53 protein-coding genes are annotated in these 56061 nt (G+C 71.5%); 21 read left to right on the plus strand and 32 right to left on the minus strand.

Annotation, left to right across the window (positions count from 1 at the left end):
• Window positions 1-335 precede the first annotated feature (335 nt).
• Window positions 336-1370 carry a tryptophan--tRNA ligase gene (trpS, locus tag ACFY3C_RS39910; RefSeq protein ID WP_390774335.1) on the plus strand — a complete coding sequence of 345 codons (1035 nt, stop codon included), beginning with the start codon at window positions 336-338 and terminating at the stop codon, window positions 1368-1370.
• 61 nt (window positions 1371-1431) lie between these two features.
• Here the strand turns inward: trpS and proC are convergent, their stop codons facing one another.
• From proC to ACFY3C_RS39940, 6 genes are all read right to left on the minus strand, one after another.
• Window positions 1432-2244, minus strand: a complete 813-nt coding sequence (gene proC, locus ACFY3C_RS39915; RefSeq protein WP_386579612.1) for a pyrroline-5-carboxylate reductase — start codon at window positions 2242-2244, stop codon at window positions 1432-1434.
• Window positions 2245-2325: 81 nt separating this feature from the next.
• A complete protein-coding gene (locus ACFY3C_RS39920; RefSeq protein WP_386579611.1) occupies window positions 2326-3126 on the minus strand; it encodes an ABC transporter permease in 801 nt (266 codons plus the stop codon).
• Complete coding sequence (locus ACFY3C_RS39925) at window positions 3123-3959, minus strand: ABC transporter ATP-binding protein (RefSeq protein ID WP_390774336.1); 837 nt, start codon at window positions 3957-3959, stop codon at window positions 3123-3125. The genes ACFY3C_RS39920 and ACFY3C_RS39925 overlap by 4 nt, the downstream gene beginning before the upstream one ends.
• A gap of 127 nt (window positions 3960-4086) precedes the next feature.
• Complete coding sequence (locus ACFY3C_RS39930; RefSeq protein WP_390774337.1) at window positions 4087-4887, minus strand: class I SAM-dependent methyltransferase; 801 nt, start codon at window positions 4885-4887, stop codon at window positions 4087-4089.
• Window positions 4888-5046: 159 nt separating this feature from the next.
• On the minus strand, window positions 5047-5568 hold the full coding sequence (locus ACFY3C_RS39935; protein WP_390774338.1) for an EamA/RhaT family transporter: 522 nt from the start codon (window positions 5566-5568) through the stop codon (window positions 5047-5049).
• A gap of 42 nt (window positions 5569-5610) precedes the next feature.
• Entirely contained in the window at window positions 5611-5925 is a 315-nt protein-coding gene (locus tag ACFY3C_RS39940; protein WP_390774339.1) for an SH3 domain-containing protein, read from the minus strand.
• A 181-nt stretch (window positions 5926-6106) separates the two neighbouring features.
• Between ACFY3C_RS39940 and ACFY3C_RS39945 the strand changes: the two genes are divergently transcribed.
• On the plus strand, window positions 6107-8248 hold the full coding sequence (locus ACFY3C_RS39945; protein ID WP_390774340.1) for a serine/threonine-protein kinase: 2142 nt from the start codon (window positions 6107-6109) through the stop codon (window positions 8246-8248).
• A gap of 52 nt (window positions 8249-8300) precedes the next feature.
• Here the strand turns inward: ACFY3C_RS39945 and ilvD are convergent, their stop codons facing one another.
• The 4 genes from ilvD to ACFY3C_RS39965 all read right to left on the minus strand — a co-directional run bounded on the left by ilvD (window position 8301) and on the right by ACFY3C_RS39965 (window position 12812).
• Window positions 8301-10154, minus strand: a complete 1854-nt coding sequence (gene ilvD, locus ACFY3C_RS39950) for a dihydroxy-acid dehydratase (RefSeq protein WP_390774341.1) — start codon at window positions 10152-10154, stop codon at window positions 8301-8303.
• Window positions 10155-10313: 159 nt separating this feature from the next.
• Window positions 10314-10919, minus strand: coding sequence for a TetR family transcriptional regulator (locus tag ACFY3C_RS39955; protein WP_386579601.1), 606 nt, complete (start codon window positions 10917-10919; stop codon window positions 10314-10316).
• Window positions 10916-11728 carry a sugar phosphate isomerase/epimerase family protein gene (locus ACFY3C_RS39960; protein WP_386579599.1) on the minus strand — a complete coding sequence of 271 codons (813 nt, stop codon included), beginning with the start codon at window positions 11726-11728 and terminating at the stop codon, window positions 10916-10918. The genes ACFY3C_RS39955 and ACFY3C_RS39960 overlap by 4 nt, the downstream gene beginning before the upstream one ends.
• Window positions 11729-11879: 151 nt before the next feature.
• Window positions 11880-12812 carry a Ppx/GppA family phosphatase gene (locus ACFY3C_RS39965; RefSeq protein WP_390774342.1) on the minus strand — a complete coding sequence of 311 codons (933 nt, stop codon included), beginning with the start codon at window positions 12810-12812 and terminating at the stop codon, window positions 11880-11882.
• A 179-nt stretch (window positions 12813-12991) separates the two neighbouring features.
• Between ACFY3C_RS39965 and ACFY3C_RS39970 the strand changes: the two genes are divergently transcribed.
• On the plus strand, window positions 12992-13774 hold the full coding sequence (locus ACFY3C_RS39970) for a hypothetical protein (protein ID WP_390774430.1): 783 nt from the start codon (window positions 12992-12994) through the stop codon (window positions 13772-13774).
• 211 nt (window positions 13775-13985) lie between these two features.
• On the opposite strand, the gene ACFY3C_RS39975 is transcribed toward ACFY3C_RS39970, so the two are convergent.
• The gene (locus ACFY3C_RS39975; RefSeq protein WP_390774343.1) at window positions 13986-15662 is read right to left on the minus strand and encodes a hypothetical protein; all 1677 of its coding nucleotides are present in this window, start codon (window positions 15660-15662) and stop codon (window positions 13986-13988) included.
• A 197-nt stretch (window positions 15663-15859) separates the two neighbouring features.
• On the opposite strand from ACFY3C_RS39975, the gene radA reads away from it, so the two are divergent.
• Window positions 15860-17269, plus strand: coding sequence for a DNA repair protein RadA (radA, locus tag ACFY3C_RS39980; protein WP_390774344.1), 1410 nt, complete (start codon window positions 15860-15862; stop codon window positions 17267-17269).
• A gap of 81 nt (window positions 17270-17350) precedes the next feature.
• Window positions 17351-18475, plus strand: coding sequence for a DNA integrity scanning diadenylate cyclase DisA (gene disA, locus ACFY3C_RS39985; RefSeq protein ID WP_386579590.1), 1125 nt, complete (start codon window positions 17351-17353; stop codon window positions 18473-18475).
• Window positions 18476-18696: 221 nt separating this feature from the next.
• Here the strand turns inward: disA and ACFY3C_RS39990 are convergent, their stop codons facing one another.
• The gene (locus tag ACFY3C_RS39990) at window positions 18697-19503 is read right to left on the minus strand and encodes a hypothetical protein (protein ID WP_386579588.1); all 807 of its coding nucleotides are present in this window, start codon (window positions 19501-19503) and stop codon (window positions 18697-18699) included.
• A 191-nt stretch (window positions 19504-19694) separates the two neighbouring features.
• Between ACFY3C_RS39990 and ACFY3C_RS39995 the strand changes: the two genes are divergently transcribed.
• From ACFY3C_RS39995 to cseC, 5 genes are all read left to right on the plus strand, one after another.
• Window positions 19695-20570 (plus strand): A/G-specific adenine glycosylase, encoded by an 876-nt coding sequence (locus ACFY3C_RS39995; RefSeq protein WP_390774345.1) that lies wholly within the window; start codon window positions 19695-19697, stop codon window positions 20568-20570.
• A gap of 270 nt (window positions 20571-20840) precedes the next feature.
• Window positions 20841-21380, plus strand: a complete 540-nt coding sequence (locus tag ACFY3C_RS40000; RefSeq protein ID WP_067006350.1) for a SigE family RNA polymerase sigma factor — start codon at window positions 20841-20843, stop codon at window positions 21378-21380.
• On the plus strand, window positions 21368-22021 hold the full coding sequence (locus ACFY3C_RS40005) for a hypothetical protein (RefSeq protein WP_390774346.1): 654 nt from the start codon (window positions 21368-21370) through the stop codon (window positions 22019-22021). Before ACFY3C_RS40000 ends, ACFY3C_RS40005 begins: the two co-directional genes overlap by 13 nt.
• 41 nt (window positions 22022-22062) lie before the next feature.
• On the plus strand, window positions 22063-22764 hold the full coding sequence (gene cseB, locus ACFY3C_RS40010) for a two-component system response regulator CseB (protein WP_390774347.1): 702 nt from the start codon (window positions 22063-22065) through the stop codon (window positions 22762-22764).
• Between the two features lie 11 nt (window positions 22765-22775).
• Entirely contained in the window at window positions 22776-24137 is a 1362-nt protein-coding gene (gene cseC / locus ACFY3C_RS40015) for a two-component system sensor histidine kinase CseC (protein WP_386579580.1), read from the plus strand.
• 31 nt (window positions 24138-24168) lie between these two features.
• Here the strand turns inward: cseC and ACFY3C_RS40020 are convergent, their stop codons facing one another.
• Window positions 24169-24366 carry a hypothetical protein gene (locus tag ACFY3C_RS40020; RefSeq protein ID WP_390774348.1) on the minus strand — a complete coding sequence of 66 codons (198 nt, stop codon included), beginning with the start codon at window positions 24364-24366 and terminating at the stop codon, window positions 24169-24171.
• Between the two features lie 354 nt (window positions 24367-24720).
• Window positions 24721-26319 (minus strand): MDR family MFS transporter, encoded by a 1599-nt coding sequence (locus ACFY3C_RS40025; protein WP_390774349.1) that lies wholly within the window; start codon window positions 26317-26319, stop codon window positions 24721-24723.
• Window positions 26320-26441: 122 nt separating this feature from the next.
• Here ACFY3C_RS40025 and ACFY3C_RS40030 point away from each other — a divergent pair, with 122 nt between their 5' ends.
• Entirely contained in the window at window positions 26442-27041 is a 600-nt protein-coding gene (locus tag ACFY3C_RS40030) for a TetR/AcrR family transcriptional regulator (protein WP_386579576.1), read from the plus strand.
• Between the two features lie 22 nt (window positions 27042-27063).
• Here the strand turns inward: ACFY3C_RS40030 and ACFY3C_RS40035 are convergent, their stop codons facing one another.
• Window positions 27064-27615 carry a M23 family metallopeptidase gene (locus tag ACFY3C_RS40035; RefSeq protein ID WP_386579574.1) on the minus strand — a complete coding sequence of 184 codons (552 nt, stop codon included), beginning with the start codon at window positions 27613-27615 and terminating at the stop codon, window positions 27064-27066.
• Between the two features lie 455 nt (window positions 27616-28070).
• On the opposite strand from ACFY3C_RS40035, the gene ACFY3C_RS40040 reads away from it, so the two are divergent.
• On the plus strand, window positions 28071-28691 hold the full coding sequence (locus ACFY3C_RS40040) for an HAD family acid phosphatase (protein ID WP_386579572.1): 621 nt from the start codon (window positions 28071-28073) through the stop codon (window positions 28689-28691).
• Between the two features lie 124 nt (window positions 28692-28815).
• On the opposite strand, the gene ACFY3C_RS40045 is transcribed toward ACFY3C_RS40040, so the two are convergent.
• Window positions 28816-31341, minus strand: coding sequence for an ATP-dependent Clp protease ATP-binding subunit (locus tag ACFY3C_RS40045; RefSeq protein WP_386579570.1), 2526 nt, complete (start codon window positions 31339-31341; stop codon window positions 28816-28818).
• A 448-nt stretch (window positions 31342-31789) separates the two neighbouring features.
• On the opposite strand from ACFY3C_RS40045, the gene ACFY3C_RS40050 reads away from it, so the two are divergent.
• Window positions 31790-32440, plus strand: a complete 651-nt coding sequence (locus tag ACFY3C_RS40050) for an SCO3374 family protein (RefSeq protein WP_390774350.1) — start codon at window positions 31790-31792, stop codon at window positions 32438-32440.
• Here the strand turns inward: ACFY3C_RS40050 and ACFY3C_RS40055 are convergent.
• The 10 genes from ACFY3C_RS40055 to ACFY3C_RS40100 form a co-directional block, all read right to left on the minus strand.
• Complete coding sequence (locus ACFY3C_RS40055) at window positions 32419-32754, minus strand: Lsr2 family protein (protein WP_386579568.1); 336 nt, start codon at window positions 32752-32754, stop codon at window positions 32419-32421. The genes ACFY3C_RS40050 and ACFY3C_RS40055 overlap by 22 nt on opposite strands.
• A gap of 203 nt (window positions 32755-32957) precedes the next feature.
• Window positions 32958-33491: an amino-acid N-acetyltransferase gene (locus ACFY3C_RS40060; protein WP_386579566.1), complete on the minus strand. Its 534-nt coding sequence runs from the start codon at window positions 33489-33491 to the stop codon at window positions 32958-32960.
• Between the two features lie 9 nt (window positions 33492-33500).
• Window positions 33501-33896, minus strand: a complete 396-nt coding sequence (locus ACFY3C_RS40065) for a BlaI/MecI/CopY family transcriptional regulator (protein ID WP_386579565.1) — start codon at window positions 33894-33896, stop codon at window positions 33501-33503.
• A 169-nt stretch (window positions 33897-34065) separates the two neighbouring features.
• Window positions 34066-34245 carry a hypothetical protein gene (locus ACFY3C_RS40070; protein ID WP_351216009.1) on the minus strand — a complete coding sequence of 60 codons (180 nt, stop codon included), beginning with the start codon at window positions 34243-34245 and terminating at the stop codon, window positions 34066-34068.
• A 57-nt stretch (window positions 34246-34302) separates the two neighbouring features.
• Window positions 34303-34974 carry a hypothetical protein gene (locus ACFY3C_RS40075; RefSeq protein WP_390774431.1) on the minus strand — a complete coding sequence of 224 codons (672 nt, stop codon included), beginning with the start codon at window positions 34972-34974 and terminating at the stop codon, window positions 34303-34305.
• Window positions 34975-35168: 194 nt separating this feature from the next.
• Window positions 35169-35966 (minus strand): type III pantothenate kinase, encoded by a 798-nt coding sequence (locus ACFY3C_RS40080; protein ID WP_145885761.1) that lies wholly within the window; start codon window positions 35964-35966, stop codon window positions 35169-35171.
• A gap of 5 nt (window positions 35967-35971) precedes the next feature.
• A complete protein-coding gene (nadC, locus tag ACFY3C_RS40085; RefSeq protein ID WP_386579562.1) occupies window positions 35972-36949 on the minus strand; it encodes a carboxylating nicotinate-nucleotide diphosphorylase in 978 nt (325 codons plus the stop codon).
• A complete protein-coding gene (locus ACFY3C_RS40090; RefSeq protein ID WP_390774351.1) occupies window positions 36946-38673 on the minus strand; it encodes an L-aspartate oxidase in 1728 nt (575 codons plus the stop codon). Before ACFY3C_RS40090 ends, nadC begins: the two co-directional genes overlap by 4 nt.
• Complete coding sequence (gene panC, locus ACFY3C_RS40095; protein ID WP_389188547.1) at window positions 38670-39671, minus strand: pantoate--beta-alanine ligase; 1002 nt, start codon at window positions 39669-39671, stop codon at window positions 38670-38672. The genes ACFY3C_RS40090 and panC overlap by 4 nt, the downstream gene beginning before the upstream one ends.
• On the minus strand, window positions 39671-40615 hold the full coding sequence (locus ACFY3C_RS40100; RefSeq protein ID WP_390774352.1) for a Rossmann-like and DUF2520 domain-containing protein: 945 nt from the start codon (window positions 40613-40615) through the stop codon (window positions 39671-39673). Before ACFY3C_RS40100 ends, panC begins: the two co-directional genes overlap by 1 nt.
• Window positions 40616-40787: 172 nt before the next feature.
• On the opposite strand from ACFY3C_RS40100, the gene ACFY3C_RS40105 reads away from it, so the two are divergent.
• On the plus strand, window positions 40788-41960 hold the full coding sequence (locus tag ACFY3C_RS40105) for a threonine aldolase family protein (RefSeq protein WP_390774353.1): 1173 nt from the start codon (window positions 40788-40790) through the stop codon (window positions 41958-41960).
• A gap of 27 nt (window positions 41961-41987) precedes the next feature.
• On the opposite strand, the gene ACFY3C_RS40110 is transcribed toward ACFY3C_RS40105, so the two are convergent.
• Complete coding sequence (locus ACFY3C_RS40110; protein ID WP_386579554.1) at window positions 41988-42194, minus strand: hypothetical protein; 207 nt, start codon at window positions 42192-42194, stop codon at window positions 41988-41990.
• Between the two features lie 160 nt (window positions 42195-42354).
• Here ACFY3C_RS40110 and ACFY3C_RS40115 point away from each other — a divergent pair, with 160 nt between their 5' ends.
• Window positions 42355-43458: a DUF5937 family protein gene (locus ACFY3C_RS40115; protein ID WP_390774354.1), complete on the plus strand. Its 1104-nt coding sequence runs from the start codon at window positions 42355-42357 to the stop codon at window positions 43456-43458.
• A gap of 73 nt (window positions 43459-43531) precedes the next feature.
• Here ACFY3C_RS40115 and ACFY3C_RS40120 read toward each other — a convergent pair whose 3' ends face one another.
• Window positions 43532-44203, minus strand: coding sequence for a response regulator transcription factor (locus tag ACFY3C_RS40120; RefSeq protein ID WP_097253150.1), 672 nt, complete (start codon window positions 44201-44203; stop codon window positions 43532-43534).
• 74 nt (window positions 44204-44277) lie between these two features.
• The gene (locus ACFY3C_RS40125; protein ID WP_386579550.1) at window positions 44278-45483 is read right to left on the minus strand and encodes a sensor histidine kinase; all 1206 of its coding nucleotides are present in this window, start codon (window positions 45481-45483) and stop codon (window positions 44278-44280) included.
• Window positions 45484-45601: 118 nt separating this feature from the next.
• Here ACFY3C_RS40125 and ACFY3C_RS40130 point away from each other — a divergent pair, with 118 nt between their 5' ends.
• Window positions 45602-46678, plus strand: coding sequence for an SAM-dependent methyltransferase (locus tag ACFY3C_RS40130; protein ID WP_390774355.1), 1077 nt, complete (start codon window positions 45602-45604; stop codon window positions 46676-46678).
• Between the two features lie 10 nt (window positions 46679-46688).
• Here the strand turns inward: ACFY3C_RS40130 and ACFY3C_RS40135 are convergent, their stop codons facing one another.
• A complete protein-coding gene (locus ACFY3C_RS40135; protein ID WP_386579546.1) occupies window positions 46689-47837 on the minus strand; it encodes an NADH-quinone oxidoreductase subunit D in 1149 nt (382 codons plus the stop codon).
• A 31-nt stretch (window positions 47838-47868) separates the two neighbouring features.
• Between ACFY3C_RS40135 and ACFY3C_RS40140 the strand changes: the two genes are divergently transcribed.
• Both ACFY3C_RS40140 and ACFY3C_RS40145 read left to right on the plus strand, forming a co-directional pair.
• Complete coding sequence (locus ACFY3C_RS40140; RefSeq protein WP_390774356.1) at window positions 47869-48372, plus strand: PH domain-containing protein; 504 nt, start codon at window positions 47869-47871, stop codon at window positions 48370-48372.
• Window positions 48369-49694: a PH domain-containing protein gene (locus tag ACFY3C_RS40145; RefSeq protein ID WP_390774357.1), complete on the plus strand. Its 1326-nt coding sequence runs from the start codon at window positions 48369-48371 to the stop codon at window positions 49692-49694. The genes ACFY3C_RS40140 and ACFY3C_RS40145 overlap by 4 nt, the downstream gene beginning before the upstream one ends.
• A gap of 60 nt (window positions 49695-49754) precedes the next feature.
• Here the strand turns inward: ACFY3C_RS40145 and ACFY3C_RS40150 are convergent, their stop codons facing one another.
• Window positions 49755-51125, minus strand: a complete 1371-nt coding sequence (locus tag ACFY3C_RS40150; RefSeq protein ID WP_390774358.1) for a hypothetical protein — start codon at window positions 51123-51125, stop codon at window positions 49755-49757.
• A 97-nt stretch (window positions 51126-51222) separates the two neighbouring features.
• Window positions 51223-52350, minus strand: coding sequence for an alpha/beta hydrolase (locus tag ACFY3C_RS40155; protein WP_386579540.1), 1128 nt, complete (start codon window positions 52348-52350; stop codon window positions 51223-51225).
• A gap of 226 nt (window positions 52351-52576) precedes the next feature.
• Between ACFY3C_RS40155 and ACFY3C_RS40160 the strand changes: the two genes are divergently transcribed.
• From ACFY3C_RS40160 to ACFY3C_RS40170, 3 genes are all read left to right on the plus strand, one after another.
• Window positions 52577-54391 carry a phosphatidylglycerol lysyltransferase domain-containing protein gene (locus tag ACFY3C_RS40160; RefSeq protein WP_390774359.1) on the plus strand — a complete coding sequence of 605 codons (1815 nt, stop codon included), beginning with the start codon at window positions 52577-52579 and terminating at the stop codon, window positions 54389-54391.
• Between the two features lie 133 nt (window positions 54392-54524).
• The gene (gene folP / locus ACFY3C_RS40165) at window positions 54525-55385 is read left to right on the plus strand and encodes a dihydropteroate synthase (RefSeq protein WP_390774360.1); all 861 of its coding nucleotides are present in this window, start codon (window positions 54525-54527) and stop codon (window positions 55383-55385) included.
• Window positions 55382-55921 carry a nuclear transport factor 2 family protein gene (locus tag ACFY3C_RS40170; RefSeq protein ID WP_390774361.1) on the plus strand — a complete coding sequence of 180 codons (540 nt, stop codon included), beginning with the start codon at window positions 55382-55384 and terminating at the stop codon, window positions 55919-55921. Before folP ends, ACFY3C_RS40170 begins: the two co-directional genes overlap by 4 nt.
• Window positions 55922-56061: the final 140 nt, after the last annotated feature.

Genomic DNA, 56061 nt, shown 5'->3' on the forward strand with positions numbered 1-56061 from the left:
GAAGCACACGACGACGGGTCGCCGATTGCTGGCTGATACTTGCGGAATGGCTGTCCGGGGACCGACCGGAGTCGGCGCTCACGTCGGACAACCCGAAGAACATTACGTAGCGGGCCGGGGTGTGTCAACTCGCTGCGGGCGGGGCCCCTGCGGGCGTACGCTGGCCGACGTGATGACGCGTACGTGTACCCAGCTCTGGTGGGCCGCCTGACCGGCGGCCGTACTCACGTATGCACTCAACGGCCGCCGCCTCGGCGGCCGTTCTCGTATCTCCCTCCAGGACTCCGGGGGCCGGCCGACCGGGACGGCGGTTTCGACCTGGAGGTGGAGTAGAGATGACGCGGGTCTTCAGCGGGGTCAAGCCGACCGGACATCTGACGTTGGGGAACTACCTGGGTGCCATGCGGCAGTGGGCCGCGGTGGACCAGCACCGGGCGGACTCCCTGTTCTGCATCGTCGATCTGCACGCGCTGACCGTGGACCACGATCCGGCGCGGGTGCGCAGGCTCAGTCGTCAGGCGACGACGTTGTTGCTGGCGTCGGGGCTCGACCCCGAGCTGTGCACGGTGTTCCTGCAGAGCCATGTCGACGAGCACACCCGGCTGTCGTACGTGCTGGAGTGCGTGGCGACGGACGGCGAGATGCGGCGGATGATCCAGTACAAGGAGAAGTCCGCGCGCGAGCGTGAGCGCGGCGGGAGTGTGCGGCTGTCGCTGCTGACGTATCCGGTGCTGATGGCGGCGGACATCCTGGCCTACGGGGCGGACGAGGTGCCGGTCGGGGACGACCAGACGCAGCACGTCGAGCTGACGCGGGATCTGGCGGTGCGGTTCAACCAGCGGTACGGCCACACGTTCGTGGTGCCGAAGGCCACCCCGCCGAAGGTGGCCGCGCGGGTGATGAACCTGCAGGACCCGACATCGAAGATGGGGAAGTCGGACGACTCGGGTCCGGGGATCGTCTATCTGCTGGACGAGCCGGACGTGGTGCGCAAGAAGGTCATGCGGGCCGTGACCGACAGCGGGCGGGACGTGGAGTACGACCGGGAGGCCCGGCCGGGGGTCTCGAATCTGCTGGAGATTCTCGCAGCGTGCACGGGCGGGAACCCTGAGTCACTGGCGGCCGTTTACGACTCGTACGGCGCTTTGAAGAAGGACACCGCTGAGGCCGTGGTGGAGGTTCTCAGGCCCGTGCAGGCCAGGCACAGGGAGCTGTGCGCGGATCCTGTCTATCTGGAGGGGGTGCTGCGAGATGGTGCGGAGAAGGCTCGGGCGATGGCCCGGCCGATCGTCGATACCGCCTATCGGGCCATCGGGTTGCTGCCGCCCGTGGCGGAGCCTTCGCTGAACTCGCTGAGCGCCGCTCGCTAGCCGTGGGGCGGCGGGGTGGCCCGCCGCCTTCGCGGTGTCGTGGGTGAGTCCTTCTTGGGTGTCAGTCCTTCTTGCCGGAGGCGAGTTCGCGGCTGCGGTCGCGGGCGGCCTCGAGTGCGGCGATGAGCGCGGCGCGGACTCCGTGGTTCTCCAGTTCGCGGATGGCGCTGATCGTCGTACCGGCCGGGGAGGTGACGTTCTCGCGGAGCTTGACGGGGTGTTCGCCGCTGTCGCGGAGCATCACGGCGGCGCCGATCGCGGACTGGACGATCAGGTCGTGGGCCTTGTCGCGGGGCAGGCCGAGCAGGATGCCGGCGTCGGTCATGGCTTCGACCAGGTAGAAGAAGTACGCCGGGCCGGAGCCGGACAGGGCGGTGCAGGCGTCCTGCTGGGACTCGGGGACTCGGAGGGTCTTGCCGACGGCGCCGAAGATCTCCTCGGCGTGGGCGACGTGTTCGGGGGTGGCGTGGCTGCCGGCGGAGATGACGGACATGGCCTCGTCGACGAGGGCCGGGGTGTTCGTCATGACGCGGACGACCGGGGTGCCCGCGGCGAGGCGCTCCTCGAAGAAGGAGGTGGGGATGCCGGCGGCTCCGCTGATGACCAGGCGGTCGGCGGGGATGTGCGGGGCCAGTTCGTCCAGGAGGGCGCCCATGTCCTGCGGTTTGACCGTGAGGATCAGGGTGTCGGCGGTCTTGGCGGCCTCGGGGTTGGTGACCGCGGCGACTCCGTAACGGGCGCGGAGTTCTTCGGCACGTTCGGGGCGGCGGGCCGTGACCAGGAGGTCGGCGGGGGCCCAGCCGGCCCGGATCATTCCGCTGAGCAGGGCTTCGCCGATCTTGCCGGTGCCGAGGACTGCGACTTTCTGGCTCATGCGGTTCAGTCTGGCACCGGGGTCGGGTGTGCGGGTCGGTTGTCCGGCAGGCGGAATGTCGGTCGGCGGGTGGGCCCGCGGCTATGCCGTGCGTCGTCGCAGCGTCGCTGCCCCGAGTGCCAGGACCAGCACCGCGCAGCCCGCCACGATCGAGACGTCCCGTACGAATGTCGCCGTCATGTCCGTGTGGTGGAGGACCTCGTTCATGCCGTCGACGGCGTAGGACATCGGGAGGACGTCGGAGATGGCCTCCAGCACGGGGTGCATGTTGGGGCGTGGAGTGAAGAGGCCGCAGAGGAGGAGCTGGGGGAAGATCACCGCGGGCATGAACTGGACCGCCTGGAATTCCGAGGCCGCGAAGGCCGAGACGAAGAGACCGAGGGCCGTGCCGAGCAGGGCGTCGAGCAGGGCGACCAGCAGGAGCAGCCAGGCTGAGCCGGTGACGTCCAGGCCGAGGAGCCAGACGGCGAGTCCGGTGGCGAGGGCCGACTGGACGATGGCGAGGCCGCCGAAGGCGAGGGCGTAGCCGGCGATGAGGTCGGCCTTGCCGAGGGGCATGGCGAGGAGACGTTCGAGGGTGCCCGAGGTGCGTTCGCGCAGGGTGGCGATGGAGGTGACCAGGAACATCGTGATCAGCGGGAAGATGCCGAGCAGAGAGGCGCCGATGTTGTCGAAGGTGCGCGGGCTGGCGTCGAAGACGTAGCGCAGCAGGATCAGCATCAGGCAGGGGACGAGGATCAGCAGCGCGATGGTCCGCGGGTCGTGGCGGAGCTGGCGCAGGACGCGGGCCGCGGTGGCCGTGGTGCGGGCGGCGTTCAGGGCGCTGGTGGGCGCGGCGGGGGCGGCAGGAGTGGCGGGCGCTGCCGGTGTGGTCGTGCTCATCGGGTCGTCTCCTTGGTGCGGTCCGCGGCGTCGGCGGCGTCGGCGGCGTCCGCGTCGGCGTCGTCTGCTCGGTCTGCTTCGTCGACGAGGCGGAGGAAGGCGGCCTCGACGGTGTCGGTGCCGGTACGGGTGCGCAGGGCGTCCGGGGTGTCGTCGGCGAGGATCCGGCCCTCGCGCATGAGGAGGAGGCGGTGGCAGCGCTCGGCCTCGTCCATGACGTGGGAGGAGACGAGGAGGGTGGCGCCTCGGGCGGCGAGGTCGTGGAAGAGGTTCCACAGGTCTCGGCGCAGGACGGGGTCGAGGCCGACCGTCGGTTCGTCGAGGACGAGGAGTTCGGGCGTGCCGAGGAGGGCGACGGCGAGGGAGACACGGCTGCGCTGGCCGCCGGAGAGGTTGCCGGCGAGGGCGTCGGCGTGGCTGGTGAGGTCGACGTCGGTGAGGACGCGTGCGACGTCCTGGCGGCGTTCGGCGGGGCTGCGGCCGGGGTCGAGGATCGCGGCGAAGTAGTCGAGGTTCTGGCGGATGGTCAGGTCGTCGTAGACGGAGGGGGCCTGGGTGACGTAGCCGATGCGGCTGCGCAGGGTGGGGTGGCCGGCGGGGTGGCCGAGGACGTCGAGGGTGCCGGTGACCTTGGCCTGGGTGCCGACGATGGAGCGCATCAGGGTGGACTTGCCGCATCCGGAGGGGCCGAGCAGGCCGGTGATCTGGCCGCGCGGGACGGTGAAGCGGAGGTGGTGGAGGACGGTGCGGGGGCCGCGTACGACGGTGAGGTCTTCGGCGTGGACGGCGTCCGGTGCGGTGGGGTGGGGTGGATCGGGCGCATAATTCATCATGCGATGAATAATCTTCCCGGCGGCCGGTGCCGTCAAGGGGAGGAAGTAGGTGTGCCGCACACGAAAGCGGCGGCCCGGGAAGGAACCGAGCCGCCGCTGCCGCCGGGGAGGTTGACGAGGTGTCGGATCAGGGCTTGGTCGCGACGAGCAGGAGCACGTCGTACGTCTCCTCGACGATGCCGTCCGGGAAGACCGTCAGCACATGGCCGCGCTCTTCCTCCAGGAACGCGTTCCGGCGCTCCTCGGGAGTGACGAGGAAGGCCGAGTGGCTGCCGATGTTGGCGATGTGGGTGTCGATCGGGACCCGGCGGCTCCAGCGGACCTCGCGGCGGGTGAAGCGGAGGCGGCCGCTGGGGTCGGCGTGCTCGGTGCGGTCTCCGGTCTGGCGCTTCTCGGCGGCGATGTCCACGTCGAAGAACCGACCGAAGCGGTCGGCGGCCTCGGCGATCCACTCGACGTCGAGGGCGGAGGTGTTCCACCACAGGGCCAGCGCACCGCCCGGCCGCAGCACGCGCAGCGCCTCCGGCACCGAGTGCGCGGTGTCGGTCCAGTGCCAGGCCTGGGCGTAGGTGAGGAAGTCGGCGCGGGCGTCGGCGACGGGGAGGGCGTTGCCGTTGCCCCGCACGATCGGGATGTGCGGCAGGGCACGGCGGAACTCGGCGGCCATGCCCGCACCGGGTTCCACCGCGAGGACGTCGGCACCGCGGGCGTCCAGCAGGGCGGTCGCGATCCCGGTCCCGGCACCGACGTCCACGACCCGGGCACCGGACAGCGGCCGGCCGGCCAGCTCCTCGACGGTGTCGAAGAGGGCGGGCGGGTAGGAGGGGCGGTTCGCGGCGTACTGGGCCGCGGCGGCGTTGAAGGAGTGGGCGCGCAGGGCGGGGGACGGGGCGGCGGCCGGTTCCGGGGTGGCTGGACTCGTGGTCATGCCGCCATCGTGCGCGAGGTGAGGTGGGAGGGGACAGCGGGTTTGTGGGCGAGAGCAGCGCGTTCCGGCCAGGCACACCGCTCTGTGCGGACCTACCGCTTTCCGGCTCACGGGCTGCACCGCTTACCGGCTTTACCGCTCACCTGCGCCCGTCGCGGCTTACCGGCGCCGCTTCTTCTTCGACGGGTTGCCCGTGCGCCGGGAGGACCGGCGCTCGTACTCCTCGCGGGCCTTCTCGTACTCCTCGCGGTGCAGCTTCTCGCCCGGGGCCTCGGTGAGGGAGCGGAAGAAGTAGGCGAGCAGGGAGCCGACGAAGCCGATGGCGAGCAGGCCGCGCAGCTGGGCCTGGCGCTGGGGATCGTGGCGCCGGCCGAAGCCCTCCCAGGTGTTGCGGAAGGCGAGCGCGCTGCAGATCGCGAACATGGCGACGACCAGCACGGTCACGAAGGCGCCGGTGTCGGCGATCTGGATGCCCTCGTAGGCGAAGTTCAGGACCAGGCAGGAGGCGGCGGCCGCGGCGAGGGAGCCGACGGCCACGCCGGCTCGGCGGGCCGCGTACCCGTTGTCGTGGTTCACCCAGGAGGTGCCGAAGAAGCGGAGGGGCTCGGGGCGGGGGCCGCCCTGGGCCGCGCCGCCCGTAGAGCCCGCCGGGGTGTCCGGGGTGCCGGTCTCGTCGCTCACGGGACGATTATGGCTCCGGGCGGGGGCGGGCTCTTCGCGGGGTCAGCCGCAGCGAGGGGCGACGTAGCCGTCGCTGCCGGTCTGGACGAAGGCGTCCGAGACGTACTCACCGTTGCCGATGTTGTCCCAGATGTTCGAGGTGCCGTACGGACCGGAGATGGTGGTGCCCGGCGACTGGCAGTAGATGTGGACCTTGGCGCCCTCGGGCAGGACGCGGACGAGGTTGTAGCTCGTGCCGGGTCCACTGCGGACGTTCAGGCGTACGCCCGGCGCGACCGAGTAATAGCGCAGGGACTCCGTCGCGACCGCGGCCGCGGCGCTGCTGTTGTCGTCTTCTTCGACGCGCTCGACAGACATCGAGTGCCTCCCCCCATTGTCCCCATGACTGTCATGGGGTCACGTTGATTCCCCTGAAGCGAATTGCGAAACACCGGTGCGCAACTCGCATGCAGACGCTAGCAAGCCGCCTCTGTCTCGTACGAGTCATCGACTAGGCTCCGTGCGTCGCGCGCGCGGACGAACAGCACGGGGGTGGTCCATGACGCCACAGCGCAACACCGGAGCGGGCGCGGAAGCGGAACTTCCCGAGTACGCCGGTCAGTATCACCTGGAGTCGTGTCTGGGCTCCGGTGGCATGGGTGTGGTGCATCTGGCCCGGAGCACCTCGGGACTGAGGCTCGCGGTGAAGGTCGTACACGCCGAGTTCGCCCGGGATCGCGAGTTCAGGGGGCGTTTCCGGCAGGAGGTGGCCGCCGCCCGGAGGGTGAGCGGTGCCTTCACGGCGCCTGTCGTGGACGCCGACCCGGAGGCCGAACGGCCCTGGATGGCCACGCTGTTCATTCCCGGTCCGACCCTCTCCGAGCACGTGAAGCGGAGCGGTCCGATGCCGGCGGCGCAGCTGCGTCGGCTCATGGCCGGGCTCGCCGAGGCGTTGCGCGACATCCATCGGGTGGGGGTCGTGCACCGGGATCTGAAGCCGAGCAACGTGTTGCTCGCCGAGGACGGTCCGAAGGTCATCGACTTCGGCATCTCCCGGCCCAAGGACAGCGAACTGCGCACCGAGACCGGCAAGTTGATCGGTACACCGCCGTTCATGGCTCCCGAGCAGTTCCGGCGGCCGCGGGAAGTGGGACCGGCGGCGGACATATTCGCCCTCGGGTCGGTGCTGGTGCACGCGGCGACCGGGAGGGGACCGTTCGACTCCGACAGTCCGTATGTGGTCGCCTACCAGGTGGTGCACGACGAGCCCGACCTGACCGGGGTGCCGGAGGGTCTGGCGCCGCTGATCCTTCGCTGCCTCGCCAAGGAACCCGAGGACCGGCCGACTCCCGACGAGCTGATGCGGGAGCTGCGGTCGGTGGCCGCCTCGTACGACACGCAGGCGTTCATACCGGCGCAGCGGACGAGTGAGGACGACCGGGAGCCGAAGGCCGGCGACGAGCAGGCCGCGGAACAGCTCGCGGAGCAGTCCGCGGGACAGTCCGTGGAGCGGTCCGCGAGACGCCGTCGCCCGGGCAGGCGAGTGGCGGTCCTGGGCGCCGCGGCGCTCGGCCTGGCCCTGCTCGGCTCCCTGGTCTCGGTACGGCTGTTCGAGAGCAGCCGTCACACGTCGCAGCACGGGAGCCCGCGGACGGTGTCGACGGCCTCCGCCGGCTGGACGGCCGAACCGGTCGGGGCGGACAAGGGCATGCCGCAATGCTCCTACGGATCCGGGAAGTTGCTCTGTGCCCAGCCCGGTGCGGTGTTCGCCGTGTCCCCCGCCGACGGCACCCTGTTGTGGCGGCACTCCGTCGCCACCCGGACCACGAGCGAACCGCCCGTGGTCTCCGCCGGTCTCGTGCAGCCCTATACGAACGGCGGGGCACGTCTGGCGGCTCTCGCCCCCGCCTCGGGCAAACAGGTCTGGGAACGGAGCCTTCCCCCGGACACGACGATCCGTTACGCGGGCGGCATGGCCCTGCTCACGCGTGCCGACGGGACGGTCACCGGGGTGGACGCGGCGACCGGTGAGGCGAAGTGGCAGCGCGGCTTCCCCGGCCAGGGCGCACCGGCCTTTCTCTCGTTCCCGGGGGACTCCTCGGCCTACGCGACCCGCACGTCCGGTGACGGGTCGAGCACGCAGGTGACCGCGGTGGATCCGCGCACGGGGCACGTGCGGTGGGACGTCCGGCTCGCCGGAGCTCTGCGGCCGTTCGGTGCCCGGGGCGGCTCGGTGTTCTTCCTGTCCGTCGACAGCGTCTACGGGCAGACCAAGGAGGTCGTCCGCTACTCGGCCGCCTCCGGGCAGACGAGCCGGGTGAGGTTGCCCGTCGCGCTGGACGACGCCCAGGCGACCGTGCGGGGGTCCCTCGTCCACCTCCTGGGCACCGGTGGTTCCCTGGTCGCCGTCGACCTGGACGCGCACAAGCAGCTGTGGCGGCTGGAGACCTCCGTGACCCGGGGTTCGGCACCGGTCACCGACGGCGCGAGGGTGTACTTCAGCGCGGGTGACGGGCGGCTCCTCGCCGTCGACGCGGCCAAGGGGAAGCTCGTCGGGCAGACCGAAGCCCGCCTCGGCAGCCACTCGGCCCGGGTTGCGGGGGCGCCGCCCGCACCGGTCGTCGTCGGCCATCGCGTGTGCGCCACCGCCCCGGACGGCACCGTCTTCGCCCTCGACGCACGCGATCCCTCGGCCTGGTGACATGCGAAAGGGGCCGCCCCCGTCCGGGGGGCGGCCCCTTTGCGTGGACCGGTCAGCCCAGCTTGTTCACGTCGCGCACCGCGCCCTTGTCCGCGCTGGTGGCCATCGCGGCGTAGGCGCGCAGCGCGGCGGAGACCTTGCGCTCGCGGTTCTTGGGGGCGTACACGCCGCCGAGGGCCTGCTCGCGTCGCGTCAGCTCCGCCTCGTCGACCAGCAGCTCGATCGTGCGGTTCGGGATGTCGATGCGGATGCGGTCGCCGTCCTGGACCAGGGCGATCGTGCCGCCGGAGGCCGCCTCGGGGGACGCGTGGCCGATGGAGAGGCCGGACGTGCCGCCGGAGAAGCGGCCGTCGGTGATCAGGGCGCAGCTCTTGCCCAGGCCGCGGCCCTTCAGGTACGAGGTCGGGTAGAGCATTTCCTGCATGCCGGGGCCGCCCTTGGGGCCCTCGTAGCGGATGACGACGACGTCGCCCTCCTTGACCTCCTGGGTGAGGATGCGCTGGACGGCCTCCTCCTGGGACTCGCAGACCACGGCCGGGCCCTCGAAGGTCCAGATGGACTCGTCCACGCCGGCGGTCTTCACGACGCAGCCGTCGACCGCCAGGTTGCCCTTGAGGACCGCCAGGCCGCCGTCCTTGGAGTACGCGTGCTCGGCGGAGCGGATGCAGCCGTTCTCGGCGTCGTCGTCCAGGGAATCCCAGCGCTCGGACTGTGAGAAGGCCTCGGCGGAGCGGACGCAGCCGGGGGCCGCGTGCCACAGGTCCACGGCCTCCGGGGACGGGGAGCCGCCGCGGACGTCCCAGGTCTTCAGCCAGTCGGCCAGGGAGGGGCTGTGGACCGCGTGGACGTCCTCGTTCAGCAGGCCCGCGCGGTGCAGTTCGCCGAGGAGGGCGGGGATGCCGCCGGCGCGGTGCACGTCCTCCATGTAGTACGTGCGGTTCTTCGCGACGTTGGGCGCGACCTTGGCCAGGCAGGGGACGCGGCGGGAGACGGCGTCGATCTGCTCCAGGCCGAACGGGACGTCCGCCTCCTGGGCGGCTGCCAGCAGGTGCAGGATCGTGTTGGTGGAGCCGCCCATCGCGATGTCCAGGGCCATGGCGTTCTCGAAGGCCGCGAAGGTGGCGATGTTGAGCGGGAGGACCGACTCGTCGTCCTGCTCGTAGTAGCGGCGGGTGAGGTCCATGACCGTGCGGGCCGCGTCCTCGTAGAGCCGGCGGCGGGCCGTGTGGGTGGCCAGGACCGAGCCGTTGCCGGGGAGGGAGAGGCCGATGGCCTCGGTCAGGCAGTTCATCGAGTTGGCGGTGAACATGCCGGAACAGCTGCCGCAGGTCGGGCAGGCGTTCTCCTCGATCCGGAGGATGTCCTCGTCGGAGATCTTGTCGTTGACGGCGTCGGAGATCGCGTCGACCAGGTCGAGGGTGCGGACCGTGCCGTCGACCAGGGTGGCGCGGCCGGACTCCATCGGGCCGCCGGAGACGAAGACCGTCGGGATGTTCAGGCGCAGGGCCGCCATCAGCATGCCCGGGGTGATCTTGTCGCAGTTGGAGATGCAGACCAGGGCGTCGGCGCAGTGGGCCTCGACCATGTACTCCACCGAGTCGGCGATCAGGTCGCGGGAGGGCAGGGAGTACAGCATGCCGCCGTGGCCCATGGCGATGCCGTCGTCGACCGCGATCGTGTTGAACTCGCGCGGGATGCCGCCTGCCTCCTTGATCGCCTCGCTGACGATCCGGCCGACCGGCTGCAGGTGGGTGTGGCCCGGGACGAACTCGGTGAAGGAGTTGGCGACGGCGATGATGGGCTTCCGGCCGATGTCCGCACCGGGTACACCGGAGGCGCGCATAAGGGCGCGGGCGCCCGCCATGTTGCGGCCGTGGGTGACTGTGCGGGACCTCAGCTCGGGCATCGTCGCTCGCTCCTTCAGAGACTGCGATCAGAGAGACTTCTGACTTCCTACGAGCGTACGCCGCCCCTCCAAGGGCTGGACAAGGTTGTCCGGAATGCGGGACGCGTGTTCCACGGAACGCCGACGTCAGAGCTGCGTCACTTCAGGACCGTGTCACCCTCAGGGCTGAGTCAGATGTCCCTGCACCACCGGTGCCACCCGCGCGATGATCTGCTCCAGGTCCGCCGAGGCCAGCGGCTCCAGCTTGATCACGTAGCGCATCATCGCCGTGCCCACCAGCTGCGCGGCCGCCAGCTCGGCCCGCAGCTCCGCGTCCGGCAGGTCCACCTGGGCGGCGATGCGGCGCAGCAGCTGGGCGGCGACGAGGCGGCGGAAGACGGCGGCCGCGGTCTCGTTGTTCACGGCGGACCGGAGGATCGCGAGGAGGGGCGTACGGGTCGTGGGGTTCTCCCAGACGCCGAAGACGAAGCGGGTCAGCCGCTCCCCCACCCCCTCCAGCGGGCCGTCGGCCACCGCGTTCGGCGCATTGAGCGCGGGGGCGAAGGCGACCTCGATGGCAGCCTCGAAGACCTGTTCCTTGGTGCCGAAGTAGTGGTGGACCAGCGCGGAGTCGACCCCGGCGGCCTTGGCGATACCGCGTACGGACGTCTTCTCGTAGCCGCGTTCGGAGAACTCCTCGCGGGCCGCGGCGAGGATCCGGTCGCGGGTGTCGGCGGACTCGGCGCGCGGCGGCCGTCCCCTGCGGCGTGCGGTCGCCCCGGTCATCGCCGGGGCACCTGCAGGGCCGCGGCCAGGTGCTTACGGGTGAAGGCCAGGGCCTCGGCGAGGTCGGCCTCGCGCTCGGCGCTGGACATCGCCCGGCGGGTGTTGACCTCGATGACGACATGGCCGTCGTAGCCGGTGCGCGCGAGGCGCTCCAGCAGCTCGGCGCAGGGCTGGGTGCCGCGGCCGGGGACCAGGTGCTCGTCCTTGGCCGAGCCCCGGCCGTCGGCGAGGTGGACGTGGCCGAGGCGGTCGCCCATGCGGTCGAGCATGCCCAGCGCGTCCGTGCGGGCCGTCGCCGCGTGACTGAGGTCGATCGTGAAGTGCCGGTAGTCGTCCTTGGTGACGTCCCACTCGGGCGCATAGGCCAGCATCTCGCGGTCGCGGTAGCGCCACGGGTACATGTTCTCGACGGCGAACCGTACGTCCGTCTCGTGCGCCATCCGCCAGACCCCGGAGACGAAGTCGCGGGCGTACTGCCGCTGCCAGCGGAAGGGCGGGTGTACGACGACGGTGGAGGCACCCAGCTTCTCCGCGGCAGCCCTCGCCCGCTGGAGCTTGACCCAGGGGTCTGTGGACCAGACCCGCTGGGTGATCAGCAGGCAGGGGGCGTGCACGGCCAGGATCGGAATGCCGTGGTAGTCGGACAGGCGGCGCAGGGCCTCGATGTCCTGGCTGACCGGGTCGGTCCAGACCATGACCTCGACGCCGTCGTACCCGAGGCGCGCGGCGATCTCGAAGGCCGTCGCCGTCGACTCCGGGTAAACGGAGGCTGTCGACAGCGCGACGGACACGTCCCTTGGTTCAGCCACGTCCGTCACCTTACGGGGTCGAGTGGTGAGGGGGTGGGGTGCCTATTCGCCGTTGTGACGTTCGCCATTCGGGTGGGTGCGGGTGTGCCGCGGTTGCCTGCGCCCACGCGGCGGAGCCGCCCACCGACACGGCCCGCGCCCCTTCACGCAGTCAAGCCGTACCCATGTGATCGAGGCGCCGCAGGATCACGCCCTCGCGCAGGGCCCACGGGCAGACCTCCAGGCTCTCCACCCCGAAGAGATCCATCGCGCCCTCGGCCACCAGTGCCCCCGCCAGCAGCTGGCCGGCTCGGCCCTCGGAGACTCCGGGGAGTTCGGCGCGCTGTTGCGTGGACATGCCGGCCAGGCGGGGGACCCAGGCCTCCAGGGACTCCCGCTTGAGGTCGCGCTGGATGTAGAGGCCCTCGGCGCTGCGGGCGGCGCCGGCGATGCGGGCCAGCTGCTTGAAGGTCTTGGAGGTGGCGACCACGTGGTCGGGGGTGCCGAAGCGGTGGAACTCGCCGACGGTCCGGGCGATCTGCGCGCGAACGTGGCGGCGCAGGGAGCGGACGTCGTCGGGGACGGGCGGGTCGCCGGGCAGCCAGCCGGCGGTGAGGCGGCCGGCGCCGAGCGGGAGGGAGACGGCGGCGTCCGGCTCCTCGTCGATACCGAAGGCGATCTCCAGGGACCCGCCGCCGATGTCCAGGACCAGCAGCTTTCCGGCGGACCAGCCGAACCAGCGGCGGACGGCGAGGAAGGTGAGCCGAGCCTCCTCCGCACCGGTGAGGACCTGGAGTCTTACGCCGGTCTCGTCCTCCACGCGCGCGAGGACCTCGTCGGCGTTGGTGGCCTCCCGCACCGCGGAGGTCGCGAACGGCAGCAGGTCCTCCACGCCCTTGTCCTCGGCGGCCTGGAGCGCGTCCTGTACGACCGCGATCAGCTTCTCGACACCGTCATCACCTATGGCACCGCTGTCGTCGAGCAGCTGGGCGAGCCGAAGTTCGGCCTTGTGCGAATGCGCGGGCAACGGGCGCGCGCCGGGGTGAGCGTCCACCACCAGCAGATGCACCGTGTTCGAACCCACGTCCAGGACACCGAGTCTCATGTACGGAACGCTACTGCCAGAACCGCCGTCCTCGGTCCCCGAAGCGGCCTCGGGCCACTTACCCTGGACGGGTGCCAAAGACGAAAAAGGCTAACTCCGACAAGAGCACCAAGACCACCAAGGGTGCCAAGTCGGGCAAGGCGCCCAAATCCTCCAAGGGGTCGAAGGACCCTTCGCAGGTGAAGGCGTCGACGTCCGGGAAAGGCCCGAAGGTGAGCGACGAGAAGGGTCTCGACTTCGCGCGAGCCTGGGTGGAGTTCCCGGATCCGGCGGACGACGAGCAGATCTTCCGGTGCGATCTGACCTGGCTGACCTCGCGCTGGAACTGCATCTTCGGCAGCGGCTGCCAGGGCATCCAGGCGGGCCGCGCGGACGACGGGTGCTGCTCGCTGGGGGCCCACTTCTCCGACGAGGACGACGAGAAGCGGGTCGCCGAGCATGTGGCGAGGCTCACCCCGGAGATCTGGCAGCACCACGAGGAGGGCACGCGGGGCGGCTGGACCTCCGAGGACGAGGACGGATCCCGCCAGACCCGGCCCTTCCAGGGCTCGTGCATCTTCCAGAACCGTCCCGGGTTCGCCGGCGGCGCGGGCTGCTCGCTGCACATCCTGGCCCTGAAGGAGGGCCGGGAGCCGCTGGAGACCAAGCCGGACGTGTGCTGGCAGCTGCCGATCCGGCGCACCTACGACTGGATCGACCGCCCCGACGACACCCGCGTCCTGCAGGTCTCCATCGGTGAGTACGACCGCCGGGGCTGGGGTCCGGGCGGCCATGACCTGCACTGGTGGTGCACGTCGGCGACCTCGGCACACGGAGCGGGCGAGCCGGTGTACGTCTCCTACCGCGCCGAACTGACCGAACTGATGGGCAAGGCCGGCTACGACCGCCTGGTCGAGCTGTGCGAACAGCGACTGGCCTCGCAGCTGCCCCTGGTGGCACCGCATCCGGCGGATCCGGCGTAGGGGTGCCGGGGGCGCCTTCCGGGGCGGCGCGCTGCCTGCGGGGGCACGAGTGCCCCGACAGGCAACGTTCGCCCCGTCGCGACGCCCGGCACGCACTCTCGCCGCACCGGCCGAAAGCCCAAGTACATCCAGTACGAGGACTTCCGGCCGGCACGCCGAGAGCACGCACCGGACGCCGCTCCTTGACGGGCGAACGTTGCCTGCCGGGGCACTAGCTGTCCGACGGGCTCGGAGTTCCGTCGTCGCTCGGGGACGGTGACGGGCTCGGGGGGTCGGACGGGGTGGGGGCCGTGGGACTGGGGCTCGGGTCGGCCGGTGTCGGGGACTGGCTGGACGGCGGGTTCGTCGGGGGTGAGGACGACGGGCTCGGGTCGGGGGTGCCGGGGGCCGGGGGCGGGGTCGTCGGGCGGGTCGGGGCGGTGCCGTAGCCGTCGATGGTGACCACGGCGCCCGCCGGTGAGATGGCCACCTGTGCGTGCCAGTGGCCGGAGGGCTCGCGGAGAGGGTCGACGTACACCTTGATCGTCAACGTCTCGCCCGGGGCCAGGGTTCCCGTGGACTGGCTGAGGTAGAGCCAGGCCGCGGAGGTGGCGGCGGACCAGCGGACGGGGCCGGAACCTGAGGCCGTGAGGGTGATCAGGGTGGTGTCGCCGTCGTTGGCGGCGCTGACCGCGAGCTGTCCCGCGCCCTTCTTGTCTCCTCCGGAGACGCTGATGACCTCCACGGAGACGTCCGACTTGCCGCCCTTGCCGGGGCCGCCGGGCTTGACGCTGGCGTTTCCGGCGTTCTCGTAGCCGCCTGCGGTGTCGCTGCCGAGCGCGTCGGGCCCCTGCGCCTCGCTCGCGGTGGCCGAGCGTCCGCCGTCGGCGTCCGGGGTGCCCCGGTAGGCGGCCCACAGGGCGAGCACGGGGGCCGCGACGACGGTGGCGACGACGGTCGTGGTGACGGCACGCGCGCGCAGGCGGTCACGACGGGCCGCGCGGTCCTTGGGGTCCATCGGGAAACCGCGCCGGTCGAAACGGGGCATGGCCGCGCCCCGCGCGCGCGGCTGGTGCGTGAGGGTGACGTGCAGGGCCGCGCGGGGTGCCTCCAGGACGGGCAGCTCGGCCGGGGTGACCGTGGCGCCGGGCCAGTGGCCGGGCACCGCGCGCTCGGCGGTACGGCGGCAGCGCGGGCAGTCGTCGACGTGCCGGACCAGCTCCCGGCGTAGGGCCGTGCTGAGGACCAACTGGCTGTCTCCGGTCAGATGAGCCACGCTCGGGCACCCGCCGGTCTCGACCACGGCGAGCGCGGCGCGGGTGCGCTCGACCTCGCAGGCGGCGGAGGCGAGCAGCTCGCGCGCGGCAGCGGGCTCCATGCCGAGGACGGCGGCGACCTCGGGGGCGGCGAGGTGGTGGCGGACGGCGAGTTCCAGGGCCTCGCGCTGCTCGGGGGTGGTACCTGCCGCCTCCGGCCACGCGAGCAGGGCCAGTTCGCGGCGCCGCTGCTCCTGGATCTCCGGGGCGACGGGCGGATCGGGTGCCTGTCTCGTGGCCGCGGCCCGGCCCGCCGCGTGGGTGGCCTGACGTTTCTGCTTGGCCTCGGCGAGCCCTCGCAGGCACGCCCAGCGGGCCAGCGCGTACAGCCAGGCCCTGCGGTCGGCGGGGGCCTCCGGGACACGCTGCCCACGCCGCTCGGCCAGCACCAGGACGTCCCCGAGGGCGGCGGTGGCCGCGTCGTGGTCGCACAGCACCGACAGGCAATAGGTGAACAGACCGTCCAGGTACGGCTCGTAGCGGGCCGGCGGCCGCTGGGCGAGGGTGCGCGCGGCGGCTCGATCGCGCGCCTCTCGGTGCGCCCGGTGCGCGCCGGTGGTGCGGGTCGTGGTCTGAGGACTGCTGCTCATCACCTGTGCGACCGTAGGCGGCTACGGAGTGCACCTTCTTGCACCTTGAGCACTTTTAATCCGTACGGGTGAAACGATCCCTCATAAGGGGACAGGAACCCTTTGTTCCGCGGCTCGAACCCGACGGACATTGGCCAATACCGATCCACCCACATGCGCCCCGAGCGGGCGTTGTCAGTACCGCGGGCTACGGTTTCCGCATGGCTGCCCGTACCAAGACCACCAAGGACCGACCGTCCTACCGCTGCACCGAGTGCGGCTGGCAGACGGCCAAGTGGCTCGGCCGCTGCCCCGAGTGCCAGGCCTGGGGGACGGTCGAGGAGTACGGCGCGCCCGCGGTCCGTACGACGGCTCCGGGCCGGGTCACCAGCTCCGCGGTGCCCATCGGCCAGGTCGACGGCCGCCAGGCCACCGCACGCTCGACCGGCGTGCCGGAGCTGGACCGGGTGCTCGGCGGCGGTCTCGTCCCCGGCGCGGTCGTGCTGCTCGCGGGCGAGCCGGGCGTCGGCAAGTCCACCCTGCTGCTGGACGTGGCCGCCAAGTCGGCGAGCGAGGAGCACCGCACTCTCTATGTGACCGGCGAGGAGTCCGCGAGCCAGGTCCGGCTGCGCGCCGACCGCATCCGCGCCCTGGACGACCATCTGTATCTCGCCGCCGAGACCGATCTGGCCGCCGTCCTCGGCCACTTGGACGCGGTGAAGCCGTCCCTGCTGATCCTCGACTCGGTGCAGACGGTGGCCTCCCCGGAGATCGACGGCGCGCCCGGCGGCATGGCCCAGGTCCGCGAGGTGGCCGGCGCCCTGATCCGCGCCTCCAAGGAGCGCGGCATGTCCACGCTGCTGGTGGGCCACGTCACCAAGGACGGCGCGATCGCCGGCCCCCGGCTGCTGGAGCACCTGGTGGACGTCGTCCTGCACTTCGAGGGCGACCGGCACGCCCGCCTGCGCCTGGTGCGGGGCGTGAAGAACCGCTACGGAGCCACCGACGAGGTCGGCTGCTTCGAACTGCACGACGAGGGCATCACGGGCCTCGCGGACCCCAGCGGACTCTTCCTGACCCGTCGCGACGAGCCGGTACCCGGCACCTGCCTGACGGTCACCCTGGAGGGCCGCCGCCCGCTGGTGGCGGAGGTGCAGGCGCTGACCGTGGACTCCCAGATCCCCTCCCCGCGCCGGACCACCTCGGGCCTGGAGACCTCCCGGGTGTCGATGATGCTCGCGGTGCTGGAGCAGCGGGGCCGGATCAGCGCGCTCGGCAAGCGGGACATCTACTCGGCGACGGTGGGCGGCGTGAAGCTGTCGGAGCCGGCCGCCGACCTCGCGATCGCCCTGGCGCTCGCCTCGGCCGCCAGCGACACCCCGCTGCCCAAGAACCTCGTCGCGATCGGCGAGGTCGGCCTGGCGGGCGAGGTCAGACGGGTCACGGGCGTGCAGCGCAGGCTCGCCGAGGCACACCGGCTGGGCTTCACGCACGCGCTCGTACCGGGCGATCCCGGCAAGGTCCCGCCCGGCATGAAGGTCCTGGAAGTCGCGGACATGGGGGACGCGCTCAGGGTCCTGCCGCGCTCCCGTCGCCGAGAGGCCCCACGGGAGGCGGAGGACCGCCGGTAGACTTTGCCCAGGTCTCGCCCGTCCGTACGAACCGAGTGCGCGAAACGGGAGCGCCCCAGAACCTGCGACCGGAGGAGTGCAGTGGCAGCCAACGACCGGGCGGCAGCTCCCGGAAAGTCCGGTGGGAGTTCCGGTGCCGAGGGCCTGATGCGCGCCGCGCTGAGCGCGGTGGCTCCGGGCACGGCCCTGCGTGACGGCCTGGAGCGGGTTCTCCGCGGCAACACCGGCGGGCTCATCGTGCTCGGCTCCGACAAGACCGTCGAGGCGATGTGCACGGGCGGGTTCGTCCTGGACGTCGAGTTCGCGGCCACGCGCCTGCGGGAGCTGTGCAAGCTCGACGGCGGCATCGTGGTCTCCTCCGACCTGTCGAAGATCCTGCGGGCCGGAGTGCAGCTGGTGCCGGACCCGACGATCCCGACGGAGGAGACGGGCACGCGGCACCGCACGGCGGACCGCGTCTCGAAGCAGGTCGGCTTCCCTGTGGTCTCCGTCTCCCAGTCCATGCGGCTGATCGCCCTGTACGTCGACGGGCAGCGGCGCGTGCTGGAGGACTCGGCGGCGATCCTGTCCCGCGCGAACCAGGCGCTGGCCACCCTGGAGCGGTACAAGCTCCGGCTGGACGAGGTCGCGGGCACGCTGTCGGCGCTGGAGATCGAGGACCTGGTGACGGTCCGGGACGTGTCGGCGGTCGCCCAGCGTCTTGAGATGGTCCGGCGCATTGCCACCGAGATCGCCGAGTATGTGGTCGAACTGGGCACGGACGGCCGGCTTCTGGCGCTTCAGCTGGAGGAGTTGATCGCCGGGGTGGAGCCCGACCGTGAGCTGGTCGTCCGGGACTACGTCCCCGAGCCCACGGCGAAGCGCTCCCGCACGGTCGAGGAGGCGCTGTCCGAGCTGGACGCGCTCTCCCACGCGGAGCTGCTGGAGATGGGCACGGTGGCGCGGGCGCTGGGCTACACCGGCTCCCCCGAGACCCTCGACTCGGCAGTGTCCCCGCGGGGCTTCCGCCTGCTGGCGAAGGTGCCGAGGCTTCCCGGCGCGATCATCGACCGCCTGGTGGAACACTTCGGCGGGCTGCAGAAGCTGCTCGCTGCGAGCGTGGACGACCTTCAGACGGTGGACGGGGTTGGCGAGGCGCGGGCGAGGAGCGTGCGCGAGGGCCTGTCTCGCCTGGCCGAGTCGTCCATCCTCGAGCGGTACGTCTGATTCGAGGGCCGCTGGGTCCGTCGTAAGCCGCGGGCCGGTGGGGGCTGGTCGCGCAGTTCCCCGCGCCCCTTAAGTACTCACCGCACCGCCTACTGCCCTGGCGCCGCACGCAGCTACGCACGGGGCGTTTGCGGCCGACGGCGCTGCAACCCCCTAGGGGCGCGGGGAACTGCGCGACCAGCCCCACCCACCCGCACCCGCACGGCGAACCCGACAGCCCGCTAATCAGCCGCCAGCACGAACGAAGCCTGGGCCTTCGCGAACCCCGGCGCCTCGGCCTCCAGCAAGTACGTGCCCGTCTTCGCCGAGCCCGCCGGAGGCGTCCCGCACTGGGGAGCGCTCGGCTTGCGGTCCCACGTCACGGCGTACGTGATGCTCTGCCCCGCGGGCACCCGGAACACCAGGCTCGCCGCACCCTTCGGACAGTCGCCCGAGGACCAGTAGGCGTCACTGCTGTCGGCCGGCGTGATCGTCAACACCGCGCTCTTCGGCCCGAGATCGACCTTGCAGTCACTGGACGACGCGTTCTTCGCGACGAGTTCGAACGTCGGCACCTGGTCCGGCGAGTACGAGTTGTGCCGGCTGCGCAGGCTCAACGTGACCGCCCCGGCCGTGCACTTGGGCAGCGAGGAGGACGCCGGCAGCGCGTCGCCCGTACCGACATCGCCCCCACCGGACCCCGAACCCGAGCCACCGCCAGAGCCGCCGTCGGACCCCGCCGAGCCGGAGTCACCCTTGCCGTCCGACCCGGACCCGGTCCCGCCGGTGTCTGCCCCGCCGCTCGACTCGTCGCGCCCGCCAGGGTGTTGGCTGATCGCGGACTCCGACGAGGAGGGCCCCGGCGTGATCGTGGACACGGGGTTCTTGCCGTTGGACGCGTCGGTGTTCTTCTTGCCGCCCCCGCCACCGGCCGTGACGATCCAGGTGATCAGCAGCGCCAACACGGCGACCACCGACACCATGACGACCCTCCGTCGCCAATAAATGGAGGAGGGAAGCGGCCCGACCGGATTGCGCAGAGATCCCACGGCGCAAACTGTACGAGAGATCGGCGCGCTTGCTTGCGCCACCCGCCGCCTCGGCTCCAACTTTTCCGGATCATCATCCCGGCAACTGCCGCAGGAGAAAGGGTCCTTCACGCACCGCGACCAGACGCAACGCTCCGCAACCGCGCTGTCACCGGCCCTGCCCGCCCGACCCGTGGCAGGATCAGAAGGCCATGACTGAGAAGCTCCACGCCCCCGTGATCGCCTGGTTCGACACCCACGCCCGCGACCTCCCCTGGCGCCGCCCGGAGGCGGGCCCCTGGGGCGTGATGGTCAGCGAGTTCATGCTGCAGCAGACCCCCGTCAGCCGGGTCCTGCCCGTCTACGAGCAGTGGCTCGCCCGCTGGCCGCGCCCCGCCGACCTCGCCGAGGAGGCCCCCGGAGAGGCGGTGCGCGCCTGGGGCCGGCTCGGCTACCCGCGCCGGGCGCTGCGGCTGCACGGCGCCGCGGTCGCCATAACGGAGCGGCACGGCGGGGACGTACCGACGGACCACACCCAGCTGCTGGCGCTGCCCGGCATCGGCGAGTACACGGCCGCCGCGGTGGCCTCCTTCGCGTACGGGCAGCGCCACCCGGTGCTGGACACGAACGTGCGCCGGGTCTTCGCCCGGGCGGTGACCGGGGTGCAGTACCCGCCGAACGCCACCACGGCCGCCGAGCGCAAGCTGGCCCGTGAGCTGCTGCCCAAGGACGAGAGGACCGCCGCCCGCTGGGCCGCCGCGTCCATGGAGCTGGGCGCGCTGGTGTGCACGGCGAAGAACGAGGGCTGCCATCGCTGCCCGATCGCCGTGCAGTGCGCCTGGCGGCTGGCGGGCAAGCCGGAGCACGAGGGTCCGCCGCGCCGCGGACAGACGTACGCCGGCACGGACCGCCAGGTGCGCGGCAAGCTGCTCGCCGTGCTGCGGGAGGCGCACGCGCCGGTGCCACAGGCGGCGCTCGACAGGGTGTGGCACGAGCCGGTGCAGCGCGCCCGCGCGCTCGACGGGCTCGTCACGGACGGTCTCGTGGAGCCGCTGCCCGGCCATCTGTACCGGCTGCCGCTGATCTGACACACAGCCAAGTCACGGCGTACAGGCCTTCGTTACGGACCCTCCAGCCATACAAACCATCCCATAAAGGGACATTAGGGCCAGCTTCCTTACCCCGAACCCACTTCCGTTACACAACCGACGGACAGCCGATTGCTAGCCGCAGGCTGCTCCGCACAGCCCCGTGACAACAGCTCCGTAGCTTTTTTCTCGTGCCCGGCAGACCACGGGCCAGCGGGACAGCGGGACTTCGGCGGGGAGCCGGAGTACGGGGAACGGAGGCGGTTGATCATGGCGCAGGGTGAGGTGCTCGAGTTCGAGGAGTACGTCCGCACCCGGCAGGACGCGCTGCTGCGCAGCGCTCGCCGGCTGGTTCCGGACCCGGTCGACGCCCAGGACCTGCTGCAGACCGCGCTGGTGCGGACGTACGGCCGCTGGGAGGGCATCGCCGACAAGCGGCTCGCCGACGCCTATCTGCGCCGGGTGATGATCAACACCCGTACCGAGTGGTGGCGGGCGCGCAAGCTGGAGGAGGTCCCGACCGAGCAGCTGCCGGACGCCTCCGTCGACGACTCCACCGAGCAGCACGCCGACCGGGCCCTGCTGATGGACATCATGAAGGTGCTCGCTCCGAAGCAGCGCAGCGTCGTGGTGCTGCGACACTGGGAGCAGATGTCCACTGAGGAGACGGCCGCGGCCCTCGGCATGTCGGCCGGTACGGTCAAGAGCACGCTGCACCGGGCGCTCGCCCGGCTCCGCGAGGAGCTGGAGGCCCGCGATCTGGACGCACGCGCGCTGGAGCGTGAGGAGCGGGAGCGTTGCGCGGCCTGACCGGGGCCGGGCCCAGCGAGGCCCGAGGCAGTACACAGGCGGTGATCACGGCTGCGGCCGCGGTCGCCGCCCTCGCCCTTTTCGTCGTCGCGTGCGGCACCGGGGGAACCGGCACCCGGGACGAGGGCCCGGCGCAGGCGTCGGCGGTCGCGGGAGCCGCCGACTCTCCCAGCCCGAGCACGACCGCCGGCTATCGGGAGGTGGACGCGGTCGCGCTGATCAAGAAGGACCCGGCGGTCTCCCCGACGGTGAAGCGGGAGCTGAAGCCGTGCAGCGGCGACGACGACTACCCGATCGAGACCACCTACGGCTATCTGACCGGCGGATCCGTCAACGACGTCCTGATCAACGTGTCGACCTGCGGTGACTGGGTGGGCATCGGCACGTACATGTACCGGGATGTCGGCGGCACCTACAAGAATGTGTTCAAAGCCGAGGATTCGCCGGTCGTCGGGGAGATCGACGGCACCGCCCTGACCGTTACGAAGCAGGTGTACGACACGGACGATCAGATGTCGAACCCGTCCAGGGAGACCGTGCTCACCTACGCGTGGAAGGCGGGCCGGTTCACCCAGCGGTACAGGCACGACACCTACTACAGCAGAACCGGCGGCGACACGGCGTCCGCGTCGGACAGCTGAACCCCCCACGTACGCCCACCACAAGGACTGAGAGCACCGGGATGGCAGACCAGACCCACGTCCTGTTCGTCGAGGACGACGACGTCATCCGCGAGGCCACCCAGCTCGCCCTGGAGCGGGACGGCTTCGCGGTGACCGCCATGCCCGACGGACTGTCCGGCCTGGAGGCGTTCCGGGCGGACCGCCCCGACATCGCGCTGCTGGACGTCATGGTCCCGGGCCTGGACGGCGTCAGCCTGTGCCGTCGTATCCGGGACGAGTCGACCGTGCCGGTCATCATGCTCTCGGCGCGGGCGGACTCGATCGACGTCGTCCTCGGTCTGGAGGCGGGCGCCGACGACTATGTGACCAAGCCGTTCGACGGTGCCGTCCTGGTCGCCCGGATCCGCGCGGTGCTGCGCCGCTTCGGCCACGCCGGTGCCGCGCACGGCGCGCAGGACCCGGCGCAGGTGAACGGCGGCCCGCTGACCTTCGGTGACGTGGAGATCGACACCGAGGGCATGGAGGTGCGCCGGGCCGGGCAGCCGGTGGCGCTGACCCCGACCGAGATGCGGCTGCTGCTGGAGTTCTCCACCGCGCCCGGCACCGTGCTCTCCCGGGACAAGCTGCTGGAGCGGGTGTGGGACTACGGCTGGGGCGGGGACACCCGGGTCGTCGACGTCCATGTGCAGCGGCTGCGGCAGAAGATCGGCCAGGACCGGATCGAGACGGTCCGCGGCTTCGGCTACAAGTTGAAGGCCTGAGCGGGGCCGACATGCGGGGGATCATCAGGCGCCCGGTGGGGTGGGCGGAGCGCGCAGGCCTGCGGACCGGGCTCAGATGGAAGCTCAGCGCGGCGATCGCCCTGGTCGCCGGGCTGGTGGCCATAGCGCTCAGCCTGGTCGTGCACAACGCCGCCCGGGTCTCGATGCTGGACAACGCGCGCGACCTGGCCAACGAGCGGGTGCAGCTGGCCCAGGGAAACTACGAGCGGTTCGGGCGGCCGAACTTCCCCAACATCAAGATCGACGACCCCGAGCTGCCGCTGGTGCTGCGCGAGAAGGTCCAGGAGGGCCGCCGGGCCAGCTACGTCAGCGACCACCGCGGCGGCGTGCCGGACATCTGGGCGGCCGTACCCGCCAAGGACGGGCATGTGCTGTCCCTGCACAGTCACTTCCCGGACCGCTCCACCGACGTGATGAAGGACCTCGACCAGGCCCTGGTCATCGGGTCCATCGCGGTCGTGCTCGGCGGCAGCGCGCTCGGCGTGCTGATCGGCGGGCAGCTGTCGCGGCGGCTGCGCAAGGCGGCGGCCGCGGCGGGCCAGGTAGCCAACGGCGAGACCGACGTACGGGTGCGGGAGGCCATCGGCGGGGTCGTACGGGACGAGACCGACGATCTCGCGCGCGCGGTGGACGCGATGGCGGACGCGCTGCGGCAGCGTCTGGAGGCCGAGCGGCGGGTGACCGCCGACATCGCGCACGAGCTGCGCACCCCGGTGACCGGCCTGCTCACCGCCGCCGAACTCCTGCCGCCCGGCCGCCCCACCGAACTGGTCCTGGACCGGGCGAAGGCGATGCGCACGCTCGTCGAGGACGTCCTGGAGGTGGCCCGCCTCGACAGTGCCTCCGAGCGGGCCGAGCTGCAGGACATCGTGCTGGGCGAGTTCGTGGCCCGGCGCGTGGCGGCGAAGGACCCGGACATCGCCGTACGGGTGGTGCACGAGTCGGAGGTCACCACCGACCCGCGCCGCCTGGAGCGCGTCCTGTTCAACCTGCTCGCCAACGCCGCCCGGCACGGCAAGCCGCCGATCGAGGTCACCGTCGAGGGCCGGGTCATCCGGGTCCGCGACCACGGCCCCGGCTTCCCCGAGGCGCTGCTCGCCGACGGACCGAGCCGCTTCCGCACCGGCAGCGCGGACCGCGCGGGCCAGGGTCACGGCCTGGGCCTGACCATCGCGGCCGGCCAGGCCCGGGTGCTGGGCGCCCGCCTGACCTTCCGCAACGTACGCCCCGTCGGCACCCCCGACCATCTCCCGGCCGAGGGCGCGGTGGCCGTCCTCTGGCTCCCGGAACACGCGCCCACGAACACGGGCAGCTATCCGATGCTGCCGCGGTCCGGGGGCGTCGGCAGCTGAGCACGGAGCCGGGTTCCCTGAGGGGCCGCCCTCACGTGGTGGCGACGAGCAGCTCCTCCCCGCGTGACGGCCGCAGGCCGTCCGTCCGGTCGGCGAAGTAGCGCTCGCCGAGTTCCACGGCCGTGACATGGCGGACCTCACGGAACCCGCTCTCGCGGGCCAGGGCCAGGATCCGCGGCGGTGTGAAGAAGCTGAGGAAGGGGGTCCCGGCGGCACGGGCGCCGTTCACGGCGGCCTGCAGCTGCGGACGTTGCTCCGGCTCGACCTCCTCCAGCGGCCGCAGGAAGGTCGTGACCAGCGTGCCCCCACCAGTCCCCCTCGAAGTCGACCGGCACCAGCCGCAGCCACTCGGGGACGAAGGTGTCGTCCATGTCCGGGCGGCCGCGCCAGTCCTCAGAGCGATGGTGCCATGGGGGACTGACAGCGGTTTTGAAGCGCCCACGGCGGCCGCAACCGTCAATCGAGGAACCACGACGGCGATCAACCAGGTCCGCGAGAGCGGCGCCGGTTCAGGCGCAAAAAGGGGCGAAGGCCCCCGGGGCGGACACCTGCCGGGGGCCTTCGGCTCGGAAGCTCGGAAAACTCAGACTGCCTCGATCACCGGCGCCGGAGCGGCATCCGCCTCCGCGCTGTCCGCCGCGGGCTTCTGCGGGCCGCCCCGGAGCGGCACCTCCTTCACGAACAGCGAGGCGATCAGCACGACCACGGAGATCACCGCGCCCAGCAGGAAGGCCGAGTGCGTACCGGCGGACACCGCGTGCTGGTACGCCTCCCGCGCCGCCGCCGGCAGCTTCGCGAGGCTCGCCGCGTCCAGCTGGGCCGACTGCTCGGTGATCTTCGAGCCCAGCGCGCCGGCCCGCTCGGCCATGACGTCCTGGACCCGGTGGTTGAACAAGGCGCCCATGATGGCGACACCGAAGGAGGAGCCGAGCGTACGGAACAGGGTGGTGGACGAGGACGCCACGCCCATGTCCTTCATCTCCACGCTGTTCTGCGCGACCAGCATGGTGACCTGCATCAGGCAGCCCATGCCGAGACCGAGCACGGCCATGTAGATGCCGGAGGTCAGCCGGGTCGTGTCCGTGTCCATCAGCGACAGCAGGTACAGGCCCACGATCATCAGCGCGCCGCCGGCGATCGGGAAGATCTTGTAGCGGCCGCTGCCGGTGGTGACCCGGCCGGCGACCATCGAGGTCACCAGCATCGCGCCGAGCATCGGCAGGAGCAGCAGACCGGAGTTGGTCGCGGAGGCGCCCTGCACGGACTGCTGGTAGAGCGGCAGGAAGAGCGTGGCGCCGAACATCACGAAGCCGGTGATGAAGCCGATGAGGGACATCAGGGTGAAGTTGCGGCTGCGGAAGATGTGCAGCGGCACGACCGGTTCGGCGGCCTTGGTCTGCCAGAACACGAACCCGATCAGCGCGGCGACGCCGATGCCGATCAGCTCCATGATCCGCGCGGACGTCCAGGCGTACTCGGTGCCGCCCCAGGTGGTGACCAGCACGATCGAGGTGATGCCGACGGTCAGCAGGACGACGCCGAGGTAGTCGATGCCGGCCTTGGCCCGCTTCTTCGGCAGGTGCAGCACGGCGCTGACCAGCGCCAGCGCGACCACACCGAGCGGCAGGTTGATGTAGAAGGACCAGCGCCAGCCCCAGTTGTCGGTGATGGTGCCGCCGACCAGCGGGCCGCCGATCATCGCGAGCGCCATGACGCCGGCCATCATGCCCTGGTACTTGCCGCGCTCCCGCGGCGGGATCAGGTCACCGATGATCGCCATCACGCCGACCATCAGACCGCCGGCGCCGAGGCCCTGGATCGCGCGGAAGCCGATGAGCTGGCCCATGTTCTGGGCCATGCCGCTGAGCGCGGAGCCGATCAGGAAGATGACGATCGAGCTGAGGAAGGTGGCCTTGCGGCCGTACATGTCGCCGAGCTTGCCCCAGATCGGGGTGGCCGCCGCCGTCGCGAGGGTGTAGCCGGTCACGACCCACGAGAGGTGTTCCAGCCCGCCCAGCTCGCCGACGATCGTCGGCATCGCCGTACCCACGATCATGTTGTCGAGCATGGCGAGCATCATCGCGATCATGAGCGCGAGCAGCACCACGCGCACGCTCTTCGGCTGTTTCTCCTGAGGATCGGGTATCCCCTGAACCGTCACGGCCGCCTGTGTGTCCGCCATCTCTCCCACTCCCCCTGACGACTACTTACTTGCCGCCCGGCTAGTTCACTACACTGGGGAAGGTAGACCTTTCACTAGCCGGGCGTCAAGTAAGTTTTCGCCGGGGGGCGAGGAGTACGAGGATGGGCGTCACCATGGACGGCACCAAGCAGCAGCGCCGCGGCAACACCCGCCAGCGCATCCAGGACGTCGCGCTCGAACTCTTCGCCGAGCAGGGCTACGAGAAGACCTCGCTCCGCGAGATCGCCGAGCATCTCGACGTCACGAAGGCGGCCCTGTACTACCACTTCAAGACCAAGGAAGAGATCATCGTCAGCCTCTTCGAGGACCTGACGCAACCGATCCAGGACCTGATCGAGTGGGGCCGCAGCCAGCCGCACACCCTGGAGACCAAGCACGAGCTGCTGCGGCGCTACAGCCAGGCCCTGGTCGGCGCGGAACCGCTCTTCCGGTTCATGCAGGAGAACCAGGCGACGGTACGGGAGCTGCGCATCGGCGACACCTTCAAAGACCGCATGCGCGACCTCAGGGAGATCTTCATCGACCCCGAGGCACCGCTCGTGGAGCAGGTCCGCTGCGTCAGCGCGATGTTCACGCTGCACGCGGGGATGTTCGTGATGCAGGACGTGGAAGGCGACTCCGAGAAGAAGCACGAGGCCGTTCTCGAAGTCGCCATGGACCTCGTCACGCAGGCGCACCAGGGCGCCCACAAGGAGATCTAGCCAAGCCGCCCGGAGGGCCGGCTCAGACGGTCACGCCCTTGGCCTTCAGGAAGGCGACCGGGTCGATCCCGGAGCCGTAGTTCGGGGTCGTACGGATCTCGAAGTGCAGGTGCGGGCCAGTGGAGTTGCCGGTGCTGCCCGAGAGGGCGATGTGCTGGCCGGTCTTGACGATCTGACCGATCTTTATGTCGACCCGGGACAGGTGGGCGTACTGCGAGTACGTGCCGTTGCCGTGCTTGATGACGATGGCGTTGCCGTACGCGGGGCCGTCACCGGCGCCGTTGGGGCCGGCCTTGACGACGGTGCCGCCGTGCGCGGCGACGACCTCGGTGCCGGTCGGGACGGCGAAGTCCTGACCGCTGTGCTTGGCGACCCAGTGGGCGCCGGCCTGGGCGAAGCCGGCGGAGAGCGTGTACTTCTTCACCGGGTCGACCCAGGCGGTCGCCGACGGAGCGGCGGCGCTCGCGATCCCGGTCCCCAGCACGGCCGTGGCGCCTACTCCGGCAGCCAGGACGGTTACACGGGTGCGGAGCGAGGACGTACGGGAAGAACGGGACGTGAAGCGCTGGATCATCGGGACCTCGTGGGCTCGGGGACATAACCGCCACCCGGCGCTCAGGTGTTCGCCGGGCGGGCCACTCATTGGTAACCCGTCACCCCATCTCGACTCAAAGACCCCCATCTACGGCGCAAGCTAGTAGGAGGACACAAAAACGCCCACTCCTTGACAGGTCGCCCACCCTTGGCCACCAACCCCGACGACGTCGGGTTTTTACGCGGGGTTCCGGGACGAAAGTCCCTTTTGTTCTGATACGGAGTCCCACTATGTGGGTTAGTAACGGACATTTCGCCTGTGCGGCTTATCACCGGCAATCCAAACCGCCGGCCCGAGAAATGTGACGCACACCTCTAGCCACCTACCAGCCGGTAACCCTACGGTTCCCCTCGCGCCACCCTCACCACAGATCATGCCCCTGACAGTTAACCGTTCAGGCCGTGCAGCGTACGGACGTGAGAGGACCCCCACCGATGACCAACCGCCCCTGGGCGCGCCGGATTTCCGCCACCGCCGTCTCCGTGGCCGCGCTCACCGCGCTGGCCGCCCCGGCCGAGGCTGCGGACGCGACCACGAGCAGCGCCTCCGCCACGGCCGCCAAGGTCGACTACGCCACCTGGCAGAAGGACTGCCAGTCGGTCATGGACCAGGCCCTGCCGTACCTGAAGGCCCGCATCGCCGCCGCCAAGCCCGGTGAGAAGCAGGCGATCGTCTTCGACATCGACAACACCACGCTCGAGACCGACTTCGGCTTCAGCTACCCGCAGCCGGCCAACAAGCCGGTGCTGAACGTCGCCGAGTACGCCCAGGAGCACGGCGTCTCGCTGTTCTTCGTCACGGCTCGTCCGGGCATCATCTACTGGCCCACCGAGTACAACCTGGAGCACGACGGCTACGACGTCTCCGGTCTCTACGTCCGCGGCCTGTTCGACCTCTTCAAGGACGTCGCCGCCTACAAGACCGCCCAGCGCGTCGACATCGAGAACCAGGGCTACACGATCATCGCGAACGTCGGCAACAGCGCCACCGACCTGTCGGGCGGCCACGCCGAGAAGACGTTCAAACTGCCGGACTACAACGGCCAGTTGTCGTAACCCGTCCGGAATTCGCCCTTCCGGAATCGCCCTTCCGGAATTCGGCGCTCCCGCACGGGAGTCCGCGCATACGAAAAGGGGCCGGTGCTCGAAAGCACCGGCCCCTTTTCGTCGACCGTGACGCTTACGCGTCCTTGCTCAGGTTCGGCCCGGCACCGCCGGCCGCCTGCTCGACCGGCGGGACGTCGGGCAGAGCCGACTTCTCCTCACCCCGGAAGGTGAAGGTGGCGGCGTCGCCCTCGCCCTCGGTGTCCACGACCACGATGTGGCCGGGGCGCAGCTCGCCGAAGAGGATCTTCTCCGAGAGCGAGTCCTCGATCTCGCGCTGGATGGTGCGGCGCAGCGGCCGGGCTCCCAGCACGGGGTCGTACCCCTTCTTGGACAGCAGCTCCTTGGCGGACTGGGAGAGCTCGATGCCCATGTCCCGGTCCTTCAGGCGCTCGTCCACCTTGCCGATCATCAGGTCGACGATCCGCAGGATGTCCTCCTGCGTCAGCTGCGGGAAGACGACCACGTCGTCGACGCGGTTGAGGAACTCGGGGCGGAAGTGCTGCTTGAGCTCGTCCGAGACCTTGTTCTTCATGCGCTCGTAGTTCGACTTCGTGTCACCCGTGGCCGCGAAGCCCAGGTTGAAGCCCTTGGAGATGTCCCGGGTGCCGAGGTTGGTCGTCATGATGATGACCGTGTTCTTGAAGTCCACGACCCGGCCCTGGGAGTCGGTCAGGCGACCGTCCTCCAGGATCTGCAGCAGCGAGTTGAAGATGTCCGGGTGGGCCTTCTCGACCTCGTCGAAGAGGACGACGGAGAACGGCTTGCGGCGGACCTTCTCGGTCAGCTGACCGCCCTCTTCGTAGCCCACGTAGCCGGGGGGCGAACCGAAGAGACGCGAGACCGTGTGCTTCTCGCTGAACTCCGACATGTCGAGGGAGATCAGCGCGTCCTCGTCACCGAAGAGGAACTCGGCGAGCGCCTTGGACAGTTCGGTCTTACCGACACCGGACGGGCCGGCGAAGATGAACGAACCACCCGGACGCTTCGGGTCCTTCAGGCCCGCACGCGTACGACGGATCGCCTTCGACAGCGCCTTGACGGCGTCGTTCTGGCCGATGACCCGCTTGTGCAGCTCCTCCTCCATGCGGAGCAGGCGGCTGGACTCCTCCTCGGTCAGCTTGAAGACCGGGATGCCGGTGGCCGTGGCGAGGACCTCGGCGATCAGCTCGCCGTCGACCTCGGCGACGACGTCCATGTCGCCGGCCTTCCACTCCTTCTCCCGCTTGGCCTTGGCGGCCAGGAGCTGCTTCTCCTTGTCGCGCAGGGAGGCGGCCTTCTCGAAGTCCTGCGAGTCGATCGCGGACTCCTTGTCCCGGCGGACGGCGGCGATCTTCTCGTCGAACTCGCGCAGGTCCGGCGGCGCGGTCATCCGGCGGATGCGCATCCGGGAACCGGCCTCGTCGATCAGGTCGATCGCCTTGTCCGGCAGGAAGCGGTCCGAGATGTAGCGGTCGGCCAGGGTGGCGGCCTGGACCAGCGCCTCGTCGGTGATGGAGACGCGGTGGTGGGCCTCGTACCGGTCGCGCAGACCCTTGAGGATCTCGATGGTGTGCGGCAGGGACGGCTCGGCGACCTGGATGGGCTGGAAGCGGCGCTCCAGGGCCGCGTCCTTCTCCAGGTGCTTGCGGTACTCGTCCAGCGTGGTCGCGCCGATGGTCTGCAGCTCACCGCGGGCCAGCATCGGCTTCAGGATCGAAGCGGCGTCGATGGCGCCCTCGGCGGCACCCGCACCGACCAGCGTGTGCAGCTCGTCGATGAACAGGATGATGTCGCCGCGGGTGCGGATCTCCTTGAGCACCTTCTTCAGGCGCTCCTCGAAGTCACCGCGGTAGCGGGAGCCGGCGACCAGGGCGCCGAGGTCCAGCGTGTAGAGGTGCTTGTCCTTGAGCGTCTCGGGCACCTCGCCCTTGACGATGGCCTGGGCGAGGCCTTCGACGACGGCGGTCTTGCCGACACCGGGCTCACCGATCAGGACCGGGTTGTTCTTCGTACGGCGGGACAGCACCTGCATGACCCGCTCGATCTCCTTCTCGCGCCCGATGACCGGGTCGAGCTTGGACTCACGAGCAGCCTGGGTGAGGTTCCGGCCGAACTGGTCCAGGACGAGGGAGGTCGAGGGCGTGCCCTCGGCCGGGCCGCCGGCGGTGGCGGTCTCCTTGCCCTGGTAACCGGAGAGCAGCTGGATGACCTGCTGCCGCACCCGGTTGAGGTCTGCGCCCAGCTTGACCAGGACCTGGGCGGCGACGCCCTCGCCCTCGCGGATCAGGCCGAGCAGGATGTGCTCCGTGCCGATGTAGTTGTGGCCCAGCTGAAGAGCCTCGCGGAGCGACAGCTCCAGGACCTTCTTGGCACGGGGGGTGAAGGGGATGTGGCCGGACGGGGCCTGCTGGCCCTGACCGATGATCTCCTCCACCTGCTGGCGGACCGCCTCAAGCGAAATGCCGAGGCTCTCCAGGGCCTTAGCGGCGACACCTTCGCCCTCGTGGATGAGACCCAGGAGGATGTGCTCGGTGCCGATGTAGTTGTGGTTGAGCATCCGGGCTTCTTCCTGAGCCAGGACGACAACCCGCCGCGCGCGGTCGGTGAACCTCTCGAACATCGTTAATCGCTCCTCAGAGCGGTCAGGCAGTGGGGGGAACTTCCCCTCCCTGTCCTTCCGCAGCTTAGTCCCGCAAGCGGGGACCGCTCATTCCAACTGCCGACACCGTCCTTGGCCTCCTGACCCCGAACGCCGACATCTGCTCCAACCCGATGGTGCGAGACGATGTTCCCGCAGGCCAGGCAGTTACCCCACTCGCCACTACGCCGATGGCGAACGTGAGACGGCCCGTTCTGCGCGTCGCCCCCTCCCACTAGGCATGTCTTACCCGCTGGGACTGACACTCCATGCCGTGCGCACGGGTTCCCTCCGCTATGGGCGAACAACCTTGCGCCTCCCCGGACCCCCACACGCTCCCCTTTTGGGAACTCTGCGCAATCGTCAGAGCACCCAGCGTAACCTGAGGCCCGCTTTGGCTGTTGCACTTGGCATGGCTGGCTCGGTCTCCATGACCTCCACTGTCCCCCTTCCTCGCCGACCGCTCGACCGGAAGCTCTCCGATCTTCCGGAGAACCCGGACGTACGGGCCCGGTACTGGTACGAGAACGATCTGGGCTGGCCGACCGTGCCCGGACGGCCGCTGATGTTGGTCACGGGGCTGCGGTTCGACGTCCTGGACGCGCCGGCCGAGGCGGGAGCCGCGGCGCTCAGGCATCTCGCGCCGGACTCTCCGGTGGCCCTGTGGGGCGATCGGATGCGGCTGCTGCTGGCCGTCGGCAGCGCGGAGGAACTGCCGGCGCTGCTGGAGTGGCTGGAATGGGGGGCGCTGACGCTGGACCTTCGGGTCCTGGGCGCGGGCGGCCTGATGGAGGCGCCGACTCCGCCCGAGCGGGCCCGGAGCGGGGCTCAGCCGCTTCTCGACGGGCCCTGCGCCGCCGATTCCCTGCAGGGGGCCGCCGTATGGCTGCGGCCCCCCGGGCCGGGGGGCGAGGTCGAGGCCTCGCTGCCGGCGTTGCCGGCCATGGGGAGCCCGGGAGGCGCCCCCGATCTCGTACGAGTGATGGACGCGGTGGCAGCGCAGTGCCACCGGGTCCGGCTGCGGCGCGCGAGCGCCCGGCCGTTCACCTGCCGGCGAAATCAGCCGTTGGCCTTCTCGTAGGCCTCGCGAATGGACGCGGGAACACGGCCGCGGTCGTTGACCTCGAAGCCGTTGTCCTTCGCCCAGGCGCGGATCTGCGCGGTGTCCTGGCTGCCGCCGGAAGCGGCACGCGTCTTTCCGCGCCCGCCCGAGGCACGGCCACCGGTACGCCGACCACCCTTCAAGTAGGGGTCGAGAAGGCCACGCAGCTTGTCCGCATTGGCAGTCGTGAGATCGATCTCGTACGTCTTGCCGTCCAGCGCGAACGTCACAGTCTCGTCCGCCTCGCCGCCGTCGAGGTCGTCGACAAGAAGGACCTGAACCTTCTGTGCCACCGGATTTCCTTTCATCGATAACGTGAGGGCCAGGGGGTGTGCGGCGCCCGCCGTTTCGCCGCCCCTGTTATATGCAGTACTGCAGTACGTCGGAAAGCAAACCGCTTTTGCCGGAAAAACACAAACCCCTGGGAGAGACCCAGGGGCCCGTCTCGGCCCGGAAACATGCGCGTTTCGGACATAGGGCACCCGGGCAAAGACGATCACAGATGCAGAAGCATCCGGCTGTTGCCCAAGGTGTTCGGTTTCACTCGTTCGAGACCGAGGAACTCGGCGACACCCTCGTCATAGGAACGCAAGAGCTCCGCGTACACATCGGTGTCGACCGGTGTCTCCCCGATCTCCACGAAGCCGTGCTTCCCGAAGAAGTCCACTTCGAAGGTGAGACAGAAAACGCGCCGAACGCCGAGCCAGCGCGCCGTCTCCACCAACTTCTCCAGCAACTGATGGCCGACACCGGCGCCCTTGAGGCCGGGCTTCACCGCGAGAGTGCGGACTTCCGCCAGGTCTTCCCACATGACGTGCAGCGCCCCGCAGCCGACCACCTCGGCGTTGTCGTCGCGTTCCGCGACCCAGAACTCCTGGATGTCCTCGTAAAGCGTCACCGTGGCTTTGTCGAGCAGGATGCGGTCGCGGGCGTAGGCGTCGAGGAGGCGGCGCACGGCCGGAACATCGCTGGTCCGGGCCCGCCGGACGGTGATGGCTTTTGCGGTGACTTCGGGACGCTCTGCTGACATGAGCGGACGCTATCGCCCGGCGGCCTCCCCCGCCGCGCCGGGGTTCTCCACTTGCGGGGCTTGGGGGGCTTCCTGCGTTTCCGGACCCTGGACGATGCGTACGGCGTCCCTGAGGGCCTGGCGCTGTTCCTCGCTCATCATCCCGAAGAAGGCGACGAGAGCCGCGGCGGGGTTGTCGCTCTGCGACCAGGCGTCGTTCATCAGAGCGGCGGCGTAGGCGGCTCGGGTGGAGACGGCCTCATATCGATAGGCGCGCCCTTCGGCCTCACGGCGCACCCAGCCCTTCTGATGGAGATTGTCCAAAACGGTCATCACGGTGGTGTACGCGATGGACCGTTCCTGCTGCAGGTCTTCCAGGACTTCTCGAACGGTCACCGGGCGGTTCCACTTCCACACCCGCGTCATGACCGCGTCTTCGAGTTCTCCCAATGGGCGAGGCACAGCTCAGAACAATAGTGGGAGATCCCGCCAATGGCGTGCCGAACGTGCACTTAGGTTACGAAGGTGGACAAAAAGGGCGCACGACTCGGAGAGCACCGGGGTGCGAGGAGTCGTGCGCCCAGAGCCGTACGGTTCAGGCGTCGCCGGCGGCGGAGGCCTGACGTGCACTTTCCGCGCGCGCGAGGGCGGCGTCCACGGCCGCGTCCTCCTTGGCCTTGGCGGCCCCGCCCTGGGTCTTCACGATCACCCTGACCACACCGATGAAGAACACGGCCATGACGACCGGGGGCACGAGCGCGGAGACGTAGTCCATGGCTCCAGAGTAGCCAGAGGGGCCGGGGCGAAAGGGACGGGGTGGGCGAAGCGGCGCTCAGCCGGCAGCGAGCTGCCGCGACTCGGCGGGCTCGGCCGGGTCGGCGGGCGGCGTCGGCGGCTTGCGGCGGGGGAAGACCTCGCCCGGCGTGGGGATGGGGCGCTTCGGGGCGGCCGGTTCGGAGGCCGGGCGCTCGGCGGGACGTGCGGGAGGGGTCTTGCCGGGCTTCGGAGCGGGCTTCTGGGCGGGCTTGTCCGCGTCGTCGGCCTCCGCAGCCAGGGTCTCGCCCGCGCCGCCGGGAAGGGCCAGCAGGCGCGCCCTGGAGGGCGGTACGGCGGGGGCCGGGACCTTGCGGGCGCCCTGGGCGAAGCGTGCCCGTACATCCTGCTCGGCGAGCCCCTGGCAGCGGTCCAGCAGGGCGGCCGCCACAGGGTTCCCGCGCAGCGCCCGGAGTGCGACGAGATCGTCCGGCGTCGGCCGGTGCCCGGCGCCCAGCGCCTCCTCGATCAGGGTGAGGTAGCCGGCGGCGGCGCCCGGCAGGGCGGCGCGGTACCGGCCGAGGTCGGCCACCAGGAAGGCGCGCAGCCTGGCCCCCTCGCGCATCGCCTCGTCGAGCGACTCGGCGAGGCGGAAGCAGTCCTTGACGTCCTCGGTGGACGCTCGGCCGGGGTGAAGGGCGAGGGCGAGAGCACGGCGGAGCACACGCAGCTCCTCCGCGCCGAACGCCATGCCGCCGCGGGATCCGTATGGCGTGGGCATGCGGCGACGCTACCGCTAATCGGACAAAAGTGACGAATCGGAATGCTGTGTCGTCGCGTGTCGCTGCCAGGTTTCCCCCGACCGGGGTCACCCGCGCGCGTGCGGCGCAAAGACCGGGCACCCGGCGCCCGCGAAGGCCGGCGCCCGCCACGGGCGCCGGTGCCTCACATCCGGGACACGTTCCGCTCGTACACCAGGCGCAGGCCGATCAGGGTCAGCCACGGCTGGTGCTCGTCGATCACCGAGGACTCGCCCAGCACCACCGGCGCGAGGCCGCCCGTGGCGATCACCGTCACGTCGTCGGGGTCGTCGGCCAGCTCCCGGGCCATCCGGCCCACCACGCCGTCGACCTGCCCGGCGAAGCCGTACACGACGCCCGACTGCATGGCCTCGACGGTGTTCTTGCCGATCACGTTCCTGGGCCGGGCCACCTCGATCTTCCGCAGCTGCGCGGCCCTGATCCCGAGGGCCTCCACCGAGATCTCGATGCCGGGGGCGATGACCCCGCCGACGTACTCCCCGCGCGCGGAGATCGCGTCGAAGGTGGTCGCCGTGCCGAAGTCGACGACGATCGCCGGGCCGCCGTACAGCTCGTTCGCCGCGACCGCGTTGATGATGCGGTCGGCGCCGACCTCCTTGGGGTTGTCGAACTGGATCGGCACGCCCGTCTTCACGCCCGGCTCGACCAGCACCGCGGGCACGTCGCCGTAGTAGCGCCGGGTGACCTCGCGCAGCTCGTGCAGCACCGACGGCACGGTCGCGCAGATCGCGATGCCGTCGATGCCGTCGCCCAGCTCCTCACCGAGCAGCGGGTGCATGCCCATCAGGCCCTGCAGCAGCACCGCCAGCTCGTCCGCCGTGCGGCGCGCGTCCGTGGAGATGCGCCAGTGCTCGACGATGTCCTCGCCGTCGAACAGGCCGAGCACGGTGTGCGTGTTACCGACGTCGATCGTGAGCAGCATGGCCGTTACTCCGCCTCGCGCAGGTCCAGGCCGATGTCGAGGATCGGCGAGGAGTGGGTGAGGGCGCCGACGGCCAGGAAGTCCACGCCGGTGTCGGCGTACATGCGCGCGGTGTCGAGGGTGAGCCGCCCGGAGGCCTCCAGCAGAGCGCGCCCGCGGACGATCCCGACCGCCTCCGCGCACTGGTCGGGCGTGAAGTTGTCCAGCAGGATCAGGTCGGCGCCCGCCTCGACGACCTCGCGCAGCTGGTGCAGGGTGTCGACCTCGACCTCGATCGGCACCTCCGGGAAGGCCTCCCGTACGGCCTTGAAGGCCTGTGCGACGCCGCCGGCGGCCACCACGTGGTTGTCCTTCACCAGAGCGGCGTCGGAGAGCGACATGCGGTGGTTGACGCCCCCGCCGCAGCGCACCGCGAACTTCTCCAGCGAGCGCAGCCCCGGCGTGGTCTTGCGGGTGTCACGCACGCGCGCGTTGGTGCCCTCCAGCGCGTCGGCCCACGCGCGCGTGGCGGTCGCGATGCCGGAGAGGCTGCACAGGAGGTTGAGGGCGCTGCGCTCGGCGGTGAGCAGGTCACGCGTGCGCGTGGTGACCGACAGCAGCTTCTGCCCGGCCTCGACGCGGTCGCCGTCCTCGACGTGCCGCTCGACCTCGAACTCGTCCGTGCAGACCACCGAGAGCACGGCCTCGGCGACCCGCAGGCCCGCCGCCACTCCGGCCTCACGCGCGGTGAAGTCGCCGGTGGCCACGGCCTCCTCGGGGATGGTCGCGACGGTCGTCACGTCCACGCCGCCGGCCAGGTCCTCCTGGATGGCGACGTTCGCGATGTCCTCGACCTCGACGGGGTCGAGTCCGGCAGCGGCCAGCAGCTCGGCGAGCGCGGGGTCGAGCCCGCACTCCAGGTACTCCTCGTCGCCCTCCGCGCCGCAGGCGCAGCCGTCACCGCAGCCGCCGGTCGGGACGAGGGGAAGGTCGTCGGTGCTCACTTGTTCTGCTCCTGAGGGCGCTGGTGTTGCCGGGTCGGGGGGAAGTCTGCGGTGTCCGTGGTGCGTACGGCCAGCGACCGGTCGGGATTGAGCCGTACGACGATGTGGCGTCGCCAGTCGGTGTCGTCGCGCTCGGCGCGGTCCTCGCGCCAGTGGCAGCCGCGGGTCTCCTCGCGCAGCCGCGCGGCGGCGATCAGGACGCGGGCCACGCACAGGAGGTTGGTCGACTCCCAGGTGTCGACGCCCGGCTCGGCGGTCTTGCCGTTCTCCTCCAGGGCGTCGCGGGCCTCGCTGTGCAGCCGCTGGAGCTGGTCCGCGGCCTTGTCCAGCGACTCCGCCGAGCGGAGCACGCCCGCGCCCTCGGTCATGATCCGCTGGATGGCGAACCGGGCCTCGGGGGCGAGCAGCGGGTACGCGGGCTTCTCCGGGTCCGGGACCGGTACGGGCACGCGCGCGTGCAGGCCGTCCGCGGCGTGGGCCGCCGCGATGTCGGCGGCGATCCGCTCGGCGTAGACGAGGCCTTCGAGGAGGGAGTTGGAGGCGAGCCGGTTGGCGCCGTGCACGCCGGTGCAGGCGACCTCACCGCACGCGTACAGGCCGGGGACGGTCGTCCGCCCCTGCGCGTCGGTACGGACGCCTCCGGAGGCGTAGTGGGCGGCCGGGGCGATCGGGATGGGCTCGGTGACCGGGTCGATGCCGTTGGCGCGGCAGGCGGCCAGGATGGTCGGGAAGCGGTGCTCCCACATGTCGGCGCCGAAGTGCCGGGCGTCGAGGAACATGTGCTCGGCGTCCTGCTCCAGCATCCGCCGCGTGATGCCCTTGGCGACGATGTCCCGGGGCGCCAGCTCGGCCAACTCGTGCTGTCCGACCATGAAGCGCACCCCGTCCCCGTCGACCAGGTGGGCGCCCTCGCCGCGCACCGCCTCGGAGACGAGCGGCTGCTGGCCCTCGGCGTCCGGGCCGAGGAAGAGCACGGTCGGGTGGAACTGGACGAACTCGAGGTCGCTGATCTCCGCGCCCGCGCGCAGCGCCAGCGCCACGCCGTCGCCGGTGGACACGGACGGGTTGGTGGTCGCGGAGAACACCTGGCCCATCCCGCCGGTGGCGAGGACGACAGCGGGGGCGTGCACGGCGCCCACGCCGTCGTGCTGACCCTCGCCCATCACGTGCAGGGAGACACCCGCGGTGCGGCCCTCGGCATCCGTGAGCAGGTCCAGGACCAGCGCGTTCTCGATCATGCGCACCCCGCGCGCAAGTGCGGCCTCCACGAGCGCGCGGGAGACCTCCGCGCCGGTCGCGTCCCCGCCCGCGTGCACGATACGGCGCCGGTGGTGGCCGCCCTCGCGGGTGAGCTGGATGTCGCCCTCGTCGTCGGTGTCGAAGTGGGCGCCGGTGGAGATCAGCCGCCGTACCGCACCGGGGCCCTCGGTGACGAGAATCCGTACGGCGTCCTCGTCGCACAGGCCCGCGCCGGCCACCAGGGTGTCCTCGAGGTGCTGCTCCGGAGTGTCGCCCTCGCCGAGGGCGGCGGCGATGCCGCCCTGCGCCCAGCGCGTGGAGCCGTCGTCCAGGCGGGCCTTGGTGACGACGACCGTCGTCAGGCCCGCGGCCTCGCAGCGCAGGGCGGCGGTCAGGCCGGCCACTCCGGAGCCGACGACGACCACGTCTGCGGAGATGGACCACCCGGGTGCGGGCGCGTGCAGTCGTATGCCTGTGCTGGTCACGAGGCGGCTCCGAGGGATCCGAAGGTGAGAGGGAGGTTGTCGATCAGCCGGGTGGTGCCCACCCGGGCGGCCACCGCGAGGACGGCCTCGCCGGTGAAGCCGTCACCGATCTCGGTGAAGTCGGACGGGTCCACGAGGGCGAGGTAGTCCAGCTGGAGCGGCGGGTCGAGGCGGACGGCCTCGTCCAGGACCTGGCGGGCGGCTGCGCGGACGGCCGCCGGGCCGCCGGGCGCGGCGGTGGCCACGGCGTGCGCGTCGGCCGCCGCGCGGGACTCCCCTATGGCGCTCAGCGCCTCGGCACGCGCGCGCGTGGACGGCACTTCGCGGGCCCGCGCGCGCAGCGCCTCCTGCGCGGCGTGCCGGTCGCGGCCGGCGAACAGCGCGCGGGACAGGGCGAGGGCGGTGCGGCGCTCGTCGGGCGAGAGGTAGCGGTTGCGGCTGGACAGGGCGAGCCCGTCCTCCTCGCGCACGGTCGGTACGCCGACGATCTCGATGCCGAAGTTCAGGTCCCGCACCATGCGCCGGATCAGGGCCAGTTGCTGGGCGTCCTTCTGCCCGAACAGGGCCACGTCGGGGCGGCTGAGGTGCAGCAGCTTGGCGACGACGGTGAGCACGCCGTCGAAGTGCCCGGGCCGCGAGGCGCCCTCCAGGCGTGCGCCCATCGGGCCCGCGGAGACGCGCACCTGGGGTTCGCCGCCCGGGTACACCTCGTCCACGGAGGGCGCGAACACGGCGTCGGCGCCCGCCTGCTCGGCGAGCTTCAGGTCGGCTTCGAGGGTGCGCGGGTAGCGGTCCAGGTCCTCGCCGGCGCCGAACTGCAGCGGGTTGACGAAGACGGTGACGACGACCTCGCCGCCCGGGCCGGCCAGCTCGCGCGCGGTGCGGATCAGCGTGGCGTGGCCCTCGTGCAGGGCGCCCATGGTCATCACGACGGCACGGCGGCCGTGGCGCACGCGCGCGTGCAGCTCTTCGGCGGTGCTCAGCAGGGCGGCGGTCATCAGGCGTTCCCCTCGGTGCTGTTCGTGCCGTCGGTGCCGTTCCCGCCGTCGGCCAGCACGCCGAGCAGGTCCTCGGCGAGTTCCGGCTTCAGCAGGCCGTGGGCGAGGGCACGGTCGGCGGTCGCGCGGGCCATCGCCAGATAGCCCGCGACGGTCTGCGGGGCGTGTCTGCGCAGCTCGGTGACGTGCGCGGCGACCGTGCCCGCGTCCCCGCGCGCGACCGGTCCGGTGAGCGCCGCGTCGCCGGAGCGCAGCGCGTTGTCCAGGGCGGCGCCGAGGAGCGGGCCGAGCATCCGGTCGGGGGCCTCGACGCCCGCCGTGCGCAGCAGCTCCATGGACTGGGCGACCAGGGTCACCAGGTGGTTGGCGCCGAGGGCGAGGGCCGCGTGGTAGAGCGGGCGGTTCTCCTCGCTGATCCACTCGGGCTCGCCGCCCATCTCGATGACGAGGGCCTCGGCGGCCAGGCGCAGCTCCTCGGGCGCGGTGACGCCGAAGGAGCAGCCCGCCAGGCGCTGGACGTCCACCGGGGTGCCGGTGAAGGTCATCGCCGGGTGCAGCGCCAGGGGCAGCGCGCCCGCGCGCAGGGCGGGGTCGAGGACCTTGGCGCCGTACCGCCCGGAGGTGTGCACGAGCAGCTGTCCCGGCCGCACGGCGCCGGTCTCGACGAGGCCGGCGACCAGATCGGGCAGGGCGTCGTCGGGGACGGTGAGCAGGACGAGGTCGGCGCGCTGGAGGACCTCGGCGGGCGGCACCAGGGGCACGTCGGGGAGCATCGTCTCGGCGCGCCTGCGGGAGGCGTCGGAGACTCCGGAGACGGCCACCGGGCGATGCCCGGCGAGCTGGAGGGACGCGGCCAGGGCGGGGCCCACCCGTCCGGCGCCGACGACGCCGACGGTGAGCCGCGCGGGGCGGTCCTTGAGGTCTGGCTGGTGGACTGTACTCACGCGACGGCGGCCTTCCCGTTCCAGTCCGCTCTGGGTACCGGACGATTTCTCGTCATGTTAACGCTATCGGGTCGGGTCACGGCCGGTCGTCCACAGGCTGTGGGTTACGCCACGCCTTCGCCGTACGGAGATTCCGCTGCCGCGCACCAGCGCGCGGGGCATGATCCACGGCATGACTGATACGGCTGAGCAGGGTGACGAGCGGTCCGCCGAGGAGCAGCTGCAGGAGCGGCGCGCGGCCGGCTACCGGAAGGCCACGCGCGTCCTGGCGCGCACGGGTCTGCGCGCCTCGGTCCGCGAACGGCTCGCGCTGCTCCAGGAGACGGCGCATGAGGTGTACGACCTGGACGAACCGGCGGACGTGTACGGCAACCGGATCGTCGCGACCCTGGAGGAACGGGTCGCTGCTCTGCTGGGCACGGAGGCCGCCGCGTTCTTCCCGACCGGCACGATGGCCCAGCAGGTGGCCCTGCGCTGCTGGGCGGCCCGGACCGGCAACCCCACGGTCGCCCTGCACCCGCTCGCCCACCCCGAGGTGCATGAACGCAACGCGTTCCGGGAGGTCAGCGGCCTGCGCACGGTACACGTCACCGAGGAGCCCCGGCTCCCCACGGCCGAGGAGATACGCGGCTTCGAGGAGCCCTTCGGGGCGTTGATGCTGGAACTGCCGCTCAGGGACGCCGGTTTCGTGCTGCCCTCCTGGGAGGAGCTGACGGAAGTCGTGCAGGCGGCGCGGGAGCGCGACGCAGTGGTGCACTTCGACGGCGCGCGCCTGTGGGAGACCACCGTCCACTTCGGGCGTCCCCTGCACGAGATCGCGGACTTGGCGGACAGCGTCTACGTGTCGTTCTACAAGTCCCTGGAAGGCTTCGGCGGCGCCGCGCTGGCCGGCCCGAAGTCCCTGGTCGAGGAGGCGAAGACCTGGCGGCACCGCTACGGCGGCGCGATCTTCCAGCAGTTCCCGACCGCTCTGTCGGCGCTCGTCGGCCTGGAGCGGGAGCTGCCCCGGCTGCCCGACTACGTGCGCCACGCGCGCGTGGTCGCCGCCGCGCTGCGCGAGGGGTTCACCGAGGCCGGGCTGCCGTGGGCGCGCGTGCACCCCGGGGAGCCGCACACCCACCAGTTCCAGGTCTGGCTGCCGTACGACACCGACGTACTGGTGGAGGCAGCCGTACGCCAGGCCGAGGAGACCGGGACCTACCTCTTCGTCGGGCCCTGGGCCGCCAAGGGGCCGGGGCTGTCCTCGATCGAGGTGACCGTGACCGCCGCCGGCCTGGAGTGGACCACGGACGACGTGCGAGCGGCGGTCGCGGACTTCACGGCGCGCTTGCCGGAGCGGGCGTAGCCGGCGCGCTTTCCGGAGCGGGCGTAGCTACAGCGCGCGGGGGCGCAGCCGGCGGGTCAGGGCCTGGCGGAGCCGCCCGCGCGCCGGGCGCTCGGCGAGGACCGCGCGGAAGCGGCGGTAGTCGCGCAGCTCGCGCATCAGGTCGCGGTCGTGGCGGCCCGGCGCGGGCGGTGCGGGCTCGCCGTGCAGGCGGGCGCGGTAGGTGTCGAGGAGGTACTGCTGCGTGATGCTCATGGCGGATCGCCTTCTCGGGACGTGGCTGATCGATGACTGATCGGGCTCCGCGGTTGCCCCGGTGTCCTCAGATTGCTCCTGCTCAGAGCGGATGTCCCGTGGATTGACGGCAGCCGTCAATCCACGGGGCAGTGTCGGTGGCCGGGTGCACCATGGGGGCATGAGCGTGACCATCGACATCGCCGGACTGCCGCCGGAGCGCATCTCCGTCGTGCCCTCACCGCTGGCGGAGCTGGGGATGGCGCTGCACGCGCTCAGCGAGCCCGGCCACCACCCGCAGCTGCAGGGCTGGGTGACCGCCGTGTCGACGCGGCTGGACCCGGGTCTGGCCGACCGGCTGTGCGAGGCGGACTTCCTGTGGCGCACGACGTTCTCCGACGTCTTCGCCCCGTTCGCCGGGATACCCGGCGGGCGTGCGCAACCGGGCGCCACGCTCGCCGAGGAACTGGACCAGCTGGACATGCTGACGGACGAACAGTTCGTCCACGCGGCCCTGGAGTTCACCTGTCAGCTGCGCTACGACATCGCCGAGCCCGGCCCGCTCGACGATCCGGAGCTGCGTCGGCGCTCCCTGGAGCTGGCCGCCGCGCGCGGTGCCGTCCAGGAGCGGGTCACCCGCCGGCTGCTGGAGGACCCGCCGGCCGTCCGCGCCTGGTTCCGGCAGCTCGTGCTCGACTGCGACGAGGCCTTCTTCGCCGACACCTGGGCCCGGCTCCAGCCCCAGCTCGCGGCGGACGCCCGGCACAAGACCGAACTGCTGCGCCGCAAGGGCCTGGGCGAGGCCCTCGCCTCGCTCTCCGGTGCCGTCTCGCTGGACGAGGAGGCCGGGCTCATCACGGTCGACAAGCTCCTGGTGGGGCGGACGGCCATCGGCGACGGCGGCCTCGTCCTGGTGCCGACCAGCCTCGGCTGGCCCCATGTGATGGTCCTGCACCGGTACGGCTGGCAGCCCACGATCACCTATCCCGTCAGCGGCTGCCACCCGCAGGCGCCGTCCGTCGAGCAGCTCACGCTCCGCCTGGAGGCGCTGGCCCACCCGGTGCGGATGCGGCTGTGCCGCCATCTGGCCCGCGCCCAGCACACCACGAGCGAACTGGCGGACGCGCACGGCATGTCCGCCCCCGAGATATCCCGGCACCTGGCGGTGTTGAAGAAGGCGGGCCTGATCACGAGCGGCCGCCGCGGCCGCTACGTCCAGCACCAGCTGGACCTGTCCGCGGTGGCCCGCCTGGGCAGCGACTTCATCGAGGGCGTCCTGCGCTAGGTCCTGTCGTCAAACACGGCCCCGCGCCCCTTCAGGGCGCTGCCGAACTGCAGCGGACTTCGCCGAGGGGGCGTCAGCCGTGCCCGCCGGCCCGGACCAGTCCGGTCTCGTACGCCAGCACCACCACCTGCACCCGGTCACGCAGGCCGAGCTTGGTCAGGATGCGCCCCACATGGGTCTTCACCGTCGCCTCGGACAGCACCAGCCGGGCCGCGATCTCGCCGTTCGACAGGCCCTGCGCGACCAGCACCATGACCTCGCGCTCCCGGTCGGTGAGCCGCTCCAGTTCCTTGTGCTGGGGCTCCCGGCCGGCGGAGGGCAGCATCGGCGCGAACCGGTCCAGCAGGCGCCGGGTGGTGGACGGCGCCACCACCGCGTCGCCGCTGTGCACGGAGCGGATGGCCGCGAGCAGCTCGCCGGGCGGCACGTCCTTGAGCATGAAGCCGGAGGCGCCCGCCTTCAGCCCGGAGAAGGCGTACTCGTCCAGGTCGAAGGTGGTCAGGATGAGCACCTTCGGTGGGTTCGGCTCCTGGCAGATGCGGCGCGTGGCCTCGACGCCGTCCAGCTTCGGCATGCGGACGTCCATCAGGACGACGTCGACGGCGGTGGAACGCACCACCTGAAGGGCCTCGACTCCGTCACCCGCCTCCGCGACGACCTCCATGTCCGGCTGGGCGGCGAGCACCATCCGGAACCCGGTGCGCAGCAGCACCTGGTCGTCGACGAGCATCACGCGGATCGTCATCGGGGGCCTCTTCCGTTTGCTCTGGGGGTTGCTCTGGGGGCGTGACAGGTGTCAACAGGGGGCGTGCGGCGGCGTCAGTGCGCCGGTTTGAGCGGGAGCAGCGCGCTGATGCGGAATCCTCCGCCCGGGCGCGGGCCGGCGTCCAGGGTGCCGCCGACCATGCCGACCCGCTCGCGCATGCCGATCAGGCCGTGCCCCTGGCCGTCGGCGCCGCCCTCCTCGTACAGCTCGTGCGGGGCGCCCTTGCCGTCGTCCTCGACGAGCAGGCCGAGCCCGTCGTCGAAGTAGACCAGCCGCACGCTCGCGCCCGCGTTGGGCCCGCCGTGCTTGCGGGTGTTGGTGAGCGCCTCCTGCACGATGCGGTACGCGGTCAGCTCCACCCCGCTGGGCAGCGGGCGCGGGGTGCCCTCGACCTTGAAGTCGACGGGCAGACCGGAACTGCGGCACTGCTCGATGAGGTCGTCGATCTGCTCGACGTCCGGCTGCGGGACGTACTCCCCGCTCTCCTGGTGCTCGCCGGTGCGCAGCACGCCCAGCAGGCGGCGCATCTCGGCGAGGGCCTGGCGGCCGGTGGAGGAGATCGTCTCCAGGGCCTTCTTCGCCTGGTCGGGCGCGGCGTCGAGGACGTAGGCGGCGCCATCGGCCTGGACCACCATCACCGACACGTTGTGCGCGACGACGTCGTGCAGCTCGCGCGCGATCCGGGCGCGCTCGGCCGCGACCGCCACCTTCGCCTGTGCCTCGCGCTCCTTCTCCAGCCGGGCGGCGCGCTCCTCCAGCTGGGCGAAGTAGGCCCGGCGGGTGCGCATGGAGTCGCCGAGCACCCAGGCCAGGGCGAACGGCACCGTCTGGAACACCGCGATCGCCAGCTGGCCCAGCCCGCTGGAGTGCTGGTCCGGCCAGCGGATCTGCGCCAGGGCGGCCGCGGACAGGCTGACGAAGAGCGCCAGCCGGGAGGCCCAGCGCGCACCGACCGCCGCGACCGTGTAGGTGATCACCAGCATGGCGAAGTCGGCGGCGGTCATCTCGATGTCCAGGACCAGCTGGGCCAGCCCTGTCGCGAGGGCCAGCAGCAGCATCGCCTCCGGGAAGCGGCGACGCAGCGCCACGACGACGCACAGGACGGCGGACACCGCCAGCCCGCCGCCGACCGACATGTGGTGGTCCGGCACGCCGTTCTGACTCACCACGCTCACGCCGGAAATCCCGAACAGGACGACGGCCCAGAAGCTGTCGACCCATGTCGGGTGCCTGCGGAGGAAGTCATAAAGGCGTTGCACGTAACCCAGAGTAGGGAAGCGAGATGCGTGCAGGGGTCAACCGGAGGGCCGATCCGCAAGAGCGACGCGTACTCCGCAAGGTGGATGCCGTGATCACCTGTGCGCCTAGTCTGTCCCGGTGACGGATGAGGCGACGGCGGAGAGCATCCGCGAGGGACACGGCTGGCGGGAGGCGACCCAGGAGGCGCTCTACGGGCCGGGCGGCTTCTACCGGCGGCCCGAGGGCCCGGCCGGTCACTTCCGTACGTCCGTGCACGCCTCCGCGTTGTTCGCGGGCGCCGTGGCACGGCTGCTGTGCCGGGTCGACGAGGCGCTCGGGCGGCCGCGGACGCTGGACTTCGTCGACATGGGCGCCGGGCGCGGAGAGCTGGTGACCGGCGTGCTCGCCGCCCTGCCGGCCGACGTGGCGGCCCGCGCGCGCGGGCACGCCGTCGAGATCGCGGACCGTCCGGCGGGCCTGGACGACCGGATCACCTGGCGGAGCGAACCCCCGGAGACGATCACCGGGCTGCTGTTCGCCAACGAGTGGCTGGACAACGTGCCCGTGGACGTCGCCGAGGTGGACCCGGCGGGCGTGCCCCGGCTGGTGCTCGTCGCGGCGGACGGCACCGAACGGCTCGGGCAGCCGGTGTCGGGCGCGGACGCGGACTGGCTGGCGCGGTGGTGGCAGCTGCCGGGCGAGGAAGGGCTGCGCGCGGAGATCGGGCTGCCCCGGGACCTGGCGTGGGCGGCCGCGGTGGACCGGGTGGTGCGGGGACTTGCGGTGGCCGTGGACTACGCGCACACCGCGGACGCGCGCCCCCCGTTCGGGACGCTCACCGGCTTCCGGGAGGGGCGCGAGACGGCACCCGTGCCGAACGGCTCGTGCGACATCACGGCGCATGTCGCGCTGGACGCGTGCGCGGTGGCAAGCACGTCAGCTCGCACGGCGCACACACCTCACGACATGGCGCACACACCCTCCGACACGGCGCGCACACTCCCCGCCGCACGCCTGCTCACGCAACGCGCCGCCCTGCGCGCCCTGGACCTCACCGGCGCACGCCCGCCGCTCGCGCTGGCCTCGACGGACCCCGCCGCCTACGTACGCGCCCTGGCGAGTGCCGGCGAGGCCGCCGAACTCACTGCCCCGGGCGGCCTCGGCGACTTCGGCTGGCTGCTACAGCCGGTTGGAATCCCGGACCCACTCGCCTAGGGCCGGCGGCTCACTTGTCGATGTCGCCGACCACGAAGAACATCGACCCCAGGATCGCCACCATGTCCGCCACCAGCGTCCCCGGCAGCAGCTCGGTCAGGGCCTGGATGTTGTTGTAGGACGCGGAGCGCAGCTTCAGCCGGTACGGGGTCTTCTCGCCCTTGCTGACCAGGTAGTAGCCGTTGATCCCGAGCGGGTTCTCGGTCCACGCGTACGTGTGCCCCTCGGGCGCCTTCAGCACCTTGGGCAGCCGCTGGTTGATCGGCCCGGGCGGCAGCTCGGCGAACCGGTCCAGGCAGGCGTCGGCGAGGTCGAGTGCGTTGTGGGTCTGCTCCAGGAGCACCTCGAAACGGGCGAGACAGTCGCCCTCGCTCCGGGTGACGACCTTCAGCGTGTCCTGGAGGTCGCCGTAGGCCAGGTACGGCTCGTCGCGGCGCAGGTCGAAGTCGACGCCCGACGCGCGCGCGATGGGCCCGCTCACACCGTAGGCGTGCACGGTCTCCGGCGTGAGCGCCCCCACGTCCCGCGTACGCCCCCGGAAGATCTCGTTGCCGAGCACCAGGTCGTCGAAGACGTCCATCCGGGAGCGCACGGCGGCGACGGCGGCACGCGCGCGTGCCGTCCACCCGGCCGGCAGGTCCTCCTTGAGGCCGCCGACGCGGTTGAACATGTAGTGCATGCGCCCGCCGGAAACCTCCTCCATGACGTTCTGGAGCACCTCGCGCTCCCGGAACGCGTAGAAGACCGGCGTGATCCCGCCCAGCTCCAGCGGGTACGAACCGAGGAACATCAGGTGGTTCAGCACCCGGTTCAGCTCGGCGAGCAGCGTGCGCGTCCACACCGCGCGCTCGGGGACCTCCATGCCGAGCATCCGCTCCACGGCGAGGACCACGCCCAGCTCGTTCGAGAACGCCGACAGCCAGTCGTGGCGGTTGGCGAGCATGATGATCTGCCGGTAGTCGCGCGCCTCGAAGAGCTTCTCCGCGCCCCGGTGCATGTAGCCGATGACCGGCTCCGCGTGCAGGATGCGCTCTCCGTCCAGCACCAGCTTGAGCCGCAGCACGCCGTGCGTGGACGGATGCTGGGGGCCGATGTTGAGCACCATGTCGGTGCTCTCGGCGGCACCGCCGATGCCGACCGTGGTCTCCGTCGCAGTCATGGACCCAGTTTCCCCTACGTACGCTGGCTCCATGGAAACGGGGATCCCCGAGGAGACCGGGATATCGGGGGAAGAGCCGGTGTGGCGGGGACTGCCGCCCGGCCTGCTGCGCATGCGCCGCCTGCTGCTGGCGGTGTGGACGGGCGTGTTCGCCGTCGCGGCGGGGCTGCTGCCCGGCCTGCTCGCCGGCTGGACGTGGGCCGCCTTCGCGCTGCTCCCGCTGGCCCTCGGCGCGTGGGGCTGGCGGCTCCTGGCCCGCAACTGGCGCTCCTGGCGGTACGCCGAGCGCGCCGACGACCTGCTGATCAGCCGCGGTGTCCTGTGGCGCGAGGAGACCGTGGTGCCGTACGGGCGGATGCAGCTGGTGGAGGTCACCTCGGGGCCCGTGGAACGCTCCTTCGGGCTGGCCAGCGTGCAGCTGCACACCGCCGCCGCGGCGACCGACGCGACCATCCCGGGTCTGGACCCGGCCGAGGCGGAGCGGCTGCGCGACCGGCTCACCGAGCTGGGCGAGGCCCGATCGGCGGGCCTGTGACCACATCCGACCTCGACGACGTGCCGGCACACCCGCCCCTGGCCGAGCGGCGGCTGCACCCCGTCACGCCCTTCCGGCGGACCTGGGCGCCGGTCGCCGTACTCGCCGGCTGGGCCGGGCACGACCCGAGCGGCGCGCAGGAGCAGCTGCAGCGGCTGACCTCCACGATGCTGCTCGTCGGACTCGCCGTGCTGGTCCCGGCGGCCGGCCTCTACGGCTTCCTGTCCTGGTGGTTCACGCACTTCGCGGTCACCGACAGCGAACTGCGCATCCGTACCGGGCTGCTGTTCCGGCGCACCGCGCACATCCGGCTGGAGCGCATCCAGGCGGTCGACGTCACGCGCCCGCTCCTCGCGCGCGTGGCGGGTGTCGCCAAGCTGCGCATCGATGTCGTCGGGGCCGACAAGAAGGACGAACTCGCCTTCCTGGGCGAGCAGGAGGCGCGCACGCTGCGCGCGGAGCTGCTCGCGCGCGCCGCGGGTTTCGCGCCCGAGACGGCGCGCGAAGTCGGCGAGGCACCGGCGCACGAGCTGCTGCGGGTGCCCCCGCGCGAGCTGGCGCTCTCCCTCGTGCTGACGGGCGCCGCCTGGGGCTCCCTGGCCGCCGCCCTCGTCGTACCGCCCGTGCTGTGGCTCGCCACCCACAGCCTGTGGACCGTCCTCGCCGCCGCCCTGCCGCTGCTCGGTACGGCGGGCGCGAGCAGCGCGGGGCGGTTCGTCGCCGAGTACGACTGGACGGTGGGCGAGTCCCCGGACGGGCTGCGCATCGACCACGGCCTGCTCGACCGCGCGCACGAGACGGTGCCGCCGGGACGGGTGCAGACCGTGCGGATCGTGGAACCGCTGCTGTGGCGACGGCGGGGCTGGGTGCGGGTGGAGCTGGACGTGGCCGGGTCCGACAACTCCGTGCTGGTGCCGGTCGCCCCGCGCGCGTTGGCCGAGTCGGTCATAGCGCGCATACTGCCCGGCGTGACCGTACCGGAGTCGCTGTCCCGCCCGCCCCGGCGGGCCGGTCGGTGCGTGCCGGTGTGGTGGCGCGGGCACGGCCTCGCGGTCACCGAAGCGGTGTTCGCCGCCCGGCACGGCCTGCTGCGCCGCCGCCTGTCGCTGGTCCCGCACGCCAAGGTGCAGAGCGTACGGCTCACCCAGGGGCCCTGGGAGCGGCTGTGGCGGCTCGCCGACGTCCACGTGGACACCGGGGCCGACAAGACCGTCACGGCCCGCCTGCGGGACGCCGAGGAGGCCGCACTGCTGCTGCGCGCCCAGGCGGAGCGGTCCCGCACCGGCCGCAGGGACGCCCGCCCCGACTGCTGGATGGCGTGAGCCCGGCCCACCCCTCGCGGGTGGACCGGGCTCGGTGCCTGGTGGATGCCTGGCGGAGACTCAGGAAGCGGCGGTGCGCAGCCCCTGGAGGTCGATCTGCTCCGTCTCGTCGTGCGCGGTCAGGTCGATGACCTGGCCGACGCCGCGCGACTCCGCGTCGGCGGGCTTGAACTCGGCCTCCGCCTCGGCCTTGTGCAGCGCGAGGGCCTCCTGGCCGACGACGTCGGCGAGGTCCTCGTTCTGCACGGACTCCAGCGCGGCGGACGCCGACTGCTTCTGGGTGCCGAAGAAGTCGAACCCGCCCTCGATCGCCGGGCGCCGCGCGGGCGCGGCCGGTACGACGGCCACCGCGGTCGGCACCGTGAAGTGACCGGCGGGCTGCTGCCCCGCGGGCTTGGCGGGCTGGTCCGCAGTCGTCGAGGTGGCGGCCGCGGGCTCGTGTCCGCCGGCCGCCTCGGGCTTCCCCTGCGCCTCGCCCTCCGTGTCGGCCTCCTGCGCGGGCTCCTTGCGCACACCGTCACCCGGGGCCTCGGCGGACCCGTCCGAGGTCGACTCGGCCGTGACGGGCTCGGGCCTTACGGGCTCGGGCCTGACCGGCTCGGGTTCGGCGGACTCGGGCGCGACGGACTCGGCCTGGACAACCGCGACCTCGGCAGACTCGGCCTGGGCAACCGCGACCTCGGCAGACTCGGCCTGGACAACCGCGACCTCGGCAGACTCGGCCTGGGCAACCGCGACCTCGGCGGACTCGACCTCGGCCTCGACTGACGCCCCGTCACGGTCCAGCCGGGACAGCGCCACCGCGGCCTTCAGGAACAGCTGAGCGCCCTCGGCGGAGAACACCGGGCCGGCCTTCGGCTTCTCCTCGGCGGCCTCGGCGGCCTCGGCGGTCTCGACCGCGTCACCGGTCTCGGGCTCGCCGGCCTCGGGCTCGGCGCTGCGCGCGGGCGGCAGTGCGGGCGGGCCGGACGGCACGGCCGCCTCGATCTCCAGCAGCCGGCGCCCCTCCAGGGCGCTCGCGCGCTCGGTCTCCGCCGTGGCGTAGCGGCGCAGCAGGGCCGCGTGCTCGTTGCGCAGCCCGGCCAGCTCCGCGCGCTTGGCGCGCAGCCGCTGCTCGAGCTTGGTGCGCAGCTCGCGCGACTCCTCCAGGTCGGTCTCCAGTTCGGCGACCCGTTCGTCGTAGCGCCACTCGTCGCTGACCCGCGCGCGCGTGAGGTCGGCGACCTGCTTGCCCGCCTGGGAGTCCCAGCGGCGCATCACGACGGCGCCCACGACAGCGGTTGCCGCGGCGGCCGCGGCCAGCGTGCGCAACACCGTGACCTCGGAGAACACCCAGGGACCCAGCGCGCAGACGACGGACACGCCGGCGATCGCCGACGGAGGCAACAGCCGGTGCAGAGGTGGTGAATGGCGGTGGCGTCCACGTGGCATGGCCAGAAACTTACCGCGCGTAGGCGCTTCGCGGACCCCCGCCCCGTAAAAACACCGCCACACCACGAGCTTCTCCGGGCATCGGGCACCCGGCGGCTCAGCGGTCGCTCAGCCGCCCGCTGAGCCACTGCAGCGTCGGCGGGATCTCCCGGCGCCAGGTGTTGAAGTTGTGCCCGCCGCTGTCCAGGATGATCGACGAGATCCGGGTCAGGTTCGTGGCCTGCACATCCCCTATGAACTTGAGGGTGTCCTTGTAGTTGTGTTCGCCGATCCTGCTGCTGGTGACGAGCAGCGAGGTGTCGGGCGCGGGCTCGTGCTTGAGGAGCCACCACAGGTCGGCACGATTCTGCAGTTTCGTGTCGCCCTTGAAGAGGTCACCGGTCGTGGGGTCGATCGGCGCCTTGTAGTAGGGCGAGAGACCGGCGGCGGCCGCGTAGACGCTCGGGTGGTGCATGGCGAGCTTCAGCGCGCAGTAGCCGCCGGTGGAGTCGCCGACGATGCCCCAGCTGCCGGGCCGCTTGCCCACCCTGTAGTGCGCGAGTACGGCCTCGGGCAGGTCCTCGGCGAAGAAGGTCTCGCTCTGCGGCCCGCCCGGGACGTCCACGCACTCGGTGTCGCGTGGCGGCGCCACGGTCGGCCGCAGCATCACCAGGATCATCGGCTGCATCCGCCCGTTCTTGGCCAGCTCCTGCGCCGTACGCGGGTAGTGCAGTTTGTCCACCAGCGCCTGCGCCGTACCGGGGTAGCCGGTCAGTACGACGGCCGCCGGGAACGTACGCGTGCGGTACTGCGGCTGGAAGTACTCGGGCGGCAGATAGACGTACGCCGGGGTGGCGATGTGGGTCTTACGGCCCACGATGTCCACCTTCTGGATCTGCCCGGCCGTCTGCGGCCGTGATCCGTTGACGCCCTTGACCAGGGAGGAGGAGACCACCTGCAGCGGGCCGCCCGTACCGGCGTTGGCCGAGTGGTCGACGACTATGCCCTGGTCGGTCTCCTGGCCGAACAGGTCGGCCCAGCTGGCGTAGAACCCGAAAGCCTGGTTGGCGGCGACCCCGAGGGAGCCGAAGAGTGCCAGCTGGGTGGCAAGGAGCAGACCGACGCGCCCGCTGACGGCCCGCCAGTTCTGCCGGGCGAGCCGCGGCCACAACCACACCGTGGCGATGAACAGCACCGCGGCGAGCACGACCGCAAGCGCCAGCACCTTGTTGCTCGTGAGACCCATGGGCTCTTCCTGCCTGCGCTTTCCGCCCGTGGCCCACCCAGCATCGTTGCAAGGGCTTGCCCGGGGCTTTCCTTGGCCTTTGACCCGACTTTCCGGAGGGGAGTGAACCTCTCTCCCCAAGACACCGTCCTAGAGGGCGCAATGTCGCCGGATGCCCCGATCGGCACCGGGTTCAAGGTCTCTCGCAGAACTACGGGATGCGATGTCTGTCAGGATAGATGGGGAAATGTCGGGCGGGGTTCCGAGCCGATCAAGCCGGGCGCGGCGCATATTGCGCGGCCCGCGCCCCGAGGCCGTCCCCGCTCTGGTCGGCAGGGCGTGCGCCCTCGTGGGCGTGATGGACATCGCCGCGGGCGTGTTCCCGCGCTTCCGTCACAGCCGTATGCATGCCCTGGCCGAGGTACTGCCCGGCTCCTTCGGGCCGTTCGCGGCGGCACTCTCGCTCAGCGCGGGCGTGCTGCTGCTCCTGCTCGCACACGGGCTCAAGCGGCGCAAGCGCCGGGCGTGGCGCGCCGCGGTCGCGCTCCTGCCCGCCGGTGCGGCCGCCGAGTTCGTGTACCGGCACTCGGTCATCGGCATGCTCATCTCGTTGGCGATCCTGATTCCGCTGCTGCGCCACCGCGACGAGTTCGCGGCGCTGCCGGACCCGCGCAGCCGCTGGCGCGCACTCGCCAACTTCGTCCTGATGGCCGCCGGTTCCCTCGCCCTCGGCCTGGTCATCGTCAGCGTCCATCCGAACCGGATGGTCGGCGACCCGAGCCTGGCCGACCGCCTGACGCACGTCGTCTACGGCCTGTTCGGCTTCGAGGGCCCGCTGGACTACGACGGCAGCACGTCCTGGACGGTCGCCTTCTCCCTCGGCGCCCTCGGCTGGCTGACCGCGGTCACCACCATCTACTTCGCCTTCCGCCCCGAACACCCGGCCGCCCGCCTCACCGAGGAGGACGAGGCCCGGCTGCGCGCCCTGCTGGACAAGCACGGCGGCCGCGACTCCCTCGGCCACTTCGCGCTGCGCCGTGACAAGGCGGTCGTCTTCTCGCCCAGCGGCAAGGCGGCGGTCACCTACCGTGTGGTCTCCGGCGTGATGCTCGCGAGCGGCGACCCGATCGGCGACGTCGAGGCCTGGCCCGGCGCCATCGAACGCTTCATGGACGAGGCCAAGGCGCACTCCTGGACCCCGGCCGTCATGGGCTGCTCGGAGACGGGCGGCGAGGTGTGGACCCGCGAGACCGGCCTGGACGCCCTGGAGCTGGGCGACGAGGCGGTGGTCGACGTGGCGGATTTCTCACTCGCCGGACGCGCGATGCGCAACGTGCGCCAGATGGTCAAGCGCATCGAGCGGGCCGGCTACGAAACCCGGGTACGGCGCATCCGTGACCTCGGCGAGGCCGAGCTGGAGCGCGTCCGCCGGGCGGCGGAGGACTGGCGCGGCACGGACAACGAGCGCGGCTTCTCCATGGCGCTCGGCCGCATCGGCGACCCCACCGACGGCGACTGTCTGATCGCCACCGCCCACAAGGCCGACGACGAACCCGGCGAGTACGGCGACCTGAAGGCGATCCTGCACTTCGTGCCCTGGGGATCCGACGGTGTCTCCCTGGACCTGATGCGCCGCGACCGCACCGCCGATCCCGGCATGAACGAGCTGCTGATCGTCGCCGCCCTGCAGGCCGCCCCCAAGTTCGGCATCACGCGGGTCTCGCTGAACTTCGCGATGTTCCGCTCCGCCCTCGCGCGCGGGGAGAAGATCGGCGCGGGCCCGGTGCTGCGCGCCTGGCGCGGACTGCTGGTGTTCCTCTCCCGCTGGTTCCAGATCGAGTCGCTGTACAAGTTCAACGCCAAGTTCCAGCCGCGCTGGGAGCCGCGCTTCGTCGTCTACCGCGCCTCCGCCGACCTGCCCCGCATCGGCTTCGCCGCCATGCAGGCGGAGGGTTTCGTCGACCTCGCCCTGCCGCTCCCGCGCTTCCTGCGCCGACGCCGGGCGGCCGCCGAGCGCCCCTGCGCGCACTCCGTGGCGGAACGCGACGTCCGAGCCGCCTGACCCCGGCCTGCCGCGCCGAGAGCACGGCCCGGCCCCTGACCGGCCCGGGCGGAAGCCCCATCCCCTCCAGCACGGGAGCTTCCGCCCGGGCCGCGGCGCGTGTGCGGCACCCCCCTGGGCCTACGCTGAACGTATGAACAACCTCAGCGGGCGCGGCCGAGTGGCAGGCCTTCCGGCATGGGACCGGTGCGCGGTCATGGGGGTCGTGAACGTGACCCCCGATTCCTTCTCCGACGGCGGCCGCTGGTTCGACACGACCGTCGCCGTCAAGCACGGCCTGGACCTGGTGGCCGAGGGCGCGGACCTGGTCGACGTCGGCGGCGAGTCCACCCGCCCCGGCGCCACCCGCGTCGACGAGGCCGAGGAACTCAGGCGCGTCATCCCCGTCGTCCGCGGCCTCGCCTCCGAAGGCGTGGCCGTCTCCGTCGACACCATGCGCGCCTCCGTCGCCGAACAGGCCCTCGCCGCCGGCGCCGCCCTCGTCAACGACGTCAGCGGCGGCCTCGCCGACCCCGCGATGATCCCCGTGGTCGCCGCCACGGGCGCCCCCTTCGTCGTCATGCACTGGCGCGGCTTCCTGCAGGGCGGCAACGTCCAGGGCGTGTACGAGGACGTCGTCACCGAAGTCGTGGACGAACTGCAGGCGCGTGTGGAGGCCGTTCTCGCGGGCGGCATCGCCCCCGAGCGCATCGTCGTCGACCCCGGTCTCGGCTTCTCCAAGCAGGCCGAGCACGACCTCACGCTGCTCGCCCACCTCGACCGGCTGCACGCCCTCGGCCACCCCCTGCTCGTCGCCGCCTCCCGCAAGCGGTTCCTCGGCCGCGTCCTCGCCGGCCCGGAGGGTGCACCCCCGCCGGCCCGCGAGCGCGACGCCGCCACGGCCGCCGTCTCTGCGCTCGCGGCGCACGCCGGCGCATGGGCGGTTCGGGTGCACGAGGTACGCGCCACCGCGGACGCGGTGCGAGTGGCGCGCGCCGTCGAAGGAGCCCGGTGAGCGCCCCCCACACGGACGTCGAACAGGTGGAGGCCGCCAACACCGCCTTCTACGAGGCGATGGAGCGCGGTGACTTCGAGGAGCTGTCCTCGCTCTGGCTCACGCCCTCCGACCTGGGCGTGGACGAGGAGTACCACGACCCGGCGGACACCGGCGTGATCTCCTGCGTCCACCCCGGCTGGCCGGTGCTCACCGGCCGCTCCGAGGTCCTCAGGTCGTACGCGCTGATCATGGCGAACACCGACTACATCCAGTTCTTCCTCACCGACGTGCACGTCTCCGTCACCGGCGACACCGCCTTGGTGACCTGCACCGAGAACATCCTGAGCGGCGGCCCCGCCCCCGAGGACGGCGCGGAACTCGGCCCCCTGGTCGGCCAGCTCGTCGTCGCCACGAACGTGTTCCGGCGCACCCCCACCGGCTGGAAGCTCTGGTCGCACCACGCCTCCCCCGTACTGGCCGAATCCGACGAGGAAGAGGAAAGCGGCCAGAACGGAGCGGACGGCGAGAATTCTGGCGACAACCCCCTCGCGTGACCGCGTACGAACCCCACACGGACCAAGAAGTGGTTGGAATCACCTACCCGGGGGTATGTGCGGCTACCAGCCCATGACGCGGCCGGGTTCCCCAGGGGAAACACACGGTGAAGCCTGCGGGTCCCCGCCCGGGCACGCGC

Origin of the sequence: Streptomyces sp. NPDC001410, from assembly GCF_042895235.1 — a bacterium.
Classification (GTDB): Bacteria; Actinomycetota; Actinomycetes; order Streptomycetales; family Streptomycetaceae; genus Streptomyces.

Coding starts and splice junctions, on each gene's coding strand:
- trpS (WP_390774335.1), top strand. CDS start 336: ATGACGCGGGTCTTCAGCGGGGTCAAGCCGACCGGACATCTGACGTTG.
- proC (WP_386579612.1), bottom strand. CDS start 2,244: ATGAGCCAGAAAGTCGCAGTCCTCGGCACCGGCAAGATCGGCGAAGCC.
- ACFY3C_RS39920 (WP_386579611.1), bottom strand. CDS start 3,126: ATGAGCACGACCACACCGGCAGCGCCCGCCACTCCTGCCGCCCCCGCC.
- ACFY3C_RS39925 (WP_390774336.1), bottom strand. CDS start 3,959: ATGATGAATTATGCGCCCGATCCACCCCACCCCACCGCACCGGACGCC.
- ACFY3C_RS39930 (WP_390774337.1), bottom strand. CDS start 4,887: ATGACCACGAGTCCAGCCACCCCGGAACCGGCCGCCGCCCCGTCCCCC.
- ACFY3C_RS39940 (WP_390774339.1), bottom strand. CDS start 5,925: ATGTCTGTCGAGCGCGTCGAAGAAGACGACAACAGCAGCGCCGCGGCC.
- ACFY3C_RS39945 (WP_390774340.1), top strand. CDS start 6,107: ATGACGCCACAGCGCAACACCGGAGCGGGCGCGGAAGCGGAACTTCCC.
- ilvD (WP_390774341.1), bottom strand. CDS start 10,154: ATGCCCGAGCTGAGGTCCCGCACAGTCACCCACGGCCGCAACATGGCG.
- ACFY3C_RS39955 (WP_386579601.1), bottom strand. CDS start 10,919: ATGACCGGGGCGACCGCACGCCGCAGGGGACGGCCGCCGCGCGCCGAG.
- ACFY3C_RS39965 (WP_390774342.1), bottom strand. CDS start 12,812: ATGAGACTCGGTGTCCTGGACGTGGGTTCGAACACGGTGCATCTGCTG.
- radA (WP_390774344.1), top strand. CDS start 15,860: ATGGCTGCCCGTACCAAGACCACCAAGGACCGACCGTCCTACCGCTGC.
- ACFY3C_RS39995 (WP_390774345.1), top strand. CDS start 19,695: ATGACTGAGAAGCTCCACGCCCCCGTGATCGCCTGGTTCGACACCCAC.
- ACFY3C_RS40000 (WP_067006350.1), top strand. CDS start 20,841: ATGGCGCAGGGTGAGGTGCTCGAGTTCGAGGAGTACGTCCGCACCCGG.
- cseB (WP_390774347.1), top strand. CDS start 22,063: ATGGCAGACCAGACCCACGTCCTGTTCGTCGAGGACGACGACGTCATC.
- cseC (WP_386579580.1), top strand. CDS start 22,776: ATGCGGGGGATCATCAGGCGCCCGGTGGGGTGGGCGGAGCGCGCAGGC.
- ACFY3C_RS40025 (WP_390774349.1), bottom strand. CDS start 26,319: ATGGCGGACACACAGGCGGCCGTGACGGTTCAGGGGATACCCGATCCT.
- ACFY3C_RS40030 (WP_386579576.1), top strand. CDS start 26,442: ATGGGCGTCACCATGGACGGCACCAAGCAGCAGCGCCGCGGCAACACC.
- ACFY3C_RS40035 (WP_386579574.1), bottom strand. CDS start 27,615: ATGATCCAGCGCTTCACGTCCCGTTCTTCCCGTACGTCCTCGCTCCGC.
- ACFY3C_RS40040 (WP_386579572.1), top strand. CDS start 28,071: ATGACCAACCGCCCCTGGGCGCGCCGGATTTCCGCCACCGCCGTCTCC.
- ACFY3C_RS40045 (WP_386579570.1), bottom strand. CDS start 31,341: ATGTTCGAGAGGTTCACCGACCGCGCGCGGCGGGTTGTCGTCCTGGCT.
- ACFY3C_RS40050 (WP_390774350.1), top strand. CDS start 31,790: ATGACCTCCACTGTCCCCCTTCCTCGCCGACCGCTCGACCGGAAGCTC.
- ACFY3C_RS40060 (WP_386579566.1), bottom strand. CDS start 33,491: ATGTCAGCAGAGCGTCCCGAAGTCACCGCAAAAGCCATCACCGTCCGG.
- ACFY3C_RS40065 (WP_386579565.1), bottom strand. CDS start 33,896: ATGACGCGGGTGTGGAAGTGGAACCGCCCGGTGACCGTTCGAGAAGTC.
- ACFY3C_RS40070 (WP_351216009.1), bottom strand. CDS start 34,245: ATGGACTACGTCTCCGCGCTCGTGCCCCCGGTCGTCATGGCCGTGTTC.
- ACFY3C_RS40075 (WP_390774431.1), bottom strand. CDS start 34,974: ATGGCGTTCGGCGCGGAGGAGCTGCGTGTGCTCCGCCGTGCTCTCGCC.
- ACFY3C_RS40080 (WP_145885761.1), bottom strand. CDS start 35,966: ATGCTGCTCACGATCGACGTCGGTAACACGCACACCGTGCTCGGCCTG.
- panC (WP_389188547.1), bottom strand. CDS start 39,671: ATGACCGCCGCCCTGCTGAGCACCGCCGAAGAGCTGCACGCGCGCGTG.
- ACFY3C_RS40105 (WP_390774353.1), top strand. CDS start 40,788: ATGACTGATACGGCTGAGCAGGGTGACGAGCGGTCCGCCGAGGAGCAG.
- ACFY3C_RS40110 (WP_386579554.1), bottom strand. CDS start 42,194: ATGAGCATCACGCAGCAGTACCTCCTCGACACCTACCGCGCCCGCCTG.
- ACFY3C_RS40115 (WP_390774354.1), top strand. CDS start 42,355: ATGAGCGTGACCATCGACATCGCCGGACTGCCGCCGGAGCGCATCTCC.
- ACFY3C_RS40120 (WP_097253150.1), bottom strand. CDS start 44,203: ATGACGATCCGCGTGATGCTCGTCGACGACCAGGTGCTGCTGCGCACC.
- ACFY3C_RS40135 (WP_386579546.1), bottom strand. CDS start 47,837: ATGACTGCGACGGAGACCACGGTCGGCATCGGCGGTGCCGCCGAGAGC.
- ACFY3C_RS40140 (WP_390774356.1), top strand. CDS start 47,869: ATGGAAACGGGGATCCCCGAGGAGACCGGGATATCGGGGGAAGAGCCG.
- ACFY3C_RS40150 (WP_390774358.1), bottom strand. CDS start 51,125: ATGCCACGTGGACGCCACCGCCATTCACCACCTCTGCACCGGCTGTTG.
- ACFY3C_RS40155 (WP_386579540.1), bottom strand. CDS start 52,350: ATGGGTCTCACGAGCAACAAGGTGCTGGCGCTTGCGGTCGTGCTCGCC.
- ACFY3C_RS40160 (WP_390774359.1), top strand. CDS start 52,577: ATGTCGGGCGGGGTTCCGAGCCGATCAAGCCGGGCGCGGCGCATATTG.
- folP (WP_390774360.1), top strand. CDS start 54,525: ATGAACAACCTCAGCGGGCGCGGCCGAGTGGCAGGCCTTCCGGCATGG.